Annotated in this window: 53 protein-coding genes, 1 tRNA gene and 1 pseudogene; 16 read left to right on the top strand and 39 right to left on the bottom strand. The window is 69.6% G+C overall.

Translation table 11 applies throughout. The features are described from left to right. The first annotated feature begins 204 nt into the window (after positions 1-204). Positions 205-729, top strand: coding sequence for a hypothetical protein (locus tag QMK34_RS13645; protein ID WP_326414259.1), 525 nt, complete (start codon positions 205-207; stop codon positions 727-729). A 139-nt stretch (positions 730-868) separates the two neighbouring features. Here the strand turns inward: QMK34_RS13645 and QMK34_RS13640 are convergent, their stop codons facing one another. The 6 genes from QMK34_RS13640 to kdpF form a co-directional block, all read right to left on the bottom strand. After that, positions 869-1,567, bottom strand: coding sequence for a response regulator (locus QMK34_RS13640; RefSeq protein WP_326414257.1), 699 nt, complete (start codon positions 1,565-1,567; stop codon positions 869-871). After that, positions 1,564-4,149, bottom strand: a complete 2,586-nt coding sequence (locus QMK34_RS13635; protein ID WP_326414256.1) for a sensor histidine kinase KdpD — start codon at positions 4,147-4,149, stop codon at positions 1,564-1,566. Before QMK34_RS13635 ends, QMK34_RS13640 begins: the two co-directional genes overlap by 4 nt. Positions 4,150-4,174: 25 nt before the next feature. Beyond that, entirely contained in the window at positions 4,175-4,780 is a 606-nt protein-coding gene (locus QMK34_RS13630; RefSeq protein WP_326414255.1) for a potassium-transporting ATPase subunit C, read from the bottom strand. A 5-nt stretch (positions 4,781-4,785) separates the two neighbouring features. Beyond that, on the bottom strand, positions 4,786-6,885 hold the full coding sequence (kdpB, locus tag QMK34_RS13625; RefSeq protein WP_326414254.1) for a potassium-transporting ATPase subunit KdpB: 2,100 nt from the start codon (positions 6,883-6,885) through the stop codon (positions 4,786-4,788). 169 nt (positions 6,886-7,054) lie between these two features. Continuing rightward, on the bottom strand, positions 7,055-8,716 hold the full coding sequence (kdpA, locus tag QMK34_RS13620) for a potassium-transporting ATPase subunit KdpA (protein WP_326414253.1): 1,662 nt from the start codon (positions 8,714-8,716) through the stop codon (positions 7,055-7,057). After that, positions 8,716-8,817, bottom strand: coding sequence for a K(+)-transporting ATPase subunit F (kdpF, locus tag QMK34_RS13615; protein WP_326414252.1), 102 nt, complete (start codon positions 8,815-8,817; stop codon positions 8,716-8,718). The genes kdpA and kdpF overlap by 1 nt, the downstream gene beginning before the upstream one ends. A gap of 343 nt (positions 8,818-9,160) precedes the next feature. On the opposite strand from kdpF, the gene asnB reads away from it, so the two are divergent. Then, positions 9,161-11,002 (top strand): asparagine synthase (glutamine-hydrolyzing), encoded by a 1,842-nt coding sequence (asnB, locus tag QMK34_RS13610; protein ID WP_326414251.1) that lies wholly within the window; start codon positions 9,161-9,163, stop codon positions 11,000-11,002. Positions 11,003-11,106: 104 nt separating this feature from the next. On the opposite strand, the gene QMK34_RS13605 is transcribed toward asnB, so the two are convergent. The 4 genes from QMK34_RS13605 to QMK34_RS13590 are packed head-to-tail and all read right to left on the bottom strand — an operon-like array spanning position 11,107 to position 14,085. After that, positions 11,107-12,030, bottom strand: a complete 924-nt coding sequence (locus QMK34_RS13605) for an ABC transporter permease (protein WP_326414250.1) — start codon at positions 12,028-12,030, stop codon at positions 11,107-11,109. An 11-nt stretch (positions 12,031-12,041) separates the two neighbouring features. After that, positions 12,042-12,818 (bottom strand): ABC transporter permease, encoded by a 777-nt coding sequence (locus tag QMK34_RS13600; protein ID WP_326414248.1) that lies wholly within the window; start codon positions 12,816-12,818, stop codon positions 12,042-12,044. Between the two features lie 8 nt (positions 12,819-12,826). Further along, positions 12,827-13,690 carry an ABC transporter ATP-binding protein gene (locus QMK34_RS13595; protein WP_326414246.1) on the bottom strand — a complete coding sequence of 288 codons (864 nt, stop codon included), beginning with the start codon at positions 13,688-13,690 and terminating at the stop codon, positions 12,827-12,829. Beyond that, complete coding sequence (locus tag QMK34_RS13590; protein ID WP_326414245.1) at positions 13,687-14,085, bottom strand: GntR family transcriptional regulator; 399 nt, start codon at positions 14,083-14,085, stop codon at positions 13,687-13,689. Before QMK34_RS13590 ends, QMK34_RS13595 begins: the two co-directional genes overlap by 4 nt. Before the next feature lie 143 nt (positions 14,086-14,228). Between QMK34_RS13590 and QMK34_RS13585 the strand changes: the two genes are divergently transcribed. After that, entirely contained in the window at positions 14,229-15,401 is a 1,173-nt protein-coding gene (locus tag QMK34_RS13585; protein WP_326414244.1) for a Fic family protein, read from the top strand. Between the two features lie 7 nt (positions 15,402-15,408). On the opposite strand, the gene QMK34_RS13580 is transcribed toward QMK34_RS13585, so the two are convergent. Then, positions 15,409-15,894, bottom strand: a complete 486-nt coding sequence (locus tag QMK34_RS13580) for a GNAT family N-acetyltransferase (RefSeq protein WP_326414243.1) — start codon at positions 15,892-15,894, stop codon at positions 15,409-15,411. A 32-nt stretch (positions 15,895-15,926) separates the two neighbouring features. Continuing rightward, on the bottom strand, positions 15,927-16,445 hold the full coding sequence (locus QMK34_RS13575; RefSeq protein WP_326414242.1) for an SRPBCC family protein: 519 nt from the start codon (positions 16,443-16,445) through the stop codon (positions 15,927-15,929). Positions 16,446-16,507: 62 nt separating this feature from the next. On the opposite strand from QMK34_RS13575, the gene QMK34_RS13570 reads away from it, so the two are divergent. Next, a complete protein-coding gene (locus QMK34_RS13570; protein WP_326414241.1) occupies positions 16,508-17,086 on the top strand; it encodes a TetR/AcrR family transcriptional regulator in 579 nt (192 codons plus the stop codon). A 110-nt stretch (positions 17,087-17,196) separates the two neighbouring features. Here the strand turns inward: QMK34_RS13570 and QMK34_RS13565 are convergent, their stop codons facing one another. The 3 genes from QMK34_RS13565 to QMK34_RS13555 are packed head-to-tail and all read right to left on the bottom strand — an operon-like array spanning position 17,197 to position 20,727. Further along, on the bottom strand, positions 17,197-18,198 hold the full coding sequence (locus QMK34_RS13565) for a Gfo/Idh/MocA family protein (protein ID WP_326414240.1): 1,002 nt from the start codon (positions 18,196-18,198) through the stop codon (positions 17,197-17,199). Positions 18,199-18,224: 26 nt separating this feature from the next. Beyond that, entirely contained in the window at positions 18,225-19,718 is a 1,494-nt protein-coding gene (locus QMK34_RS13560; RefSeq protein WP_326414238.1) for a CoA-acylating methylmalonate-semialdehyde dehydrogenase, read from the bottom strand. 10 nt (positions 19,719-19,728) lie between these two features. Then, positions 19,729-20,727, bottom strand: coding sequence for a LacI family DNA-binding transcriptional regulator (locus QMK34_RS13555; protein ID WP_326414237.1), 999 nt, complete (start codon positions 20,725-20,727; stop codon positions 19,729-19,731). 116 nt (positions 20,728-20,843) lie between these two features. Between QMK34_RS13555 and QMK34_RS13550 the strand changes: the two genes are divergently transcribed. Genes QMK34_RS13550 through iolD form a run of 8 tightly spaced genes read left to right on the top strand, consistent with a single transcriptional unit; the run spans position 20,844 to position 29,085 of the window. Beyond that, on the top strand, positions 20,844-21,749 hold the full coding sequence (locus QMK34_RS13550) for a sugar phosphate isomerase/epimerase family protein (protein WP_326414236.1): 906 nt from the start codon (positions 20,844-20,846) through the stop codon (positions 21,747-21,749). 25 nt (positions 21,750-21,774) lie between these two features. Further along, the gene (locus tag QMK34_RS13545; RefSeq protein ID WP_326414235.1) at positions 21,775-22,755 is read left to right on the top strand and encodes a sugar ABC transporter substrate-binding protein; all 981 of its coding nucleotides are present in this window, start codon (positions 21,775-21,777) and stop codon (positions 22,753-22,755) included. Further along, a complete protein-coding gene (locus QMK34_RS13540; protein WP_326414234.1) occupies positions 22,752-23,783 on the top strand; it encodes an ABC transporter permease in 1,032 nt (343 codons plus the stop codon). The genes QMK34_RS13545 and QMK34_RS13540 overlap by 4 nt, the downstream gene beginning before the upstream one ends. Further along, on the top strand, positions 23,780-24,559 hold the full coding sequence (locus QMK34_RS13535; protein WP_326414233.1) for an ATP-binding cassette domain-containing protein: 780 nt from the start codon (positions 23,780-23,782) through the stop codon (positions 24,557-24,559). Before QMK34_RS13540 ends, QMK34_RS13535 begins: the two co-directional genes overlap by 4 nt. After that, positions 24,556-25,485, top strand: coding sequence for a 5-dehydro-2-deoxygluconokinase (gene iolC, locus QMK34_RS13530; RefSeq protein ID WP_326414232.1), 930 nt, complete (start codon positions 24,556-24,558; stop codon positions 25,483-25,485). The genes QMK34_RS13535 and iolC overlap by 4 nt, the downstream gene beginning before the upstream one ends. Beyond that, positions 25,482-26,375, top strand: coding sequence for a Cgl0159 family (beta/alpha)8-fold protein (locus QMK34_RS13525; protein ID WP_326414231.1), 894 nt, complete (start codon positions 25,482-25,484; stop codon positions 26,373-26,375). Before iolC ends, QMK34_RS13525 begins: the two co-directional genes overlap by 4 nt. Next, positions 26,372-27,262 carry a 5-deoxy-glucuronate isomerase gene (gene iolB, locus QMK34_RS13520; protein WP_326414230.1) on the top strand — a complete coding sequence of 297 codons (891 nt, stop codon included), beginning with the start codon at positions 26,372-26,374 and terminating at the stop codon, positions 27,260-27,262. Before QMK34_RS13525 ends, iolB begins: the two co-directional genes overlap by 4 nt. Beyond that, on the top strand, positions 27,259-29,085 hold the full coding sequence (gene iolD, locus QMK34_RS13515) for a 3D-(3,5/4)-trihydroxycyclohexane-1,2-dione acylhydrolase (decyclizing) (protein ID WP_326414229.1): 1,827 nt from the start codon (positions 27,259-27,261) through the stop codon (positions 29,083-29,085). The genes iolB and iolD overlap by 4 nt, the downstream gene beginning before the upstream one ends. Positions 29,086-29,156: 71 nt before the next feature. On the opposite strand, the gene QMK34_RS13510 is transcribed toward iolD, so the two are convergent. The 10 genes from QMK34_RS13510 to QMK34_RS13465 all read right to left on the bottom strand — a co-directional run bounded on the left by QMK34_RS13510 (position 29,157) and on the right by QMK34_RS13465 (position 41,681). Beyond that, positions 29,157-30,179 (bottom strand): hypothetical protein, encoded by a 1,023-nt coding sequence (locus QMK34_RS13510; RefSeq protein ID WP_326414228.1) that lies wholly within the window; start codon positions 30,177-30,179, stop codon positions 29,157-29,159. Beyond that, positions 30,176-31,408, bottom strand: coding sequence for an MFS transporter (locus QMK34_RS13505; RefSeq protein ID WP_326414227.1), 1,233 nt, complete (start codon positions 31,406-31,408; stop codon positions 30,176-30,178). Before QMK34_RS13505 ends, QMK34_RS13510 begins: the two co-directional genes overlap by 4 nt. Before the next feature lie 75 nt (positions 31,409-31,483). After that, positions 31,484-33,082: a discoidin domain-containing protein gene (locus QMK34_RS13500; RefSeq protein ID WP_326414226.1), complete on the bottom strand. Its 1,599-nt coding sequence runs from the start codon at positions 33,080-33,082 to the stop codon at positions 31,484-31,486. A 195-nt stretch (positions 33,083-33,277) separates the two neighbouring features. Continuing rightward, positions 33,278-34,336 (bottom strand): NAD(P)-binding domain-containing protein, encoded by a 1,059-nt coding sequence (locus QMK34_RS13495; RefSeq protein ID WP_326414225.1) that lies wholly within the window; start codon positions 34,334-34,336, stop codon positions 33,278-33,280. 72 nt (positions 34,337-34,408) lie between these two features. Beyond that, positions 34,409-35,062, bottom strand: a complete 654-nt coding sequence (locus QMK34_RS13490; RefSeq protein WP_326414224.1) for an SRPBCC family protein — start codon at positions 35,060-35,062, stop codon at positions 34,409-34,411. A gap of 95 nt (positions 35,063-35,157) precedes the next feature. After that, positions 35,158-36,012: an FAD binding domain-containing protein gene (locus tag QMK34_RS13485; protein ID WP_326414223.1), complete on the bottom strand. Its 855-nt coding sequence runs from the start codon at positions 36,010-36,012 to the stop codon at positions 35,158-35,160. Further along, entirely contained in the window at positions 36,009-38,447 is a 2,439-nt protein-coding gene (locus QMK34_RS13480) for a xanthine dehydrogenase family protein molybdopterin-binding subunit (RefSeq protein ID WP_326414222.1), read from the bottom strand. The genes QMK34_RS13485 and QMK34_RS13480 overlap by 4 nt, the downstream gene beginning before the upstream one ends. Continuing rightward, positions 38,447-38,980 carry a (2Fe-2S)-binding protein gene (locus tag QMK34_RS13475; protein ID WP_326414221.1) on the bottom strand — a complete coding sequence of 178 codons (534 nt, stop codon included), beginning with the start codon at positions 38,978-38,980 and terminating at the stop codon, positions 38,447-38,449. Before QMK34_RS13475 ends, QMK34_RS13480 begins: the two co-directional genes overlap by 1 nt. Before the next feature lie 787 nt (positions 38,981-39,767). Then, positions 39,768-40,967, bottom strand: coding sequence for a cytochrome P450 (locus QMK34_RS13470; protein ID WP_326414220.1), 1,200 nt, complete (start codon positions 40,965-40,967; stop codon positions 39,768-39,770). A gap of 36 nt (positions 40,968-41,003) precedes the next feature. Further along, on the bottom strand, positions 41,004-41,681 hold the full coding sequence (locus QMK34_RS13465) for a TetR/AcrR family transcriptional regulator (RefSeq protein WP_326414219.1): 678 nt from the start codon (positions 41,679-41,681) through the stop codon (positions 41,004-41,006). A 130-nt stretch (positions 41,682-41,811) separates the two neighbouring features. Here QMK34_RS13465 and QMK34_RS13460 point away from each other — a divergent pair, with 130 nt between their 5' ends. Then, the gene (locus QMK34_RS13460) at positions 41,812-42,702 is read left to right on the top strand and encodes a WXG100-like domain-containing protein (RefSeq protein WP_326414217.1); all 891 of its coding nucleotides are present in this window, start codon (positions 41,812-41,814) and stop codon (positions 42,700-42,702) included. A gap of 6 nt (positions 42,703-42,708) precedes the next feature. Here QMK34_RS13460 and QMK34_RS13455 read toward each other — a convergent pair whose 3' ends face one another. The 4 genes from QMK34_RS13455 to QMK34_RS13440 form a co-directional block, all read right to left on the bottom strand. Further along, on the bottom strand, positions 42,709-43,821 hold the full coding sequence (locus QMK34_RS13455; RefSeq protein ID WP_326414216.1) for an XdhC/CoxI family protein: 1,113 nt from the start codon (positions 43,819-43,821) through the stop codon (positions 42,709-42,711). Next, entirely contained in the window at positions 43,814-44,923 is a 1,110-nt protein-coding gene (locus QMK34_RS13450; protein ID WP_326414215.1) for a vWA domain-containing protein, read from the bottom strand. Before QMK34_RS13450 ends, QMK34_RS13455 begins: the two co-directional genes overlap by 8 nt. Before the next feature lie 12 nt (positions 44,924-44,935). Next, positions 44,936-45,009, bottom strand: a tRNA-Arg gene (locus QMK34_RS13445). Positions 45,010-45,260: 251 nt separating this feature from the next. Further along, positions 45,261-46,808, bottom strand: coding sequence for an FAD-dependent monooxygenase (locus QMK34_RS13440; RefSeq protein WP_326414214.1), 1,548 nt, complete (start codon positions 46,806-46,808; stop codon positions 45,261-45,263). 62 nt (positions 46,809-46,870) lie between these two features. Here QMK34_RS13440 and QMK34_RS13435 point away from each other — a divergent pair, with 62 nt between their 5' ends. Further along, the gene (locus QMK34_RS13435) at positions 46,871-47,497 is read left to right on the top strand and encodes a TetR/AcrR family transcriptional regulator (RefSeq protein WP_326414213.1); all 627 of its coding nucleotides are present in this window, start codon (positions 46,871-46,873) and stop codon (positions 47,495-47,497) included. Here the strand turns inward: QMK34_RS13435 and QMK34_RS13430 are convergent, their stop codons facing one another. The 10 genes from QMK34_RS13430 to QMK34_RS13385 form a co-directional block, all read right to left on the bottom strand. After that, positions 47,498-48,388 carry an AAA family ATPase gene (locus QMK34_RS13430; RefSeq protein ID WP_326414212.1) on the bottom strand — a complete coding sequence of 297 codons (891 nt, stop codon included), beginning with the start codon at positions 48,386-48,388 and terminating at the stop codon, positions 47,498-47,500. 46 nt (positions 48,389-48,434) lie between these two features. Further along, positions 48,435-49,019, bottom strand: coding sequence for a nucleotidyltransferase family protein (locus QMK34_RS13425; RefSeq protein WP_326414211.1), 585 nt, complete (start codon positions 49,017-49,019; stop codon positions 48,435-48,437). Then, on the bottom strand, positions 49,012-49,815 hold the full coding sequence (locus tag QMK34_RS13420) for an IclR family transcriptional regulator domain-containing protein (protein ID WP_326414210.1): 804 nt from the start codon (positions 49,813-49,815) through the stop codon (positions 49,012-49,014). The genes QMK34_RS13425 and QMK34_RS13420 overlap by 8 nt, the downstream gene beginning before the upstream one ends. A 10-nt stretch (positions 49,816-49,825) precedes the next feature. Further along, positions 49,826-50,230 carry a 4-carboxymuconolactone decarboxylase gene (gene pcaC, locus QMK34_RS13415; RefSeq protein ID WP_326414209.1) on the bottom strand — a complete coding sequence of 135 codons (405 nt, stop codon included), beginning with the start codon at positions 50,228-50,230 and terminating at the stop codon, positions 49,826-49,828. Continuing rightward, the gene (gene pcaD / locus QMK34_RS13410; RefSeq protein ID WP_326414208.1) at positions 50,227-51,000 is read right to left on the bottom strand and encodes a 3-oxoadipate enol-lactonase; all 774 of its coding nucleotides are present in this window, start codon (positions 50,998-51,000) and stop codon (positions 50,227-50,229) included. The genes pcaC and pcaD overlap by 4 nt, the downstream gene beginning before the upstream one ends. A 414-nt stretch (positions 51,001-51,414) precedes the next feature. Next, on the bottom strand, positions 51,415-51,957 hold the full coding sequence (pcaG, locus tag QMK34_RS13405) for a protocatechuate 3,4-dioxygenase subunit alpha (RefSeq protein ID WP_326414207.1): 543 nt from the start codon (positions 51,955-51,957) through the stop codon (positions 51,415-51,417). Further along, on the bottom strand, positions 51,954-52,691 hold the full coding sequence (gene pcaH / locus QMK34_RS13400; RefSeq protein ID WP_326414206.1) for a protocatechuate 3,4-dioxygenase subunit beta: 738 nt from the start codon (positions 52,689-52,691) through the stop codon (positions 51,954-51,956). The genes pcaG and pcaH overlap by 4 nt, the downstream gene beginning before the upstream one ends. A 27-nt stretch (positions 52,692-52,718) precedes the next feature. After that, positions 52,719-53,900: a thiolase family protein gene (locus QMK34_RS13395; RefSeq protein ID WP_326414205.1), complete on the bottom strand. Its 1,182-nt coding sequence runs from the start codon at positions 53,898-53,900 to the stop codon at positions 52,719-52,721. Next, the gene (locus QMK34_RS13390) at positions 53,897-54,658 is read right to left on the bottom strand and encodes a CoA-transferase subunit beta (protein ID WP_326414204.1); all 762 of its coding nucleotides are present in this window, start codon (positions 54,656-54,658) and stop codon (positions 53,897-53,899) included. The genes QMK34_RS13395 and QMK34_RS13390 overlap by 4 nt, the downstream gene beginning before the upstream one ends. Continuing rightward, positions 54,655-55,455, bottom strand: a complete 801-nt coding sequence (locus QMK34_RS13385) for a CoA transferase subunit A (RefSeq protein ID WP_326414203.1) — start codon at positions 55,453-55,455, stop codon at positions 54,655-54,657. The genes QMK34_RS13390 and QMK34_RS13385 overlap by 4 nt, the downstream gene beginning before the upstream one ends. Positions 55,456-55,576: 121 nt before the next feature. On the opposite strand from QMK34_RS13385, the gene QMK34_RS13380 reads away from it, so the two are divergent. Together QMK34_RS13380 and QMK34_RS13375 are read left to right on the top strand one after the other, a co-directional pair. Next, a complete protein-coding gene (locus tag QMK34_RS13380; RefSeq protein ID WP_326414202.1) occupies positions 55,577-56,548 on the top strand; it encodes a 2-hydroxyacid dehydrogenase in 972 nt (323 codons plus the stop codon). After that, positions 56,545-56,665, top strand: a pseudogene (locus tag QMK34_RS13375) (glycerate kinase); the annotation flags it as partial. The gene QMK34_RS13380 and the pseudogene QMK34_RS13375, both read left to right, overlap by 4 nt.

Here is a 56,665-nt window from a genome sequence, read left to right as displayed (position 1 = left end):
GATCCACAACGGACAGTGAGCGGGCCCTGGCCTGTAGTTCGCAGAGCGTGAACCAGCGGTGATAGCCTCCGCCCCGGGGTCCACTCACTCGGGCTAACACTTCCGGGTGTACGTCGTACATGTCGTCGTAAATATCGTCGCCGCCCTTCCTAGGAGTCAGCCATGCCCCGCCCCGACGGGTCAGATTCGAGCACACGGATCTCCGTGGCTCCGCCCAAAGGCGCGACCGGCCGGATGAACCGTGCCGGTTACGTCGTGCTCGGCGTCAGCGGCCTCGTGGTCGCGACGGCGTTCGCCGCCATCGCGGAACTCGCCGGACCCGGCACCACCACCGCGAACGGCCCAGGCGCCCCCAGCGGCCAGGGCACCACCCCCGGCGTCCAGGTCGTGCCGGGCAACGCCGTGCCCGGCAGCCCGCTGACGGTCAGCGGCGCCCCCGTTCCCGGCCAGGTGCCCACCACCTCGGCCCCGCCGACCACGGTGACCTCCGTCGCCCCGGACGGCACGGTGACGACCTCGGTCATCATCCCGCCCCCGCTCCTTCCCCCCGGCCAGCCGCCGGTGAACACACCACCCCGCGACGACCCCGGCACCTCGCCGTCGCACACGTCACCACACACCACGCCGTCCACTACGCCGACTTCGACCACACCGAAGCCGACTACGAGCGAGCCGACGACTAGCCCGACTACGCCGGACAGCCCGCCGAGCAACCCAACGCCGCCTTGAAGCGGTAGTCCGACACCCACTGTCGGGCCCACAACCAGCGACACCGCACCCACGACGCCCTGAGCGTCACAAATGCTCGACTGTCCCTGAAGGCCACCTTCACGGCGTTTTACGCCGTGAAGGTGGCCTTCAGGGACAGCTAGATCTCGAAGCGGTAGCCCATGCCCGGCTCGGTGAGCAGGTGTCGGGGGCGGGAGGGCTCGGGTTCGAGCTTGCGGCGTAGCTGGGCCAGGTAGACGCGCAGGTAGTGGGACTCGGTCTCGTAGGTCGGGCCCCAGACGTCGTGCAGCAGCTGCTTCTGCGCGACGAGACGGCCGCGGTTGCGGACCAGCAGTTCCAGCACACCCCACTCGGTCTTGGTGAGGTGGACTTCTTTGCCCTCGCGACGGACTTTCTTCGCCGCAAGGTCGATGGTGAACGACCCGGTGTCCACAATGGCCTCCGCACCGTCCACAGGGGACACCGCCGAGCGCCGGACGGCCGCGCGCAGGCGGGCCAGCAGCTCGTCCATGCCGAACGGCTTCGTGACGTAGTCGTCGGCGCCCGCGTCGAGGGCCTCCACTTTGTCCGCGGAGTCGCCGCGGGCGGACAGCACGATGATCGGCACCGTCGTCCAGCCGCGCAGGCCGCCGATCACCTCGGTGCCGTCCATGTCGGGCAGCCCGAGGTCGAGCACGACCACGTCCGGTTTGGTCTCGGCGACGGCCTTGAGCGCCGCCGTCCCGTCGTGCGCGGTGATCACCTTGTAACCGCGGGCCGACAGGTTGATTCGCAGCGCGCGGACGATCTGCGGCTCGTCATCGACCACCAGCACGGTGGCCGCGTGGTCCAGGCTCATCGCACGCGCTCCTTGTTCTCGAACGTCTCGTCGAAGGCCAGCAGGTCCTTCTCCGGGTCCTGCCCACGGTAGGCCGGCAGGGAGATGACGACGGTCAGCCCGCCGCCCGGCGTGTCCTCCGCGCGGATGCTGCCGCCCATCGCCTCGGTGAACCCTTTCGCCACCGACAGCCCCAGCCCGACGCCGGGAGTCGTGTCACGATCGCCGCCGAGCCGCTGGAACGGCGCGAACGCCGAGTCCGCGGTGCCCTTCCGCAGGCCGCGGCCGTGGTCGACGATCCGGAGTTCCACGTACTCGGAATGCGTGCTGGCCCTGGCCGAAACGGGCTCCCCCGCCGTGTTCGCCCCGTGCCGCAGCGCGTTGTCGATGACGTTCGCCACCACCCGTTCGAGCAGCCCCGGGTCGGCCAGCACGGACGGCAGCCGCTCGTCCACGGCCACCACCACCGACTCCGAATCGTCCACATTGGACAAAGCGTGCGCGACGACCTCGTCGTAGCCGACGGGACGCAGGTGCGGCCGGACGGCGCCGGTGGCAAGGCGTGACGAGTCGAGCAGGTTGTCGATGAGCCCGGCGAGCCGGTCCGCTGAGAGTTCGATGGCCTCCAGCAGCTCCCCGGTGTCCTCGGCCGACAGGAACAGGTCCGGCGCGCGCAGGCTGCCGATGGACGCCTTGATCGAGGTCAGCGGCGTACGCAAGTCGTGGCCCACAGCCGAAAGCAACGCAGTCCGCAGCTCGGTCGTCTCGGCCTTGCGCTCGGCCTTCGCCGTGGCGGCGGCCATCCGCTGCTGCCGCAACGCCATCAGCGCCTGCCCGGCGACCGCTTCGAGCACCCGGCGGTCCGCGGCGGGCAGCGCGCGGCCGCGCAGAGCCAGGTGGACGTCGGCGGTGACCGCGATGTCGACGTCGGCCTCGTCGGGGTCGGCGCACGGGTCGTGCCCGGCGACCGCGACCCGCTGCCACTTGGCGTCCCGCTTTTCCAGCAGGGTCACCGAAGTCAGGCCGAAATTCTCCCGCACCTTCTCCAGCAGCCGTTCCAGTGGCGCGGAATGCGTGAGCACCGTGCGCGCGTACGACGCCAGGAGCGCGGCCTCGGTCCGCGCCCGCGCGGCCTGCGTCGCGCGCCGAGCCGCGGTGTCGACGACCAGCGCGACCAGCACCGCGACGACGACCATCGCGATCAGCGTGACCACGTTGCGCGGCGCGTGCACGGTCAGCGTGTACAGCGGCGGGGTGAAGAAGAAGTTGAGCAGCCCGGCGCCCAGGATCGCGGCGAGCAGGGCCGGGCCGAGGCCGCCGACGAGCGCCACGATCACCGTCGCGAGCACGTACCCGATGACATCCGTGGAGAAGTCGAGGTCATCGCGCAGAAACACGCCGATCAGCGTTGCCAGCGAAGGCAGCACCAGCGCGAGGATCCAGCCCAGCACCTGCCGCGACGGGGTGAGCGGGCTGCCCGCCAGCCGCGCCCGCAGCCGTCCGCCCGCCTGCTCGTGGGTGACGATGTGCACGTCGATCGCGCCGGACTCGCGCACGACGGCCGCGCCGATGCCCTCGTCGAACAACCGCGCCACCCGCGACCGGCGCGAGGTGCCGATCACGAGCTGAGTCGCGTTGACCCCACGCGCGAAGTCGAGCAGGGCGGTCGGGACGTCATCGCCGACGACGGTGTGGAAGGTGGCCCCGACCTCCTCGGTCAGCTTCCGGTACTTGCCGACGGCCATCGGGCCCAGGCCGGACAGCCCGTCGCCGCGCAGGATGTGCAGCACCAGCAGTTCCGCGCCCGCGCGGGCCGCGATCCGGCTGCCGCGCCGGATGAGCGTCTCGCTCTCCGGGCCGCCGGTGATCGAGACGACCACCCGCTCGCGCGCCTCCCAGGTCTCGGTGATTGACTGCTCGGCGCGATACCGCTGCAGCGCGACGTCGACCTGGTCGGCGACCCAGAGCAGCGCCAGCTCACGCAGCGCGGTGAGGTTTCCCGGCCGGAAGTAGTTGCCCAGCGCGGCGTCGATGCGCTCGGCCGGGTAGACGTTGCCGTGCGCCAGACGACGCCGAAGCGCCTCGGGGGTGATGTCGACGAGCTCGAGCTGCTCGGCCTTGCGCACCACCTCGTCGGGCACGGTCTCCTGCTGCGCGACGCCGGTGATCCGCTCGACGACGTCGTTGAGGCTCTGCAGGTGCTGCACATTGACCGTGGACAGCACGTCGATCCCCGCGTCCAGCAGGTCGTGGACGTCCTGCCAGCGTTTCTCGTGCTTGGACCCGGGCACGTTCGTGTGCGCGAGTTCGTCGATGACCGCGACCTCGGGCTTGCGCGCGAGGATCGCGTCGAGGTCCATCTCGTCGAACGCGTGCCCGCGGTGCTCGACGTGGCGCCGCGGCACGGTTTCGATGCCCGCGACGAGCTCCGCGGTCTTCTTCCGGCCGTGGGTCTCGACCAGGCCGAGCACCACGTCGGTGCCGCGATCGAGCCGTCGGCGGGCCTCGCCGAGCATGGCGAACGTCTTGCCGACGCCCGGGGCCGCGCCGAGGTAGATCCTCAGTTCCCCTCGGCGCGGCTTGGCCGGTTCTTCTGGTTCCACTAGCTCAGTCTGCTCTCTGGTTACGCTATTTGCCCGAAGCAGCCTGGATGGCGAGGTTGAGCTTCAGCACATTCACTCCGGGGATACCGAGCCCTGACCCACTCGTGTTGTCTTTCACCAGCTGCGCCACCGTGTCGACCGGCAGTCCGGTGACCCGGGCGACCCGCGCGGCCTGCAGGTCGGCGTAGGCGACGCTGATGGCCGGGTCGAGACCCGAGGCCGACGCCGTCACCGCGTCCGCGGGCACCTGCGCGGCGGGGACGCCTTCACGCTGGGCGATGAGCTCCTTGCGCTTGCCGATGGCGTCGACGAGGTCCTGGTTGTACGGGCTCTTGTTCGACGCCCCGGAGGTCGACGGGTCGGCCGGGCCGAGCACGTCCTTCGAGCCCGCCGAGGGCCGGTTGTGGAACCACGGGTCGCGCGCCGGGTCGGCCGCGACCGGGTCGACGCCGATGAGCGACGACCCGACGGCCTGCCCGTTCTGGGTGATGACCGAGCCCTCGGCGTTGCTCCGCAACCCGGGAATGCGGGAGATCCCCCAGACCGCGAGGGGGTAGATCACCCCGAGCAGCACGGTCAGCACGATCAGGACCCGCAGGCCCGCGGCTGTCTGCTTGAGCAGAATCTTCATGACGATTACCCGATTCCCGGAATGAGGCGGACGAGGAGGTCGATGACCCAGATGCCGAGGAACGGGCTGACGATGCCGCCGAGGCCGTAGATCAGGAGGTTGCGCCGCAGCAGTGCCGACGCCGAGGACGGCCGGTACCGCACACCGCGCAGGGCCAGCGGGATCAGCGCGACGATGATCAGCGCGTTGAAGATGACCGCCGACAGGATCGCCGAGCGCGGCGTCGCCAGGTGCATGATGTTGAGTGCGCCGAGCTGGGCGAAGATGCCGGTGAACATCGCGGGCAGGATCGCGAAGTACTTCGCGAGGTCGTTCGCCACGCTGAACGTCGTCAGCGCGCCGCGCGTGATCAGCAGCTGCTTGCCGATCGCGACGATCTCGATCAGCTTCGTCGGGTTCGAGTCGAGGTCGACCATGTTGCCGGCCTCCTTCGCGGCCGACGTGCCGGTGTTCATCGCGACGCCGACGTCCGACTGCGCCAGCGCGGGGGCGTCGTTGGTGCCGTCGCCGGTCATCGCGACCAGCCGCCCGCCCTCCTGCTCCTTGCGGATCAGCGCCATCTTGTCCTCGGGCGTGGCCTCGGCGAGGTAGTCGTCGACACCCGCGTCCTCGGCGATGGCCTTGGCGGTGAGCGGGTTGTCGCCGGTGATCATCACCGTCTTGATGCCCATCTCGCGCAGCTCGACGAAGCGTTCCTTCATGCCAGGCTTGACCACATCGGACAGCCGGATCACGCCGCGCACGAACGCCCGGCCGTTCTCAGATTCGGCCACCACCAACGGGGTTCCGCCCTGCTGGCTGATCTCGTCGACCACCCGCTCGGTCTCGTCGGGCATTTCGCCGCCGCGTTCGCGCACCCAGGTGCGCACCGACGCGGTGGCGCCCTTACGGACCTCGCGGTCACCGATGTCGATCCCGCTCATACGCGTCTGCGCGGTGAAGGGGACGAACTCGGCGAGCTTCTCGTCCTCGCTCGCCACCTCGGCCATGCCGTGGTCACGGGCGGCGAGTTCGAGGATGCTGCGGCCCTCGGGGGTGCCGTCGGCGAGGCTGGACAGCCGGGCCGCGGCGGCCAGTTCGTCCACTGTAGACGAACCGACCGGGACGAACTCGGTGGCCTTGCGGTTGCCGAAGGTGATCGTGCCGGTCTTGTCCAGCAGCAGCGTCGAGACGTCACCCGCGGCTTCGACCGCGCGGCCGCTCGTCGCCAGGACGTTGCGCTGCACCAGGCGGTCCATCCCGGCGATGCCGATCGCGCTGAGCAGTGCGCCGATCGTCGTCGGGATGAGGCAGACCAGCAGTGCGGTCAGCACGATCACCGACTGCTGGCTGCCGGAGTAGGCGGCCATCGGCTGCAGGGCGACCACCGCGAGCAGGAAGATGATCGTGAGCGTCGCGAGGAGGATGGTCAGCGCGATCTCGTTGGGCGTCTTCTGCCGGGAAGCACCTTCCACCAAGGCGATCATGCGGTCCACAAAGGATTCGCCTGGCTTGGTGGTGATCTTCACGACCACGCGGTCCGACAGCACCGTGGTGCCGCCGGTGACCGCGCACCGGTCGCCGCCGGACTCGCGGATGACCGGGGCCGACTCGCCGGTGATGGCCGACTCGTCGACCATCGCGATGCCCTCGACGACGTCGCCGTCACCAGGGATCACCTCACCGGCCTCGACCACCACGAGATCACCGATACGCAGGTCGACACCGGGAACGCTCTCCTCGGAGCCGTCCTCGGTGAGCCGCCGCGCGACGGTCTCCTTCTTCGACTTGCGCAGCGATTCGGCCTGCGCCTTGCCCCGGCCCTCGGCGACCGCCTCGGCCAGGTTCGCGAACAGGACGGTGAACCACAGCCAGATGGCGATGAGAATGCTGAACATGTTCGGGTCGGTGATGGCGAACACCGTCACCAGCAGCGAACCGAGCCACACCACGAACATCACGGGGTTGGACAGCTGGTGTTTCGGGTTGAGCTTGCGCAACGCGTCGGGCAGCGAGGTCCAGAGCTGGCGCGGACTGAAGATCCCCGCGCCTACCCGACCAGTGTTCTCCGCTTGGTGCTGCTGTACATCTTGAACGCTGCGGTGCGGGGTCTCGGTGACTGTCATGCTGTGTCCTTCGCGAGGCCGCGCGCGGTCGCGATCGTGTCGCCAGGCCGCGCCATTCGAATGAGGTACAAGTTCAGAGGCAGGGTGGCCTGCCGCCCCGATAGCGGGGCCTGTTGGCCGGGGCGCGCTCCATGGTCATCATGAGAGTGGCGACTCACCTTGCAGATCCTCATGCGAGTGCCTCTGCGATGGGCCCGAGCGCGAGCGCCGGGATGAAGGTGAGGGCCGCCACCAGGACCACGGTGCCGGTCAGCAGGGTGCCGAACAGCGGTCCGGTGGTCGGCAGGGTGCCCGCCGTCTCGGGGACCTTGCGTTGGGCGGCAAGGGATCCGGCGAGGCAGAGCACGGCCACGATCGGGATGAACCGGCCGAGCGCCATGGCCACCGCGAACGAGGACTGGAACCAGTCGCTGGTCGCGGTGAGGCCGCCGAACGCGCTGCCGTTGTTGTTGCCGGTCGACGCGTAGCCGTAGAGCACTTCGGACAGTCCGTGCGCGCCGGAGTTGGTCAGCGCGCCCAGCGTGTCGGGCATCATCAGCGCCGCGCCGGTGCCCAGCAGGACGACCGTGGGCATGGCCAGCATGGAGATCGCCGCGCAGGTGACCTCACGCTTGCCGAGTTTCTTGCCCAGGTACTCCGGGGTGCGCCCGACCATCAGCCCGGCCAGGAACATCGCGATGATGGCCATCACGAGGATGCCGTAGAGCCCGGTGCCGACGCCGCCCGGCGAGATCTCGCCGAACAGCATGTTCAGCAGCGGTCCCCCGCCGCCGAGCCCGCTGAGGCTGTCGTGCGCTCCGTTGACCGCGCCGGTCGACGTTCCCGTGGTTGTGTCGGCGAAGATCGAGGTCAGGCTGAGCCCGAAACGCTGTTCCTTGCCTTCCATGTTCGCGCCCGCGGCGAGTGCCGCCGGGCCGCCCGCGTTGGCCTCGGAGAACCAGGTGACCGCGAGCATCGCGCCCCACAGCGCGCCCATCACCGAGAGCAGGACGTAACCCTGACGGGTGTTGCCGACGAGCTTGCCGAACGTGCGCGTCAACGAGACCGGGATGACCAGGATCAGGAACAACTCGACCAGGTTGGACCAGTAGTTCGGGTTCTCGAACGGGTGCGCGGAGTTGGCGTTGAGGATGCCGCCGCCGTTGGTGCCGAGCTCCTTGATGGCTTCCTGGCTCGCGGCCGGGGCCAGCGCGATGGTGCTCTGGCTGCCGTCCGGGTTGGTGACCGCGACGCCCGCCTTGAGGCTCTGGATGACGCCGAGCGCGACCAGGACGATCGCGAAGAGGAACGCCATCGGCAGCAGCACGCGGACAGTGCCGCGGGTGAGGTCCACCCAGAAGTTGCCGAGCCGGTCGGTCTTCGACCGGACGAACCCCCTGATCAGCGCGATCGCGACGGCGAGGCCAACGCCCGCGGACAGGAAGTTCTGCACGGTGAGCCCGGCCATCTGGACGAAGTGGCCCATGGTCGTCTCGGGGACGTAGGACTGCCAGTTCGTGTTGGTGACGAAGCTGACCGCGGTGTTGAACGCGACCGCCGGGGAGACCGAGCCGCGGCCCAGGTCCCACGGCAGGATCGGCTGGAGCCGCTGCAACAGGTAGAGCAGCACGATCGAGACGAACGAGAAGCCGAGCACGCCCGCGGCGTAGGTCGACCACCGCTGCTCGGAATCCGGGTTGACCCGGAAGAGCTTGTAGAGCCCCTTTTCTGCCTTGGTGTGTTTTTCGGTCGAAAAGACGCGCGCCATGTAGTCGCCGAGTGGTCTGTAAACCACGGCGAGCGCGACCAGGAGTAAGCCGACTTGAAGCCAGCCGGCTGCGGTGTCTGACATCAGAATTTCTCCGGCCTGACCAGTGCGATGAACAAGTAGACGATCAGCCCCAGCGCCAGCACGGCGCCGATGATGTTGGCGACGGTGCCCGTGCCGTTCACAGCTTCTCCAAACCGCGCAGCGTGAGCGCGAGAACCACGAAGACGCCGATCAGCAGAAGGGCGTACAGCAAGTCGGCCACAAGGCACCTCTCAGAACAGGTCACCCCATCGGTGACCAGGACGTCGCAAGACTGCGCGTGTTGCTCTGGGTAATCGACCCTGGATGACGCCCTCTTGACGCCCCGAAGGTGTGCATTTACGGGATCTTGACGCCCCGTGACTCATACCACACCGAGTAACTGACTCGGGACGGAGCGTGCAATTCGGGCAGACAGCCGATCTTCGCTGTGTTACACCTGTGTTACCAATAGTTGTACTAGCTAAGTATTGCGGGAGGCAGCGTATGTGTGGGATCACCGGCTGGGTTTCCTACGAATCCGACCTCACCAAGCAGCAGGAAGTCGTCGACGCGATGACCGCCACCATGTCGTGCCGGGGGCCCGACGACGTCGGCACGTGGGTGCGGCGCAACGTCGCGCTCGGGCATCGGCGGCTCGCGATCATCGACCTGCCCGGCGGCAGGCAGCCGATGGAGGTTTCGACTCCGAACGGCAAGGTCGCCATGGTGTACAGCGGCGAGGCGTACAACTTCACCGAACTGCGCGAAGAGCTCACGAAGCTCGGGCACCGGTGGGAGACCGACAGTGACACCGAAGTCGTGCTGCACGGCTATTTGCAGTGGGGCGACGCGCTCGTCGACCACCTCAACGGCATGTACGCCTTCGCGATCTGGGACGAGCGCGAGGACAAGCTCGTGATGATCCGCGACCGCATGGGCATCAAGCCGTTCTACTACTACCCCACCTCGGACGGCGTGCTGTTCGGCTCAAAGCCGAAGGCGATCCTGGCGAATCCCCTTGCCAAGCGGGTGGTCGACGCCGACGGCCTGCGCGAGCTGATGGGGTTCACCAAAACCCCGGGCTGGTCGCTGTGGAAGGACATGTACGAGGTCCAGCCGGGCACGATCGTCACGGTCGAGAAGAGCGGCATCCGCACCCGGACGTACTGGAAGCTCGACGCGAAGCAGCACACGGACGACCAGGAGACCACAGTCGCCAAGGTCCGCGAGCTGATGACGGACATCGTGCACCGCCAGCTGATCGCCGACGTCCCCCGCTGTGTACTGCTCTCGGGCGGGCTGGATTCCAGCGCTGTCACCGGGATCGCGGCCGCCAGGCTCGCCGAGCAGGGTGAGCGGCTGCGGACGTTCTCCGTGGATTTCGTCGGCCAGGAGAAGAACTTCAAGCCAGACGAGATGCGCGACACCGCGGATTCCCCCTATATCCGCGACGTCGCCAAGCTGGTCGGCTCGGCGCACCAGGACATCGTGCTCAACCCGGCCGAGCTCGCCGACCCGGCGATCCGCCGCGCGGTGCTCACCGCCCGCGACATCCCGGCCGGCATGGGCGACATGGACACCTCGCTGTACCTGCTGTTCAAGGCCATCCGCGGCGAGTCGACGGTCGCGCTGTCCGGTGAGTCGGCGGACGAGGTCTTCGGCGGCTACCGCTGGTTCCACGACGAAGCCGCCGTCAACGCGAAGACGTTCCCCTGGCTGGCTTTCCGCAGCAACCTCACCGGCGACCGCACCACGCTGCTGACCGACGAGCTCACCAAGAAGCTCGACGTCGAAAGCTACGTCGCCGACCAGTACGCGACCGCCGTGGCCGGGGTCGAGCACCTCGACGGTGAGAGCGAGGTCGACGCGAAGATGCGCACGATCTGCAACCTCCACCTGACGCGGTTCGTGCGGATGCTGCTGGACCGCAAGGACCGCGCGTCCATGGCCGTCGGGCTCGAGGTGCGGGTGCCGTTCTGCGACCACCGCCTGGTCGAGTACGTCTACAACACGCCGTGGTCGCTCAAGACGTTCGACGGCAGGGAGAAGAGCCTGCTGCGCCACGCCACCAAGCACGTGCTGCCGGACTCGGTGCGGGACAGGGTGAAGAGCCCGTATCCGTCCACTCAGGACCCCGGTTACGCCGCGGCGCTGCAGCAGCAGGCCAAGGAGGTGCTGGCCGAGCACGACAGCCCGGTGTTCGACCTGGTCGACCGCAAATGGGTGGAGAACGCGGTCGGCCTCGACGCCGCCACGATGTCCGGGGTGGACCGCACCGGCATCGACCGCGTGCTCGACCTCTACCACTGGATCGACATATACCACCCCGAGCTGCGGCTCGGCTGAGGTCGCTCGTGGCCGGGGCGACTCGACGAAGCGTCACCCCGGCCGCGTGCCCCACCGCGGCGTACCCCCTGCGTCGCGGCGGGAAACCCGGTCCGCCGCCGCGTTCAGCGGCGGCGGACCGTCCCGGCCATCGTCACTCCCCCGAGCACCGCGGTGACCGCGAACAGGATCCCGGCCTCGGTCCACTGGAACCGCCAGAACCGGTCGGCAGGCTGGTATTCGACGAAGTTGCGATACCCGTGGGCAGCGAAGCAGGTGTCGGTTCCCTTGCCCTGACGGCATTCCTCCGGGTAATAGTTCAGGCTGTACCGGTGTCCGTCCGGCGCGACCCGGCCGCTGTCGAGGACCAGTGCGTTGATCAGCGCCGGGTTGCTGCCGTCGAGCTCCTGGTAGACCGGCTCGGCGTAGTGAGGCCTGAGCATGAAGAGGGCGGCGTACATCGTGAAGAACACCAAGGCCGTGACAGCGATCGCCGGGATGACCTTCTTCAGCATCACGCCCACCGCAGCGCCCAGCACGAAGGCGAACAGCCACCACGCCACCGACGCGACGCCGACCACGCTGAAGAACTGCGTCTCCTTGAAAGTGCCGGAGATCCCGGGGAAGACCCGGAGCCAGGCGTCGATCATCAGGCCGAACGCCAGCCCCGAGACCGCCGCCGCGAGCGCCAGCGGACCAAGCTTCCCCAGCAGCCAGCTTGACCGGGAGACCGACTGCGTCCAGGCGAGCCTGTACGTGCCACGCTCGAACTCTCGCGAAAGCAGCGGCGCGCCCCAGAAAACGCCCAGCAGCACCGAAAGTACCGGCAGCGACGCCAGATAGGGATACGACGCGTCGTACCAGGCCTGCAGTCCTTCGTCGACCTGCCTGCACCCGATGGCGCCGAGCCGGCAAAGTGTCGAAAACTGGCCGTTCGCCGCGTCGAGTGCGCCCAGCGCGTTCAGATACAGGCCGGTGGCGAGCGCGAGCAGGAGACCGGCGGTGAGCAGCAGTTGGACCCGGTGCTGCCGCCAAGTGAGCCAAAGCAACAGAATCCTCCCTAGAGCCGGCGCCGGACGGCGACGACAGTCCCCGCGGTGAGCAGCAGCGTGCCGGTCAGCAGAATCCCGGCCTCGGTCCACTGGAACCGCCAGTAGCGGTCGGACGGCTGCATTTCGTAGGCGGCCCGCGTGCCCCCGTCGAGGGTCGCCGGGCGGAGGATCATCCCGGCCGGGACCCCGGCCGCGGTGTCCGCCGGGACGACCACGGGCTCGGCGTACCCGCCGCGGTTGGTGAAGATCCCGATCAGCACCAGTACGAACACCGCGATGGTGACCGCGATGGCGGGCAACGTCTTCCGGATCACCGCCCCCGCCGCGGTACCGAGCATGAAGCCGAACAGCCACCACGCGCCGGGCGCGACGCCGGTCATCGCGAAGAACGACATGTCGCCGAAGCGGTCGGCGGTGCGTACCGCGGGAAACGCGTTCAGCCACGCCTGGATCATCAGGCCGAACCCGAGTCCGGCGAGCGTCACCAGCAAGCCGAGCGCGCCCAGTTTCGATGCCAGCCAGCGGCCACGTGAGATCGACTGCGTCCAGGCGAGCCTGCTGGTACCGCGTTCGTATTCGGCCGCCAGCAGCGGAGCACCCCAGAAGACGCCGACCGCGATCGGCAGCACCGGCATCGAGGAGAGATAGGGGTAGAGGGACATGAACTCTTCATCGGCGCCCGCGGTCGCCGACGCGCTGGCGAGCAGCACGGCGCCGAGGACCACCAAGAAAGCCACCGTCACCACGAACTGCACGCGGTGTTGCCGGTAAGTGAGCCAGTACATGGTTCCCCCTACGCCGTGGCCAGTGTCGGGCGCGGCAGGTTCGCGGCATCCGGGCGGCGGAGGTAGGCGAGCACCAGCTCCTCCAGGTTCACCGGCCGGTCTGTCCACTGAGGACCCAGTGGGACCGGTTCGGTGCGGGCCAGCAGCGCCGCCTGCCGCGAAGAACCCACCGTCTCGATCACGTCCACGCGGCGCGCGACGGCCTCCGCCTCGTCCACGGGGCCGGACAGCACCCGATGTCCCGCGATCAGCTCGTCGATGTCGCCGCTGACCTGGACCCGGCCGCCGTTGAGCACGATCAGCCAGTCGCAGGTGTTCTCGAGGTCGCTCATGACGTGCGAGGACAGCAGCACCGTCATCCCGGTGTCCGCGACCGCGCCCATCAGCCCGCGCATGACGTCGTGCCTGGCCAGCGGGTCGAGATTGGCCAGCGGTTCGTCCAGCACCAGCAGTTCGGGGCGTTTGGCGAGCGCCACGGTCAGCGCGACCTGCGCCCGCTGGCCGCCGGAGAGCTTGCCGACCTTGCTCGTGAGCGAAAGGCCCAGCTCGTCGATCCGCCGCCGGGCGAACTCGTCGTCCCAGCCGGGATTGAGCAGCCTGCCGAACTTCAGCATCTCGGCGACGGAAAACCCACTGTACAAAGGCTTTTCCTGAGCCAGGAACGCGGTCTCCCCCTGGACGCGGACCTCGCCCTCGGTCGCGGCGAGCAAGCCGACCGCGAGATGCAGCAACGTCGTCTTGCCCGCGCCGTTGGGCCCGACCAGCGCGACGACCCGGCCACGCGGGACGGAAAGCGAGCAGTCACGCAACGCCCACTTGCGGCGATAGCGCTTACCGAGGCCCGTGGCCTCCAGCACCGATGTGTCAGTCATGCGGTTCGCTCCCCTCCACGAAAGGCATCCAGGACCACCGAGGAGAACAAGGCCTCGACGTCTTCCTGTACCAGGCCCGCTTCCCGGGCGTCGACGATCCAGCCGTTGAGGCTCTTGCGCAGCCGCGCGTGCTCGGCGAACGACGCGCCGCCAAGCGTGCGCTGGACAAAGGTGCCCAGCCCCGGCTTCCCCGCGACGAGCCCCTCCCGTTCGAGCTCGCGATACGCCTTGAGCACGGTGTTCGGGTTGATCGCGAGCTCGGCGACGACCTCCTTGGCCGTCGGCAGGCGGTCACCGGGTTCGAGCAGGCCCAGCCGCAACGCGTGCTTGACCTGCTGCACGAGCTGGACGTAGGTCGCGACCCCGGAGCCGCGGTCGAGATGGAAGACGACCACCAGCAACACCCTTTCACTAATCAACTAGTGAAAGGGTGGATCAAGGAGATCGACTTGTCAAGACGCCCACCACCGAAGGTTGACGGATTGACGAATGATTCCTTCAAGTTGACGAATCATTCGTCAATCCGCACACTGGACAGATGTCACTGTTCGCGGAGCCCACACTGAGCCCGGACGATCTCAGGGTGATCGAGGAGATCGACGCTCTCCGGCGTCAGCTGCGCCATTCACTCGGGCAGCCGCGACGGTGGAAGGGGCAGCTTCGCCGCAACCTCAAGGCACGAGCGGTCCGCGGCTCGAACAGCATCGAAGGGTACGACGTCTCCCTGGACGACGCCGTCGCGCTCATGGACGACGACGAAGCACTCGACGCCGACCATCGGACGACCTTGGAGATCGTGGGCTATCGCAACGCGATGACCTACATACAGGAGCTCGCCGGCGACCCGCACTTCTCGTTCGACGAGTCCCTCCTGCGGAGCCTGCACTTCATGATGCTCGGTCACGACCTGTCCAAGAGCCCCGGCCGGTACCGGCAGAACGCCAGCTACGTGCACGACGAGGAACAAGACACGATCGTTTACGAGGGCCCTGACCCCGACCTGGTCCGGAAGCTGATGGCCGAACTGACCCGGTCCCTGAACAAAGAGACCGGCAGCCCGGTTTTCGTCCGCGCGGCCATGGCCCACCTGAACCTGGTGATGATCCATCCGTTCCGAGACGGGAACGGCCGGATGGCCCGCGCCCTGCAGACACTCGTACTGGCGAGGGAGAAAATCGTGGCCCCCGAGTTCAGCAGTATCGAAGAGTGGCTCGGCCGCAACACCACCGCCTACTACGACGTACTGGCCGACGTCGGCAACGGCACCTGGAGTCCCGGTCGTGACACGGACACCTGGGTCAAGTTCAACCTCGTCGCTCACCACATGCAGGCGCAGACCGTACTTCGGCGAGTCGACGAAGCAGGCACGATGTACCTCCACCTCGATGCCCTCGCCGCCGGGCTGAAGCTGCCGGAGAGAGTGACTTTCGCGCTCTACCCGGCACTCGTCGGACTTACGGTCCGACGCTCGGCCTACGAGCGGGACGCGGAACTCGAGTCCGGCACCGCGGCCCGCGACCTGCGCAATCTCGTGAGCGCAGGTCTGCTGAAAGCGATCGGGGCGACCAAGGGACGCCTGTACGTGGCGACCGAGGAGCTCCGAGCCATCCGGCATGAAATAGCGCTGGGACGCGTCCGGCCGCGGAATCCCTACCGCACCGGGGACGACGAACCGGCTTCGATGCGGCGCACCGTCACGACCATGGAATAACCGGTGCCTATCGCAGGTCAAGACCCGCTTCGACGCCGTCACCGCGGACGGTCAGGTCGGCGCCCACGCCGGTGAGCAGCTTCCGCGCGGCCAAGTTGTCCTCGGTCGTCGACGCGACGAACCGCTCCGCGCCGTCGGCCTTGGCGAGTTCGAGCAGCTCGGCGGCGGCCAGCTTGCCGACGCCGCGGCCGCGCTGGGAGCGGCCGATCCAGATCCCGGCCTCGACGCCGCCCGGCACCTTCTCTAGCCGGGCCGCGCCGACAGGCCAGGCGTCGACCTCGATCACGTACGTCTTCTCGATCGCCGTCTCCTGGCGCAGGGACCGGCGGCGATGGAACTCGAGGAAGGCCTCGCGGCGTTCCGTGGTCCAGCCGGGCGGCCCGGCCACCGGCGGCATCACCTCCAGCGGATCGGCGTCGGCGACGGCCGCCTCGAGCAGGCCGAGCAGCAGGGTTTCGTCGAGTTCGATCAGGACGACTACGGGTTCGGTCACGCGGTGAGCCTTCCCGGCCGGGCACGGCCGGGTCAACTCGGCCGACGGACCGCCGTGCCGAGTTGTGCGCGACCCGCCGCGAACAGGCGCAAGGCTCGTACGTACGGGGTCCACCGCGCGGGCGTCCGGACGGTGCCGGTGACCGACAGTTCGGCGCGGTCGAGGCTGTCTTCGAGGACGGCGTCGTGCGCCGGGCGGAAGAACAACGGGAACGTGAGCAGCGCGGGGCCGGTCAGCGAGCCGGACAGTACGTGCCGGAGGTCGCACTCGTCCTCACTCCGCGGGATCACCTCGTACTCGTGGAACCCGGCCACCCCCCGGGGCGCGGTGAACCGGCAGCGAAGGAACCGCCCTGGCACGTAGGACTCGACGTAATAGCGCACCGGCCCGTGGCCGCCGCTCGCGCCGACCCCCAGCGGCCGATCGAACCGCATCGGCGGCCAGCAGTCGACCGGCCACAGGCGGTCTTCACCGGTGCCGAGTGAGTCGATCAGCCCGGCCGCCGCCTCCGCGGCCACCGTGAGCCGCCGGACGTGCACGTTGTAGACCATTTCGCACCCCTCAGTTTCTAGAGAGTAACCTCTAAAACGTATTAGAGCATACTCTCCACAACATGGGCAGGCCACCAGCGCACACGACTGACGATTTCCTCGACGCGGCGATCGCCCTGTTCGCCGCGGGCGGGGCTCGGGCGGTCACGATGGCGGCGACGGCCAAGGCCTCCGGTGCGCCGAGCGGCTCGATCTACCACCGGTTCCCGGACCGGCCCGCGCTGCTCGCGGCGGTCTGGCTGCGGACGCTGCGGGATTTCCAGGACGAGTTCATCACCGAACTGGACGAGGGCGCGTCGCTCGACGACGCGATCGCCGCGGCGACGAGCGTGGTTTCGTGGTGCCGCCGGAACCCGACGGCGGCGACGCTGCTGGACGCGGGAAAACACGCGTTCGGCCCGGCCGACTGGTCCGCCGAGGCCACCGCGGACCTGGCCCGGCTGGAGGGTGAGCTGCGGATCGCGCTCAAGAAGGCGACGACCCGGCTACCGGAGGTGACCGGCTGCACGGGCGAGGACGTCGTGCTCGCGCTGGTCGAGATCCCGCGGGCGGTGGTGCACCGCTACCTCTCGGCCGGACGAACTCCCCCGCCCCGTGCCGCGGACCTGGTGGCCCGCACAGTACGGAAACTCCTCAGCTGATCGCCCCTGAAGGCCACTGTCTCCTCCAGTGCCCGTTGCCTCGTCGGCGACGGGCCTCACAGCGTCTAACGCCGTGATAGTGGCCTTCAGGGGCAGTTGAAATACCGTGGTCAGCCGCGGACTTCGTCGACGCGGACGGGACGGCGCCCGCGGCGGGAGATCTCGCAGGCCTCGGCGATGTAGAACGCCTCCAGCGCGTCGGTGGCGCCGCAGGGACTGGCGCCGCCGTTCGCGACGAGCGAGACGAACGCCCGCAGCTCGCTGAGGTAAGCGGGCCGGAAGCGTTCCATGAACCCGGGGTAGGCGGGTCCCGGCAACGGCGGGACGCCCGGCTCGGCCGAACGCAGCGGCGCCCGGTCGTCCAGGCCGACCACGATGTTGGCCGCCGAGCCCAGCACCTCGAGCCGGACGTCGTAGCCCGCGCCGTTGTAGCGGGTCAGCGACACCGCGGCGAGCGTGCCGTCGTCCAGCGTCAGCGTCACCGCCGCCGTGTCGACGTCCCCGGCGTCCACGAAGAACCGCTCGCCGCGGTTGCCGCCCACGGCGTACACCTCGACGACCTCGCGCCCGCTCACGAACCGCACGACGTCGAAGTCGTGCACCCCGCAGTCGCGGAAAAGCCCGCCGGAGTGCGCGACATACTCCGCGGGTGGCGGCGCCGGGTCCAGCGTGGTGGCCCGCAACGTGTGCAGCCAGCCGAGCTCGCCGGAGACCACCGCGGCGCGGGCGGCGGCGTACCCCGCGTCGAACCGGCGCTGGAAACCGATCTGCACCGGGACCGCCGAACCGGTGATCCGGTCGAGCACGGCGAGTGTGCCGGGGATGTCCGCGGCGACCGGCTTCTCGCAGAACACCGGGATGCCCGCGTCGACAGCGGCGATGATCAGCTTCGGATGCGCATCGGTGGCCGCGGTGACCACCAGACCGTCCAAACCGGACTTGAAGAGCGCGTCGATGTCTTCGGCGACCTCGACCCCCAGTTTGGCGCCGGTCGCCCGCGCCCGCGCGGTGTCCACGTCGGCGACGATCACGGAGTCGACCTCGTCGAAGCTCTTGAGCGTCTCGGCGTGCGAAGTGCCGATCCGGCCGGTGCCTGCTAGTCCCAACCTCATTGTCTTACCCTCCCGTAGAAATCAGCTCAGCCATGCGTGGGGAACCCCAGGTCCACGCCCGCGGCCTGGTTCGGCCAGCGGGACGTGATCGCCTTGCCCCTGGTGTAGAAGCGCACGCCCTCCGCGCCGTGGACGTGGGTGTCGCCGAACAGCGAGTCCTTCCAGCCACCGAAGGAGTAGTAGGCCATCGGGACCGGGATCGGGACGTTGATCCCGACCATGCCCACGGTGACGCGACGCTGGTACTCGCGGGCGGCGAGGCCGTCGGCGGTGAAGATGGCGGTGCCGTTGCCGTACTGGTTGCCGTTGACGATCTCCAGCGCGGCCTCGCAGGAATCGGCGCGCACGACCACGAGGACCGGCCCGAAGATCTCGTCGGTGTAGACGGGCATCTCGCGCGTCACGTGGTCAAACAAGGTGGGCCCGACCCAGAATCCCCCCTGGTGATCCTCCGGGGAGAAGCCGCGCCCGTCAACCACCAGTTCGGCGCCCGACTCGACGCCGGAGTCTACATAGGACACAATCCGGTCGCGCGCGGCGGCGGTGACCACCGGGCCCATCTGCGACGACTCGTCCGTGCCAGGCCCGGTCTTGAGTTTCCGGGTCCGCTCGGCGATCGCCGCGACGAGCTCGTCGGCGCTGTCCCCGACGGCGACCACGACCGAGATCGCCATGCACCGCTCACCCGCGCTGCCGTAACCCGCCGACACCGCCGCGTCCACCGCGCCCGCGATGTCCGCGTCCGGCAGCACGACCATGTGGTTCTTCGCGCCGCCCAGCGCCTGGACCCGCTTGCCCGCCGCCGTGCCGGTGGCGTAGACGTGCTTGGCGATCGGGGTGGAGCCGACGAACGACGCCCCGGCGATGTCCGGGTGGTTCAGCAGCGCGTTGACCGCGTCGGCGTCGCCCTGCAGGACGTTGAGCACGCCCGGCGGCAGACCGGCCTCGGAGAACAGCTCGGCCAGGCGAACCGATGCCGACGGATCACGGTCCGAAGGCTTCAGCACGAACGTGTTCCCGCAGGCGATGGCGATCGGGAACATCCACATCGGGACCATCACGGGGAAGTTGAACGGGGTGATGCCCGCGACGACACCGAGCGGCTGGCGGATCGAGTAGGCGTCGATCCCGCGCGAGACCTGCTCGGAGTGCTCTCCCTTGAGCAGCTGCGGGATGCCGCAGGCGAACTCGACGACCTCCAGCCCGCGCTGCACCTCACCGGCGGCGTCGGAGAGCACCTTGCCGTGCTCCGCCGTGATCAGCGCGGCGAGCTCGCCGCGGTGCTCGTCGAGCAGCTCGCGGAACTTGAACAGGACGCGGGTGCGGCTGGACAGCGAGCTGTCGGCCCAGTCCTGCGAAGCCTTCACCGCGGACGCGACCGCCAGGTCCACATCGGACTGATCGGCGAGCGCGACCTGACGCGCGACCTCACCGGTGGCGGGCTGGAAGACGTCACCACGACGCCCGGAGACGCCCGGGGTGCGGGCGCCGTCGATCCAGTGCTGGACTAGTTCGGTCAAGGTACTTCTCCTAGGGAGCGGCGGTGGTCGAACGGACCACCAGCGAGGGGTGCAGCAGATGACGGACGGGCTCGGTGCGCTCTTCGCGCACCCGTTCCAGCAGTGCCTCGACGGCGAGCCTGCCCATCTCGGTCCTTGGCTGGTCCACTGTGGTCAGTGAGAGATGTCGCAGCGCGGCGAGGGAGGTGTTGTCGTAGCCGACCACGGACACGTCCTCCGGCACCCGCAGCCCGGCCTCTTCGAGCCCGGAGATCGCGCCAACGGCGTTGAAGTCGTTACCCGCCAGCAAAGCTGTCGGCAGGATCGGCGGCGAATACTGCATGAGCAGCTCCCGCACGGCCTTCTCGCCCGCGCTGTCGGTGTGTTCGCTGCCGATCACGATCGGCTCCAGCCCGTGCCCGATCATGGCCTGCCGGTAGCCGCGACGGCGGGACGCGGCAGTAGCGGCGCCACCGCCGTCGAGATGCGCTATCCGGCGGTGGCCGAGGCGTACCAGGTGGTCGACCGCGAGCGCCGAACCGGCCTCGCCGTCATCGTTGACCGTGTCGACGTCCGCCGAGCGCGAGGTGCGCGACACCAGCACGACCGGGCACTGCCCGGCCGCGTCGTCGATGGCCGCGGCGGGCACCACCGGGGACAGCAGGATCAGTCCGGCGGGCCGGAACGAGAGCAGGCTGCGCAGGGCCGCCCGCTCGCGGACCGGGCTGCGGCCACCGGTGTTGAGGATGAGGTTGAAACCGGCGGCCTGCGCGGCCGCGTCGAGACCCTCGACGACGTCCGCGAAGAAGGCGTTGCGCAGGTCGGAAACCATGACCCCGAGGACGGTGGAAGTGCGGCTGGCCAACGACCTTGCCATCACGTGCGGTTCATAACCGAGTTCTTCGGCGGCCAGGAGCACCGCGGCCCGGCGCTGGTCGGAGACCTTCGGTGAATTCCTCATCACCAGCGAGACGAGCGCGCGGGAAACCCCAGCACGGGCGGCCACGTCCTCCATGGTCGGTCGTACCATCCGTGCCTCCCCTGAACTCAACCCTTGACTTTGCTGTGATGGACGCTACAAGATTAGAGCGCTCTAATCAATAGAGCGCTCTAACACACCCGCCGCCGGACCCGGAGCAGCATCTGATGACACCGACGTCGCCGCCGTCCAAGATCCGCATCGCCGCCGCGCCCATCTCCTGGGGAGTGTGCGAAGTACCCGGCTGGGGGCGCGTCCTCGACGCCCCTGCGGTGCTGGGCGAAATGGCGGAGCTGGGCATCGGCGCCACCGAGCTGGGCCCGCCCGGATACCTCCCGCGCGACCCCGCCGAGCTGCGGACGCTACTGAGCGGCCACGGGCTGAGCCTGATCGGCGGCTTCCTCGCCGTCGTCCTGCATGAGAACCCGGACGCCGCGCTGGCCGAGGCCGAGGAGTCCGCCGCGTTGTTCGCCGCCTGCGGCGCCGAGGTACTGGTCCTCGCGGCGGCCACCGGGCTGGACGGTTACGACGAACGGCCCCCGCTGACCGACGCCGAATGGGCGACGCTCATCGACACCTCGGCGAAGGTTCGCGACATCGCGGCGAAGCACGGACTGCGCGCGGTGCTGCACCCGCACGTGGGCACGCACGCCGAGACCCAGGCCGAGGTGGAGCGCTTCCTCGCCGACTCCGACCTCCCCCTGTGCCTCGACACCGGGCACCTGCTGATCGGCGGCACCGATCCGGTCGAGCTGGCCAAGCGCTACCCGGACCGGATCGGCCATCTGCACCTGAAGGACGTGCGTGGCGCGCTCGCCGAAGACGTCCGTACTGGCAAGCTCCCGTACCAGGAAGCCGTCGGCAAGGGGTTGTACGTCCCGCTCGGTGACGGGGACGTCGACCTCGAAGCACTGGTCAGGTTCGTCCACGAGGCGGGCTACGACGGCTGGTACGTCCTCGAACAGGACACCGCGCTGAGCGAGGAAAGCCCCCCGGATCTCCCCAAGCGGGACGTGGCCAGGAGCCTGGCCCATCTCAACGGAATCGTCAGCCGGCTCCAGGCTGCTGAGTAACAGGAAGAAGCGAGGAGAGACGACGATGTCCCATCGCTGGAAACTAGGGCTTCTGGCCGCTGCGGGGGCTTTGCTCCTGTCGGCGTGCACCGGGCCCGCCGCCGAGGAAAAGGCGGCGCCGGTCGCTCCGGCACCGGTCGACGACGGGCCGCTGCGCGTCGCGGTCATCTCGCACGGTTCGCCGGGTGACGCGTTCTGGAACGTGGTCAAGAACGGTGCCGAACAGGCGGGCAAGGACCTGAACGTCCAGGTCGAGTACAACTCCGACGGCGACCCCGGTAACCAGGCCAAGCTGATCGACAACGCCGTCGCCCAGCACGTCGGCGGACTCGTCGTCTCCATGGCCAACCCGGACGCGCTCCGGCCGTCGATCGCGAAGGCGATCCAGGCGGGGATCCCGGTGATCACGATCAACTCGGGCGAGGACAAGAGCGCGGAGTTCGGCGCACTGACCCACGTCGGCCAGAACGAAGGCATCGCGGGCGAGCAGGCCGGTGCGAAATTCAAGGCGCTCGGCAAGAAGAAGATGCTCTGCGTGATCCACGAGGCCGGGAACGTCGGCCAGGCGCAGCGCTGTGACGGCGCCAAGCGCGGGTTCGGCGGCGACGTGCAGACCCTGCAGGTCGACATCTCCAACCCGACCGACGCGGAGTCGCGGATCAGGGGCGCGGTGCAGACCGACTCCTCGATCGACGCCGTCCTGACGCTGAACTCGCAGGTCGCCGCGCGTGCGGCGAGCGCGATCAAGTCGGTCGGCTCGGCCGCCCAGGTCGGCACGTTCGACCTCAACCCCGACGTCGTGGCGGCCATCAAGTCCGGCGAGGTGCTGTTCGCGGTCGACCAGCAGCAGTACGAGCAGGGCTACCTGCCGGTGATGTTCCTCAAGCTGTACCGGGACAACGCGAACGTCGTCGGCGGCGGGAAGCCGGTCCTCACCGGACCCGACCTTGTCGACAAATCCACTGTGGACAAGGTCGGCCAGTACGTGCAAAGGGGCACCCGATGACGACGACCCTCGACGAACGCGTCTCCAAACCCCGCATGGTGGACAGGCTGATCATCCGCCCGGAGATCGGCGCGCTGCTCGGCGCGGTGGTGGTGTTCCTGTTCTTCACCCTCGTCACCGACAAGTTCTTCAGCGGCAGCGGCGTCGCGACCTGGCTCGACGACGCGTCGACGCTGGGCATCATGGCCGTCGCCGTCTCGATGCTCATGGTCGGCGGTGAATTCGACCTCTCGGCGGGCGTCATGACGGCGTCGACCGCGCTGGTGACGTCCATCCTCGCGACCGAGGCGGGCATGAACGTCTGGCTCGCGCTGCTGATCTCGCTGGTCTTCGCGCTGGCCGTCGGCGCGTTCAACGGCTGGCTGGTGATGAAGACCGGCTTGCCCAGCTTCATCGTCACGCTCGGCACTTTCCTTGCGCTACAAGGGCTCAACCTCGGTGTCACGCGGCTGATCACCGGCACCGTGCAGGTTTCCGGCATGCGCTCGACCGACGGCTACGCCTCCGCCGGGTTCGTCTTCGCGTCCACTGTGGACATCGGCGGCACGCAGTTCCAGATCTCGATCCTGTGGTGGATCGGCTTCGCGGCCGTCGCGGCCTGGCTGCTGGTCCGGACCCGGTTCGGCAACTGGATCTTCGCGGTCGGCGGCTCGGCGCAGAGTTCGCGCGCGGTCGGCGTGCCGGTGGTGCGCACGAAGATCGCGCTGTTCATGACCACCGCGCTCGCCGCGTGGCTGGTCGGCTCGATCAACATCCTGCGGTTCGCCAGCGTGCAGGCCAACCAGGGCATCGGGCTGGAGTTCCAGTACATCATCGCGGCGGTCATCGGCGGCTGTCTGCTCACCGGCGGGTTCGGTTCGGCCATCGGCGCGGCGATCGGCGCGCTGATCTTCGGCATGGCCCGTCAGGGCATCATCTTCGCCCGCTGGGACAGCGATTGGTTCATGCTGTTCCTCGGCATCATGCTGCTGGCGGCGGTCCTGGTCAACAACGCCTTCCGGCGGCGCGCGGAAAGGGTACGACGATGAGCGCACTCCTCGAAGTCAAGGACATCGGCAAGACGTACGGCAGTGTCATCGCGCTGCGCGATGTGACCACTGTGGTCAACGCCGGTGAGGTCACCTGTGTGCTCGGCGACAACGGCGCCGGGAAGTCCACGCTGATCAAGATCCTCGCCGGGGTGCACCAGCACGACCGCGGCGAGTTCCTGGTCGAAGGCACACCGGTGACCTTCGCGTCCCCGCGTGAGGCCCTGGACCGGGGAATCGCGACGGTCTACCAAGACCTCGCGGTGGTCCCGCTGATGAGCGTCTGGCGGAACTTCTTCCTCGGCTCCGAGCCGACCGTCGGCTTTGGGCCGTTCCGCGCGCTGGACCGCAAGAAGGGCCGCGAGCTGACCAAGAAGGCGTTGTCCGACATGGGCATCGACCTGCGGGACGTCGAGCAGCCGGTCGGCACACTCTCCGGCGGCGAGCGCCAGTGTGTGGCCATCGCACGGGCAGTCCACTTCGGAGCGAAGGTGCTGATCCTCGACGAACCGACCGCCGCCCTCGGCGTGAAGCAGGCCGGGGTGGTGCTCAAGTACGTGGCGCAGGCTCGCGATCGTGGGCTCGGCGTCGTGCTGATCACGCACAACCCGCATCACGCCTACCCCGTGGCGGACCGGTTCCTGCTGCTCAAGCGGGGTGCGCCACTGGGTTCGTACGAGAAGTCCGAGATCGACATCAACGAGCTCACCCGGCAGATGGCCGGTGGCGCCGAACTGGAAGCCCTGGAGCACGAATTGCGGGCCGTGGAGTCATGAGTCTGGAAGCACTGACGATCGGCCGGGTCGGCGTCGACCTCTATCCCGAACAGAGCGGGGTACCGCTGGCCGACGTCCGCACGTTCGCCAAGTCGCTCGGCGGGACCGCGACCAACGTCGCGGTCGCCGCCGCGCGGCTCGGCCGGTCGACGGCGGTGCTGACCAAGGTCGGCCCGGACGGCTTCGGCGACTACGTACGCCAAGCGCTGACGGGCTTCGGGGTGTCGCCCGAGCACGTCGGGACCTCCCAGGATCTCCAGACGCCAGTGGTGTTCTGCGAGCTGAACCCGCCCGCGGACCCGCCACTGCTGTTCTACCGCTCCCCCATCGCGCCGGACCTCACGATCTCCGAGGCCGACGTGCCCTGGGACGTCATCGAGTCGGTGCCGCTGCTGTGGGTCACCGGCACGGGCGTGTCCACCGAGCCCGCGCGTGGCACCCAGCGCAAGATCCTGGAGCGGCGCGGGCGGCGTGAGCACACCGTGCTGGACCTGGACTATCGGCCGATGTTCTGGCCGGACGTCGAGACCGCGCGGGCCGAGATCGGCTGGATGCTGGACCACGTCGGCGTCGCGGTCGGCAACCGGGCGGAGGCCGAAGTCGCGGTCGGGACCGCCGACCCCGACGAGGCCGCCACGCGGATGCTGGAGCGCGGGGTCCGGCTCGCGGTCATCAAGAAGGGCGCGGACGGCGTGCTCGTCGCGACCCCGGAAGGCCGCTGGACCGTGCGACCGCAACGGGTCGAGGTCGTCTGCGGGCTCGGTGCCGGTGACGGTTTCGGCGGCGCCCTGATCCACGGGCTGCTGTCCGGCTGGGACCCCGTCCGGATCGCCACCTACGCCAACGCCGCCGGCGCGCTCGTCGCGTCGCGGCTGGCCTGCGCGGACGCCATGCCGACGGCCGCGGAAATCGAGGAGCTGCTGTGACCCTGACCGACGAACGCTGGCACGCGCTGCTGGAGACCAGGGCGGCCGACCCCGGCGCGGTGGCGCGCGCCTACGCCGAGCGGCGCAAACGGCCAAGTCTGTTGTCTGGTAAGGGAACCCTGTTCCTGGTCGCCGCCGATCACCCGGCACGAGGGGCGCTGAGCGTCGGTGGCGACCCGATGGCGATGGCCGACCGGCGCTCACTCATCGAGCGGTTGCTGATCGCGCTGGAAAACCCGGCGGTGGACGGCCTGCTCGGCACGCCCGACGTCGTCGAGGAACTCCTGCTGCTCGGCGCGCTGCACGACAAGATCGTCATCGGCTCGATGAACCGGGGCGGGCTGGCCGGAGCCGACTGGGAAATCGACGACCGGTTCACCGGCTACGACGCGAAGTCGGTGGCGGAGTCCGGTTTGGACGGTGGCAAGATGCTGCTGCGGCTGGTCGACTCGGATCCCGGCACGGTGCCGACGCTGCAGGCGTGCGCGCAGGCGGTGTCGGAGCTGGCCGCCCGTGGCCTGATGGCGATGGTCGAGCCGCTGCCCTACGTCCGTGACGCTTCAGGGAAACTGTTGCTACAGAAGGACGCCGTGTCGCTGACTCGCGCGGTGACGGTGGCCTCCGGGATCGGGGTGACCTCGGCGTACACCTGGCTGAAGCTGCCCGCGGCGGACGACCCGGCGGTGCTCAACGCGACAACGCTGCCGGTGGTCGTGCTCGGCGGCGTCCCGTCGGCCGACCCGGTCGCCGACCTGGCGTCCTGGGGCCGCACGCTGCGCCACGAGACGGTCCGAGGGCTCGTCGTGGGCCGGACCCTGCTGTACCCGCCGGACGGTGACGTCGGTGCCGCCGTCGAGGCGGCCGCGAAGGTATTGGAGGCCGCCAAGTGAGCAAGCTGCACCGTCCACTCGGGACTCTGACCGAGGGCGAAGACCCCGTCCAGCTGACGCCGGAGGCAGCGGGCTGGGCCTACACCGGCCTGCGGGTGCTCCGGCTCGCCGCCAGGACCTCCCGGGTGGTGCACACCGGCGAGTTCGAGGCGTTCGTACTGCCACTGGCGGGTTCCTGCACCGTCCGCGTCGACGGGCTGGTGTTCGAACTCGCGGGGCGCGAGTCGGTGTTCAGCCGGGTCACGGACTTCGCCTACGTCCCCCGCGACGCCGAAGTCGAGCTGTCCACTGTGGAGGGTATCGAGGTCGCGCTGCCGATGGCACGCTGCACCCGGCGTCTCGACGCACGGTACGGCCCGGCGGAGAACGTGCCGGTCGAGGTGCGCGGGGCGGGCCAGGCGACCCGTCAGGTGACCAACTTCGGGACACCCGGGGTGTGGGACCACGCGGACAAGCTCAACGCGTGCGAGCTGATCACGCCCGGCGGCAACTGGTCCTCCTATCCGCCGCACAAGCATGACATGGCGTCGGAGTGCGAGGTCGTCAACGAGGAGATCTACTACTTCCGCATCGCCGGACGCGACGAGGTCACGCCCTCACGCGAAGGCTTTGGTCTACATCGGACGTACACGGCGGACGGTGGGCTGGACGAGGACGTCGCGGTGCGCGACGGTGATGTTTTCCTGGTCCCAAGGGGATATCACGGGCCGTGCGTGGCGGCGCCCGGGTATCCGATGTACTACCTCAACGTACTGGCCGGGCCCGCCGAGGACCGGTCGATGGCGTTCTGCGACGACCCGGCGCACAGCTGGATCCGCGAGACCTGGAACGACCAGCCGACCGACCCGCGCTGCCCGGTGACGAGCCACAAAGGACGAATCTCATGAAGCTGACCACCGCACAGGCCCTCGTGCGCTGGCTGCTGGCGCAGCGCTCGGAGACCCTCGACGGCCGTGAGGTCCCGCTGTTCCCCGGGGTGTTCGCGATCTTCGGGCACGGCAACGTCCTCGGCCTCGGCACCGCGCTGGAGGAGCACCGCGACGAGATCCCCGTCTGGCGCGGGCACACCGAGCAGGGCATGGCGCTCGCCGCCGTCGGCTACGCGAAGGCGACGCACCGGCGGCAGGTCGGCGTCGTGACGTCGTCGATCGGGCCGGGCGCGCTGAACATGGTCACCGCGGCCGGGGTCGCGCACGCGAACCGGCTGCCGGTGCTGCTCCTGCCGGGCGACACGTTCGTCAGCCGCGCGCCGGACCCGGTGCTCCAGCAGGTCGAGCACTTCCACGACCCGACGGCGACGGTCAACGACGCGTTCCGTGCAGTAAGCCGTTATTTCGACCGGATCACCCGTCCGGAGCAGCTGATCGCCACCCTGCCACAGGTCGCGCGCGTGCTCACCGACCCCGCCGACGCCGGGCCGGTGACGCTGGCACTGCCCCAGGATGTCCAGGCGGAGACGTACGACTTCCCCGAGTCGCTGTTCGCGCCGGTCACCCACCGGCTGCTGCGATCCCGCCCCGACCGGCGGGCGCTGACCGAAGCCGCCGGGACGCTGCGCACGGCTCGCAGGCCGCTGCTCGTGCTCGGCGGCGGCGTCCGGTACTCGGGCGCGGGACAGCGGGCGCTGGACTTCGCCGAGCGGCACGGGATTCCGGTCACCGAGACCACCGCGGGCCGCACGCTGGTGCCGCACGATCACCCGCTGCACGCCGGGCCGCTCGGCGTGACCGGGTCACTCTCGGCGAACGTCCTGGCGGGCGAGGCGGACGTCGTGCTCGCCGTCGGGACGCGGCTGCAGGACTTCACCACGGCGTCGTGGACAGTGTTCTCTCCCGACGTCCGCTTGGTGACGCTGAACGCGGCGCGGTTCGACGCGGTCAAGCACGGCGCGCTGGCCGTCGTCGGCGACGCGGACGCGGGCCTCGCGGAGCTGGCGGCACAGCTGGAAAGCTGGACCGTCGACCCTTCCTGGACGTCCCGAGCCTCTGCCGAACGCGCGCGGTGGGACACCCACATCGACACCTTGCGCGCGCCCACCGACGGCGTGCCGACGTACGCGCAGGTCGTAGGCGTGGTGAACGACCTGTCCGAACCGCGCGACTACGTGCTGACGGCGTCCGGCGGGTTGCCTGGCGAGCTCATCGGCGGCTGGCGCGGGTCCGGCGCGGTGAGCATGGACGTCGAGTACGGCTTCTCGTGCATGGGTTACGAGGTCGCGGGCGCCTGGGGCGCGGCGATGGCGCACACCGACGGCCTGGTGACGACGATGCTCGGCGACGGCTCGTACCTGATGCTGAACTCCGAGCTGTTCTCAGCAGCCTTCGCAGGCCACCCGCTCGTGGCCGTCGTGTGCGACAACGACGGCTACGCGGTCATCGCCCGCCTCCAAACGGGACAGGGCGGCCAGGCGTTCAACAACCTCTACGCCGACTGCCGCAGCAACCACGCTTCACCTCCGCGCGTCGACTTCGCCCGTCACGCGGAGTCCCTCGGCTGCGCAGTCTTCACCGCTACGTCGCTCTCCGACGTCCAGATCGCGTACGCGAAAGCGCGCGAAGCCGCGGTGGCCGAGCGCCGCCCAGCCGTCGTAGTGGTCCGCACCCAGCCGGACTCCTGGACGGAGGCAGGCGCCTGGTGGCAGGTCGGCGTCCCCGCCCACCTCTCCGGCGCGGCCGAGCCCCACCCCACCCAGCTCCGCCACCTCACCTAACCGCAGAACTCAGGCCCCCGAACGTGGGACTCGCCGACACGCGGCGAGTCCCACACCGGCGGGCCCGAGTTCTACATCGGCGGGCCCGAGTTCGACAGTGCGGGGGAGGCGGCGTGCGGGATGAGCAGGGCTGGGGTGCCTGCGCCGTCGGCGGGGACGGACCAGACGTCGGAGCCGGAGTCCGCGCGCGGCAGTGAGTACAGGATCGTCGAGTCGTCGCGCCAGAGGGCCTGGTCGTCGACTGAGTGTGTCTCGGCCAGCGGGGTTTCCTTCAGGGAAGCCAACTCCAGGACGAACAGTCGCCAGGGTGCGGCCGGATCGTCCGAGACGCGCTTCTTGAACGCCACCCGCTTGCCGTCGGGTGACAGCGACGGGCACTCGACGTTCTCGCGCAGCACCCGGCCGCGGTAGTTCGCGTAGTCGCCCTCGACCAGGAACGTCTTGCCCTTGCTGCCGAGCGTCGCGTAGAACCGGTTCCCGTCGGGGGCGAACGTGACGCCCCAGTAGTTGACGTCCGAAGCGAAGTACCGCTGCCCGTCGCGGAACACCGGCAGCTCTTCGATCGTCTTGACCAGCTTCCCGGTCTCGACCTCCAGAATCCCGGCCCGCGTCGAAAAGCCTGTCTCCGCATAGGAATCACCCGTGACGAACAGGGACCAGTAGGCCAGCTTGCCGTCGGGCGACACCCGCGCCCGGCTGGGCGTCCCCGGGATTTCCAGCCGCCTGCGGACAGTCAGGTCCCGGCCGAGGACGAGCACGTCGGTCACCGGAGGCAGCACGTCCGGACGCGCGGTGAGGCACAGACCGGTCCCGGCCGACACCGCGAACCGGTCGCAGGTCAGGCCGGTCGCCTCCCGGATGGCGTCCGGCCGGGCGGACGGGACCGACGACAGCCTCCCGAAGTCCGGGCCCGCCGCGGTGTTGCGGAACAGCAGCCGCTCCGGTCCCCGCAGGGAAAGCTGCCGCCCGGACACCACCGGCACCGTGTTGGCCTCGACACCGCCCGGCCCGCGATCACGCGCGTGGACGACGTAGGCGACGGAAGCCCCGGCCAGCACGACGACGGCGGCCAGCACCAGCATGGCGCGCTTCACGCGCGGCCTCCCAGCGGCCGGACGATGGCGGCGGCCACGACGACCAGCACCAGCGCACCGGCCGTGACGGCCACGGCCGAGCGCACGTCCCACCAGGTCCAGGCGGCGCCGAACACCACCGAGGAGAGCATCCGGGTCAGCGCCTGGCCGGTCTGCACGAGCGCCATCCCGGTGGCCCGCAGCTCAGGCGGCAGCAACGGCCCGGCCGCGGCCATCAGCACCCCGTCCGTGGCGGCGTAGAACAGCCCGTGCAACGCCAGTGCGCACAGAGCGAGCGCGAAACCGTCGAAAGGTCCACAAAGGATGGTCAGGGCGAGCACCAGCGCGAGGTGGCCGCCGAGGAACACCTTCCACCGGCCGACCCGGTCGGCCAGCCTGCCCAGCGGCACCGCCAGCAGCAGGTACACCCCGGCTGTGCCGAGCGGCAGCAGCGGGAAGTACACCGCCGCGATGTCCCAGCGTCGCTGCAACACCAGGTAGACGAACGAATCGCTGATGGTGACCAGCCCGAGCAGCGCGGCCCACGCACACACCCGGCGGAACGGCGCGAGCCGCAGCAGCCCGAGCGCCGCCTTCGCCTTGCTTTCCAGGACGGTGCGTTCCAGCACAGGCTGGTCACGCACCAGCAAACCCAGCAGCAGCACGCCGACCGCGGCGATGCAGAAGCTGGTGAAGAACACGGAGTCGTAGCTGCCGAGGCTGAGCCAGAGCACCGCCATCGCGGCCAGCGGGCCGAGGAACGCGCCCACGGTGTCCATCGCGCGATGCACGCCGAACGCGCGGCCGAGCATGTCCGGCTCGGAGCTCAGCGAGATCAGCGCGTCCCGCGGCGCGGTGCGCAGGCCCTTCCCGGTGCGGTCGGCCGCGAGCACCGCCCCGATCGCGGCGACGGACGAACCCGCCAGCAGCAGCCCGATTTTGCATACTGCGGACAATCCGTAGCCGAACCCGGCGACCGCCTTGAGTCGCTGCCACCGATCGGCCAGCTGCCCGCCGAGCAGCCGGACCACGGCGGTGACCCCCGCGTAGAGCCCGTCGAGCAGACCGAACTGCAGCGGGCTCAGGCCGAGGCCGAGCACCAGGTAGAGCGGGAGCACCGCGGTGACCATCTCCGAGGAGACGTCGGTGACCAGGCTGACCGCGCCGAGCGCCAGCACGTTGCCGGACACCCGGCGCGCCAGCCCTGCGCGGTCGCCCACCGGGGTGGCACGGGCGGTTGCGATGTACATACGTGACGCCTCCCGGGGGCCACGGGCCGGCCCGCCCCGCCTTCGGTCAGAGCCGGCCCGTGGGTCTGTGGATACTCAGTGGCAGGAGTAGTTCGGGCTGCTGTCGAGGACCTTTCCGTCCAGCCCGACGAGCTGGGAGGTGAAGCTCGTGTCGGTCATGCTCAGCTTGAGCACGCCGAACGTCCCCCCGATCAGCTTCGCCGTCGCGGGATGCGCGGCGTGGATGTCGTACAGGGACATCCCGCCCATGCCGCCGAGGATCTGCACCGGACCGGCCGGATCGGGCTTGCCGTCGGCGTTCTGCGGCAGGAACCGCTCGTAGTGGTGGTCGTGCCCGTTCAGCACGAGGTCCACCTTCGCGTCGACGAGCGTCTTCCACAGCACCGCGGCGTCCGGGTTGTCACCGTGATCGCCGGAGCTGAACCGCGGATGGTGGTAATACGCCGCGACACAGCCTTTGGTGTTCTTCGCGAGATCCGCCTTGAGCCAGGTCAGCTGCGGCGGCTCGGCGGCCGACTCGCTCTCCTTCACGAAGTCGTTGGAGTCGAGCGCGATGAAGTGCCAGTTGCCCATGTTCCAGCTGTAGTAGGTCTGCCCCTGCGGAGTCGCGATGGCGCCGAAGTACTTCTTGTAGCCGTCGTACTTCACGTCGTCGTAGGTCTCGTGGTTGCCGGGGATGGGGTGCATGATCGGCTTGAACTTGCCCCAAGAGGTGTCGAAGTAGCTCTTGAAATCGGACAGGTGCGCGTCGTCATACTGGTTGTCGCCCATGGTGATCACGGCCGCGGGATTGATCCCCTCGACCAGTTTCGCGGTCTTGGGGTGCACGCATTTCGGGTCCGCCGCGGTACACCGGTCGGCGATGTCCCCGGCCGCGGCCAGCACGAACCCGCCGCCCGGCCCCGCCGCGGTCTTCACCGTGACACCGGTGCTCGCCGACGAGATATTGCCCGCGAGGTCGCGCGCCCGGACGGCGTAGGTGTAGGCCGTGTCGGGCGTCAGGCCGCTGTCGGTGAAGGCGGTGGACTCGGACGTCGCGACCACCGCCCCGTTGCGCAGGATGTCATATCCGGCGACGCCGACGTTGTCCGTGGCCGGAGCCCAGCTCAGCGCGGCGCTCGTCGCCGTCACCGCCCCGGCGGTCAGTCCGGAAGGGACAGTGGGCGCCTGGTTGTCCCCTGTGGAGTCCGCCGTGCCGAACGCCTCGAGCTCCCAGAGCGAGTAACCGTACTTGGTGGCACGCTCGGTGCCGACCAGCCGCAGGTAACGTCCGTGTGCCACGAGCCCTGTCCGGTCGTCGATCTTGCCGTCACCGGCGGATTCGGTGTACACAGTGGACCACTGGGTCCCGTTGTCGGACACCTCGAGCCGGTACTTCTTGGCGTAGGCCGCTTCCCAGTTCAGTTTCACCCTGTGCACAGTGGACGGTTGACCGAGGTCGACCCGGAGCCACTGCGGATCGGCGCTGACCAGACTCGCCCACCGCGTGGCCGTGTTGCCGTCCACCGCCTTGTCGCCGTTGAGCGACGAGCTCTCGACGGTCGAGGCGACGACCGGCTTGCCCTGCGAGAGGAGAACGTCGACAGCCTGGGCGGTCGCGCTTCCGCTCAGCAGCGGGGGTAACAGCAGAATGGCGGCCACGACCGTGGCAAGCTTGGCTCTGCGTGAATACACGGGCTCTCCTCGGGCGGCGGGGCGGAGACGAGCGTGAACAGTGACTTAAATAAGGAAGGTTTCCTAACTAAAGCGACTGTAACGAGTTTCACTTTCCCCCGGCAAGGGCATCCCCCGGATGTCGTAGCGGCGGACGCAAAGGGATCGATCAAGACCGGCGGATCCCGGGCTGCGTGCCCCGCTCAGCGGGACGGGCTACGGCTCCAGCAGTCGTCTGACCTCTGCCACGGCCGCCCGGCCCGCGCGGTTGGCGCCGACGGTGCTCGCCGAAGGTCCGTAGCCGACCAGGTGCAAGCGCGGTTCGGCGACCACTCGGGTGCCGTCCATCCGGATGCCGCCGCCGGGCTCGCGCACGTGCAGCGGCGCGAGGTGGTCGATCGCCGCGCGGAAGCCGGTGGCCCACAGGATCACGTCCGCGCGCTCCTGGACGCCGTCGGCCCAGACGACGCCCGCCGGGGTGATCCGGTCGAACATGGGGCGCCGGTCCAGCACACCGTCGTCCATCGCGCGGCGAACCTCGGGCGTGATGGCCAGGTCGGTCACGCTCACCACGCTGGCAGGTGGCTTGCCCTCGCGCACGGCCTGCTCGACCTTCGCGACGGCCTCGCGGCCCCAGTCCTCGCTGAACGGCTGCTCGCGCCACACCGGCGGACGCCGCGTCACCCAGGTGGTGGCGCGGGCCACCGTCGCGATCTCCATCAGCAGCTGGACCGCCGAGGTGCCACCACCGACGACCACGACCCGACGGCCGCGGAAGTCCTCGACGCCGGTGTAATCGGCCGTGTGCAGCTGGCGTCCGGCGAAGGTCTCCTGGCCGGGGTAGTGCGGCCAGAACGGGCGGTCCCAGGTGCCGGTCGCGCTGATCACGGCACGCGCGGACCACGACTCCGCCGGGCTCGCCACGACCAGCCTGTCACCCGCGCGGCTGACGCTCTGGACGTCGACCGGGCGGTGGACCGGCAGGCCGTACGTGCGCTCGAAACGGTCGAAGTACTCGGCGACGACCTCAGACGCCGGGCGGGTGCGGTCGGGGGCGCCCAGCGCCATGCCCGGCAGGTCGTAGAGCCCGTGCACCTTGCCGAGCACCAGCGACGGCCACCGGTACTGCCAGGCGCCGCCCGCGCGCTTGCCGTGGTCGAGCAACACGAAACCGGTCTCGTTGGCGAGGCCGGCGCGGCGCAGGTGATACGCCGCCGACAGGCCTGCCTGCCCGGCGCCGATCACGACGACGTCGGTTTCGTGGTCCGCACTCATACCGGGTTCAACCGACGGGGGTGCGGGCTAATTTCTCACTTCCGGGGCCGCCATGCGCCGTTGGTCACAGGCTCAGCGGCGGATCGCGCGGATGAGGGCGACCACGGCGAACAGTCCCGCGAGGGCCAGCAGCACCGGGGCGAGCCGCTTGAGGACCGAGTCACCCGCGTACTCGAACAGATCGATCGCCTCTGCTTCCGGCTTGATGCTCTTGAGCTGCGGTTTCTCCGGCGCGGGTTTCGTTTCGGGCACCGGTTCGGCTTCGGCCTCCGGCTCGGGCGCCGCGGTGCCCAGCATGTCTGCGAGGTTGCCCGCGAACTTGTCGAGGATCTTGCCGCCGACCTCGGCGATCAGCCCCCGCCCGAACTGCGCGGGTTTCCCGGTGACCGCCATGTCCGTCGCGACCGCGCCGTGAGTGCCGCCGTCGCGCTCGGTCAACGTCAACGTCACCGTCGCCGCGGCCGTTCCGCCGCCGCGCGCGTCCTTGCCGGACGCCTTGATGACGACCTTGTGCGCGGCCTCGTCCTTCTCGAGGAACTCACCGGAACCCTTGTACAGCAAGGAGATCGGCCCAAGTTTGACCTTCACCGTGCCGCTGAAGCTGTCACCTTCGACCTTGGTGATCGTCGCGCCGGGCATGCACGGCGCCACCCGCTCGGGATCGATGACGGCCTGCCAGACGTCCTCGACCGGGGCCGGGACGGTGAACTCGTGGTCGAGCCGCACAGCCCAACCTCCCTTCTGCAGCACTCTGGTGTGTCATGAAAGGGTCTTTCAGGACAAAAATTGCCCTGAAAGACCCTTTCATGACACTTGAGGGGTCAGGAACCGACGGCGGCGGTGAGTGCCCGGCCGGTCAGGACCCTGGCGAGCTCTTGGCGATACTCGACGTCGGCGTTGCCGTCCGCGGTCGGGCTGGTGCCCTCGGCGGCGTGGGCGGCCGCGGCCCGGATGGCCTCGGCCGTCGACGGCCCGCCGACCAGCGCGGACTCGACGCCGGTGGCACGCACCGGGATCGAGCCCATGTTGGTCAGCGTGACCCTTGCCTCGGCGATCGTGTCGCCCTCGGTGCGGACGGCGACCGCGACGGCGACCATCGACCACGCCTGCGCGACCCGGTTGAACTTCTCGTAGTGCGAGCGCCAGCCGGTGTGCTTGGGCACCCGGACCTCGGCCAGGATCTCGTCCGGCTCGAGCGACGTCGTGAAGAAGTCCTGGAAGAACTCCGCCGCGCTCACCGTCCGCCGCCCGCCCGGCCCGGCGATCACCAGCTCACAGTCCAGCGCGAGCACCGGGGCGAGCAGGTCACCGGCCGGATCGGCGTGCGCGATCGCGCCGCCGAACGTGCCGCGGTGGCGCACCTGCGGGTCCGCCACCGTGTCCGTCGCGTCCTTGAGCAGCGACGCGTGCTCGGCGATCAGCGCGTCACGCTGGACGTCGTAGTGCGTGGTCATCGCACCGACGACCAGCGCGTCGCCGTCCTCCCGCACCCCACGGAGCTCGGCGACCTTGCTCAGGTCGATCAGCTTCGTCGGCGTCGCGAGCCGCATGCGCAGCACGGGGAGCAGGCTCTGGCCACCGGCGAGGACCTTGGCGTCCTCACCGGCCTCGGCCAGCGCGCGGATTGCTTCGTCCAATGTGGACGGTGCTTCGTAGTCGAAGGCGGACGGAATCACTGGGCACCTCCGGAGGCGTCGATCGAACCAAGGCCGCCACCGGATTCCGAGCCGATGTCACCGGCGTCGGTCCTCCCATGATGCACGGCGTGCCAGACCCGCATCGGGCTCAGCGGCATTTCGATGTCGTTCACGCCGAGGTGGCGCACCGCGTCGACGACCGAGTTGACCACGGCCGGGGTCGAGGCGATCGTGCCCGCCTCGCCGACTCCCTTGGCGCCCAGGGGATTCGTCGTGGACGGCGTCTCGGTCCGGTCGGTGGTGAACGTGGGCAGGTCCATCGCCGACGGCAGCAGGTAGTCGGCGAACGTGCCGGTGGTGAGGGTGCCGCTCTCGTCGAACACGGCCTCCTCGTAGAGCGCCTGCGCGATGCCCTGCGCGAGCCCGCCGTGCACCTGGCCCTCCACGATCAGCGGGTTGACCACCACGCCGATGTCGTCGACGCAGACGTACGAGCGGATCTTCACCCGCCCCGTCTCGGTGTCCACCTCGGTCGCGCACAGGTGGGTCCCGTGCGGGAACGAGAAGTTCTCCGGGTCGAAGGTGGCATCGGAGTCGAGTGAGGGCTCGATCCCGTCGGGCAGGTTGTGCGCGGAGAACACCGCGAACGCGAGCTCCTGGATCGACGTCGCCGCGTCGGTGCCCTTGACGGTGAACTTGCCGCCCTCGAACTCCAGGTCGTCCTCCGAGCACTCCAGCAGGTGCGCGGCGATCGGCCTGGCCTTGGCGACGACCTTCTCGGCGGCCTTGACCACCGCGATCCCGCCGACCACCAGCGAACGGGAGCCGTAGGTGTCCATGCCCTTGTGGGACGACTGCGTGTCCCCGTGCAGCACTTCGACGTCCTCGAACGGGACGCCGAGCTGGTCGGCGACGATCTGGCTCCAGGCCGTCTCGTGGCCCTGGCCGTGCGCCGACGCGCCGGTCAGCACCTCGACCTTGCCGGTGGGCAGCACCCTGATCGCGGCGTGCTCCCAGCCGCCGGCGGCGTAGTCCAGCGAACCGAGCACCCGCGAAGGCGCCAGCCCGCACATCTCGGTGAACGTCGAGATGCCGATGCCGAGCTGGACCGGGTCGTTGCTCGCCCGGCGTTCGGCCTGCTCCCGGCGCAGCCCGTCGTAGTCGAACAGCTGCAGGGCCTTGTCGGTCGCGGCCTCGTAGTTGCCCGTGTCGTAGGTCAGCCCGCACACCGTGGTGAACGGGAACTCCTCGTGCTTGATCCAGTTCTTCCGCCGCAGCTCCATCGGTTCCATGCCCAGCTCGTCGGCGAGCTCGTCCATGATCCGCTCGATGCCGAAGGTGGCCTCCGGCCGCCCGGCGCCGCGGTAGGCGTCGGTGAGAGTGGTGTTGGTGAACACGTTCGTGCAAGCGAAGTGGTACGCCGGGAACTTGTAGATCGAGTTGAACATGAACGCGCCCAGGATGGGCACGCCGGGGCCGACGAGGCCGAGGTAGGCGCCCATGTCGGCGAGCAGTTCGACCTTGAGGCCGGTGACGGTGCCGTCGGCGTTCGCGGTGATGGTCAGGTCCTGGATCTGGTCGCGGCCGTGGTGCGCGGCGAGCATGGTCTCCGAGCGGGACTCGGTCCATTTCACCGGCTTGCCGAGCTTCTGCGCCACGATCAGGCACATCAGTTCCTCGGGCAGCACGGCGATCTTGCCGCCGAACCCGCCGCCGACGTCCGGCGCGATCACCCGCAGCTTGTGCTCGGGGATCCCCAGCGTCAGCGCGGCCATCGTCTTGAGGATGTGCGGCACCTGGGTGGCGGCCCACAGGGTGATCTGGGCGCTGGTCGGGTCGACCACGCAGGCACGGGGCTCCATGAACGCCGGGATGAGGCGCTGCTGGCGGAACCGGCGCTTGAGCACGACCTCGGAGTTCGCGATCGCCTCCTCGACACTCTTGCCGGTGCCCGCCTCGGCGGAGTCGAAGACCCACAGGGCGTTGCGGTTGGTGCCGAGCTCCTCGTGGACCAGCGGCGCGCCCTCGGCGAGCGCGTTTTCCAGCCCGAGCACGATCGGCAGGTCCTCGTACTCGACGTCGATCGACTCGAGTGCGTCGTGCGCCGCGACCGAGGTCCGCGCGACGACGACGGCGACGCCTTCACCCGCGAAGTTGACCTGGTCGCTCGCGAGGACGGGCCGGCGCGGCGACTTCATGTCCGGGGTGATCGGCCACGCGCAGGGCATGCCGATCGCGCTCTCCGGGTCGAGGTCCCGCCCGGTGTAGACCGCGATGACGCCCGGCACCTGCTCCGCCGCCGACTTGTCGATGGAGACGATCTTGGCGTGGGCCATCGGGCTGCGGAGCACCGCGAGGTGCAGCATCCCGGGCAGGGTCAGGTTATCCGTCCAGCGGGTCCGGCCGGTGATCAGCCGCTGATCTTCCTTGCGGCGACGGGACTTTCCGACCTCGGGTTCGATGGTCGCGGTCATCACTCACCACCCCCGCCCACATGCGAAGCGGCTTCTTCGCGGGAAAGCCGTTCGGCGTCCGGCCCGGCTCCTGGCCGCATGTGGTGGGCCGCGTCCCGGACGGCCTTGACGATGTTCTGGTAGCCGGTGCACCGGCAGAGGTTGCCTTCGAGCCCCTCCCGCACGGCCTGTTCGTCCGGATCGGGGTTGTCGGCCAGCAGGTCGATCGACTGCATGATCATGCCGGGTGTGCAGAACCCGCATTGGAGGGCGTGATTCTCGTGGAAGGCCTGCTGCACGGGATGCAACCGCCCGTCCCGCTCCAGCCCTTCCACGGTGGTGACTTCGGAACCGTCGGCCTGAACCGCGAGCACCGAGCAGGACTTCACGCTGCGTCCGTCGAGGTGGACGGTGCAGGCGCCGCAGTTGCTGGTGTCGCAGCCGACCACGGTGCCCACCTTGCCGACACTTTCGCGCAGGTAGTGCACGAGCAGGGTGCGCGGCTCGACTTCGTCGGTGTAGTTCGTTCCGTCAACGGTGACGGTGATGCGCATCAGGCCTCCAAGAGCAGGCGAAATCCCGCATGGACCTGAAGTCCCACGGGTCGGTTCGGGAACGGCCAAGCCCGACCCCGGATCGACCGTGATCGGACTCACAACCGAGCCTGCTACTTAACCGCCGCGCGGACAAGTCCTGCCGTCACGACTATTTCCGCACCATTCCGCAGGTGCGTGACCATTCGAGTATTCGACGCGTATTTGCGAATTGGTCGGCTTATTTTCGCGGCGTCACCCAGATCGTCGATCCTTCACGACTCTCACCCACCCGGACGCCTGCGGCAGTGCCACCGTTGGTCCCTGAAGGCCACTGTCTTTTCTCAGGCCCGTCGCCTCGTCGGCGACGGGCCTGAGGGACTTAGACGCGTCTAAGAACTGTCGCAGCAGCCGCCGCTCGAAGCCTCGGGCGCCTGTCCTTCGAAGCCGCCCACCCTCCACGAAGGACGGAAAGTCCACCCATTCGCCCGTTTTATACCGCCACGACCGTTTCGCGCGTGCCCTGAAGGCCACCATCACAGCGTTAAACGCCGTGAAGGCTCCCATCAGGGCACACGGCAAACCTGCGGGTAGCGACTGAAGGGGACCTTCCCTCGACTCAACCTTGCAAAAGTCCCCTTCACCAGAACAGACCGCGTGAAAGTCCCCGTCAGTCACGCGGCCCTAGGCGCCAAAAGTGGACGACATGACATCAGTTTCCGGACGCCTTCTCAGGCCCGTCGCCTCGTCGGCGACGGGCCTGAGAAGGCGTTTAACGCCGTCATGGTGGCCTTCAGGGACACTCGGGTCAGGTGGTGAGGAGCGGGAGCTTGCGGACGCCGGTCATGTTGGGGCTGGGGATGAACTCCGGCGGCCGGGCGGGATCGGTGCGCAGGGACGGGTAGCGGTCGAGCAGGATGTCCAGCGCGACGCGGCCTTCCAGCCGGGCGAGCGGGGCGCCGATGCAGAAGTGGATCCCGCGGCCGAAAGCGAGGTGCGCGTTCGGCTTGCGGCTGGGGTCGAACACGTCCGGGTGCGCGAAGTGGCGGGCGTCGCGATTGGCCGCGGCCACCCACACCATGAGCATCTGGTCGGCCGGGATCGTCGCGCCGCCCAGCTCGACCTCGGCCGTGGTCGCCCTGGCGAGCACCGCGAACGGGGTCAGGAACCGCAGCGACTCCTCGATCACCGCCGGCAGCGTCGAGCGGTCGGCCCTGACCTTGGCGAACTCGTCCGGGTGAGTGTCGAGGCACAGCACGGTGTTGCCGAGCAGCATCGTGGTGGTGATGTGCCCGGCGAGCAGCAGGATGTTCGCGAAGTTCGTCACCTCGTTCAGCGAGAGCTTCGCCCCGTCCACCTCGGCCTCGACGAGCTTGCTGAGCAGGTCCTCGCGCGGGTGACCGCGGCGTTCAGCGGCATGCTCGCGCAGGTACTCGGTCAGTGCCTTCTGCGGCTCGAGGGCCGCTTCCATGACCTTCTTCTGTTCTTCGTTCTGCTCGACGAGGGAGAACTCGGTACTGCTCTCCAGCATCTTGTCGACCCATTCCTTGAACAGGTGACGGTCGCTACTGGGCACCCCCAGCAGCTCGGCGATGACGATCACCGGCAGCGGGTAGGCGAGGTCGGCGACCAGTTCCGGCTCGGGCCCGGCCTGATCGAGCAGCTCGTGGGTCAGCTCGGCGATCCGGGGTTCGAGGTCCGCGACCACCTTCGGGGTGAACGCGTGGCTGACGAGCTGGCGGAGCTTCGTGTGGTCCGGCGGGTCCATCTGGAGGATGTTGCCCTCGCTGCGCTCCTCCATGCCCGGCACCATGCCTTCGGGGAGCACGCGGGAGAGGTCGGAGCCGTAGGTCTTCGGGTCGCTGAGCATGGTCAGCACTTCCGGATAGCCGTAGACGTTCCACATCCCGGTCTTCTCATCGAACCGGACGGGCTGGTCCGGCACCTGCCCCCGCAGCCAGAACTGCTGCTGGTGGATGCCCCAGGTGTCGGCGAGTGTGGTGGTCATGTGGTGGTGCCCCCTGTTTCTCTCCTCGGCGCCCGGTCAGCCGGGCCCCTCGTCATCCGGGTAAATCACCTTGCGATAGCTCGAAACCAGGTCCTCGAACACGGCGATCAGCACGGGCGCGACCGCCGCCACCGCCGCCGCCGGGGTCTCCCCCGCCGGTTCGAACGCGGCCTTCACCGTCCGCGCGAACGCGTCGCCCTTGAGCTCGAGCGCGAGGTCCGCGTCCTCGGCGGACACGGTTTCAAGCAGGTAGAAGCCGAGCGACGTGGCCTGCATGGCGTACCGGATGTCCGGCACGTCGTCGCGCAGCAGCCCGTGCTCGATCATCAGGCCGAAGAACAGCTCGCTCGCCAGCAGATCCTTGCCCCGCACCGAATATTCGCGCAGCTTGCCGAGCTGCTCGGCGTCGCCGGTGAACATCGAGAGCAGGACCGGCCGCCGGCTGGTGGCCATGAACGCCAGCCGGAGGAACCGGTGGGGCCGGATCTCCGCGGGATCCTCACGCAGCGCGGCCACGATCTCTTCGCAGAGGATCACGGACTCGCGCAGCATCATCGCTTCGAAAAGCGCGTCCTTGGTGCGCCAGTGCAGATAGATCGTGCCCTTGCCGATGCCCGCCTGCCGGGCGATGTCCTCGATGGTCACCTTGCGGTAACCGAAGCGCGTCAGCAGCACGCCCGCGGCGTCGAGGATCCGATCGGCACGCTCTGACACTGCTTGGGTCCCTTCCTTGTGACTGGATGACCAGATTACCAAATCTGGTCATCCAGTCACAAGGCCCAAAGCTGCCAAGGACCTCCCGGGTCCCGGCGTGGACGAGGACAGTGACCGCGGGAGGCCCACCATGACGATTCCCGAACCGGCGAGCGCGCTGTGGACAGCGATCAAGCAGGTTTCGAACTCCTGGCCACCGGACAGTGAAGAGGTCGCGGGCAGGCTCACCGACGCGTGGGGCCGGATGTCCACCACGGTTTCCCACGCCGCGACCGGAGTCAGCCAGGCCGGAGCGGCGGCGGGAGCGGCCTGGCAGGACCAGGCGGGCGGCGCTCTGGACACCTCGGTGGGCACGCACGCCCGGCAACTGGGGCAGCTCGCACAGGGCGGGCAGCGAGTGGCGGCCGCAGCCGCCGGTTACGCCAAGCAGCTCGTCGCCGTCAAGAACAAGATCACGGACACGGTGAGGGCGAACGAGACGCTGTACAACCTGCTCAGCTTCCCGCCGTTGACGGGGTTCAGGGACCAGCTCGTCAGCACGTTGGCGGGCAGGCTGCGGCAGATGGTCGAAGGCGCCGCCGCCCACCCGGGGGAGATCCTCGCGCCTGGGCCACTGCCCATCCACGAGGACACTTTGGGCATCTGTGTCGGTTTCGGCGTCTCCTCACCGCTGGCCAGCGTCAACGACACGTTCTGCCTCATCCACGCGCCGAACGACGGGTGGGCCTTGACGAACTCCTACGCGGGCGGTGTCGGCCCGGCAGGCAAGGGCTTGGACGCCTTCGCCGGGATCGGCGTGCAGGCCAGCGACGGCCAGAACGTCGGTGACCAGGGCGGGCCGTTCACCCACCTCGAAGGTTCCGCAGGCGACGGCATCGCCGTCGGCGGGTCGTTCGACTACGGCAAGACCGACGACGGCCGTGACGTGCACACCGGCACGGTGCTGGTCGGCGGCGGCGCGGGTGTCGGCGGGGCGGCGGGCGGGAGCAACACCACGGTCATCCCGCTGGGCGGCGGGTAACAGCCGCTAGGCGTGGATGCGGCCGCTGAGGGCGGCGAGACGCTGCCCGCCACCACCCCACCGGAGTGCGATGATCTCCGCGGCGATCGACACCGCCGTCTCCTCGGGGGTCCTCGCGCCGAGGTCGAGGCCGATCGGTGAGGACAGCCGCTCGAGCTCGGCGTCGGCGATGCCCGCCTCGCGCAGCCGGGAGAACCGGTCGTCGTGGGTCTTGCGGGAACCCATCGCGCCGACGTAGCCGACGTCGAGCCGCAGCGCGACCTCCAGCAGGGGCACGTCGAACTTCGGGTCGTGGGTGAGCACCGCGATCACCGTCCGCGGGTCCACGCGCCCGGCGTCCGCCTCCGCCTTGAGGTACCGGTGCGGCCAGTCGACGACCACCTCGTGTGCCTCCGGGAACCGGGTGCTGGTCGCGAACACGGGACGCGCGTCGCACACCGTCACCTGATAGCCGAGGTACGCGCCCATCCTGGCCATCGCGGCGGCGAAGTCGATCGCGCCGAAGACCAGCATCCGCGGTGCGGGCTCGAACGAGTTGACGAACACCGTCATGCCCTCGCCGCGCCGCTGCCCGTCGGGCCCGTAGTGCAGGACGCCGGTGCGCCCGGTCGCGAGCATGCCGCGCGCGTCGTCGACCACCGCGTCGTCCATCCGCGACGATCCCAGCGAGCCCGCCACGCGCTCCGGCCAGACGATCAGCCGTTCGCCGACGAGCCCCGCGCGCTCGTGCTCGACCACGGTGACCACGGCCACCGGCAGGCCACCGCGCACGGACTCGACGACCTCGCCGAGCTCCGGCATCGACTCGCGGTCGACGTGCTCGACGTAGACGTCGATGATCCCGCCGCAGGTCAGGCCCACGGCGAACGCGTCGTCGTCGGTCACGCCGTAGCGCTGCAGCTGCGGCGCGCGGTCGGCGACGACTTCACGCGCCAGCTCGTACACAGCGCCCTCGACGCAGCCGCCGGACACACTGCCGGTGACCGTGCCGTCCTCACCGACCAGCATCGCCGCGCCCGGGGCGCGGGGAGCCGATGAGAACGTGGCCACCACAGTGCCGACCCCGACCGTCTCACCCGCTGCCCAGCGGCGGTGCAACTCGTCCAGTACGTCACGCATGGCGGATCTCCAGGAGAACTCGTTCCAGGGTGGCCAGGCTGTGCCCGGCCAGCAGCTGATCCAGGTACGGCAGCGCGGCCGCGATGCCGGACTGCACGGGAGCGTAACCATCGCGCCCCGCGTGCGGATTAACCCAGAGTACGGCGTAAGCCAAACGGCGCAGCCTGGCGAGCTGTTCCGCGAGCAGCGCGGGATCGCCGCGCTCCCACCCGTCGGAGAAGATCGTGACCACCGCGCGCCGGGCCACGCCGCGCTGTCCCCACCGGTCCAGGAACACCCGGAGCGTCTCGCCGAGCCTCGTTCCCCCCGCGAAATCGGCGACCGCGGCGCCCGCCGCGAGCATCGCCCGCTCCGGATCCCGCTGGCGAAGCTGCCGGGAAACCCGCGTCAGCCTGGTGCCCAGGGTGAACACCTCGACGTTGGCCGGAGAACGCCGCGCGACGACGTGGGCGAAGCGCAGCAGCGAATCGGCGTACGGGCCCATCGAGCCGGAGACGTCGATCAGGAACACCACCCGCCGTGGCCGCGACGCGCGACGACGATGGGCGAGACGCACCGGTTCGCCGCCGCTCGCGAGCATCGTGCGCAGGATGCGGGACTGGTCCAGCTTGCCCCGCCGGGCCGGGCGCTGCCGGGGCGAAGACCGCAGGGGCAGCTCCGGGCGCAGGGTGGCGAGGAGCTCGCGCAGGTGCGCGCGCTCGGCGACGGTCAGCCCGGCGAGGTCACGCTGGCGGAGGATCTCGTTCTCACTGGCGGCGGCCTTGAGCTGCTCGGGCTCGGCCGACGACCGGCCGTCTTCGCCGCTCCCGCCCGCCAGTGCGGCGATCCTCGCGCGCTTCTGCCGGGGCGCGCCCGTGCGACCGGCGCGTGGCGGCTCGACGTCGAACCACTGCGCGAAGGCCTCTTCGTAGCGCTGCAGGTCGTCGGGGTCGGAACACAGTGTGAGCCGTCCCGCCCAGTACAGCTGCACCGGCTGGCCGACGTCGATTTCTTCGACCGCCGCCAGGTACGCCTGGACGCGGTGGGCATCGCACGGCAAGCCCGCTTCGCGCAGCGCCATGGCGAAACCGACGAAACCAGCCACCGGATCTAGAGGGTCCATCCTTCTATTGTGCGTCCCGGCGAGGAGTCGAACCTCGGACCTCGGCGTTCGTAGCGCCGCGCTCTGTCCTGCTGAGCTACCGGGACAAGGCGGTCCGGCATCCGCGTGGGAACAACGGACGCCGGACCGCGCTCTTCGCAGCGACCGGACCGGTAGCTGTGGTCGGGCGCGAAGAGATCGGGAAAGACGAGGGGATGCAGGGCGGATCAGCGCGTGCCTCGGGAGACCGCGCTGCCTTCGCGACGTCGTCGGTGACTGTTCACGGCCCCCTCCTTTCGGTGCGGGATCGGGTGCCGGACATCAGAATGACCGATGCCCGGCACCCCGGTCAACGCAATTACCGCGCCGCCGCCACCGCCTTGCCGAACCACGTCCCGATCGCTTCGGCGAGGCCGTCGACCGCACCCGACGTCCGTGAAGCCCAAGCCACGTAACCATCCGGCCGCACCAGCAGTGCGGTGATGTCCCTGTTTTGCTTGGGGGGCAGGGAAAGCAGCGTGATCCGGCCCGCGTGCCCGGACACCGCGGCGGCCACCTCCGGCGAACCGGCGAAGTCGAACAGGACCGCTTGGCCGTCGGCGAAATGGTCACCGATCCAGCTGCCGTCGGCGAGTTCGATGTCCGGAGTCCGCCCGCCCACCAACGGATCCCCGTCGCCGAGGTCGTACCGCTGGCCGAGGCCGCTCATCAGTTTGGCGAAGTAGGCGTTGCCTTCTTCGGTGTCCATCAGGTCGGACACGACGTCCCGCAGCGCGCTGGTCATCGGGTCGGGGCGCATCAACGCCACCTGTGCGCGGGTCGCTTCGAGCACCTTGGCCGCGATCGGGTGCCGCTCGCGGGTATAGGTGTCGAGCAGGCCGTCGGGCGCCCAGCCGCGCAGCGTGGCGGCGAGCTTCCAGCCGAGGTTCACCGCGTCGCCGATGCCGAGGGTGAGCCCCTGGCCGCCGAACGGCGAGTGCACGTGAGCGGCGTCGCCCGCCAGCAGCACGCGACCCTGGCGGTAGGTGCTCGCCTGCCGCGCGTTGTCGGTGAACCGGGTGGCCGTGCGGACCTTGAGCACGGTGACGTCGGTGCCGCTGACATGGCGGAGGCTCGCCTGGATCTCCTCCGCGGTCACCGGCGCGTCGCGGTCCGCTGGCGGGCCGTCGAACTCCACGGTGAGGACCCGTTCGGGTGATGGACCGGCCACCAGCATGCCGACGTCGGTGCGGTTCCAGCCCCGGGGGAGCTTGCCGGGGTCGTCGAGCTCGACCATCGCCTGATGGCCGGTGATCGTCGGTTCGGTGCCGGGGAAGCCGAACCCCGCGAGCTTGCGGACCGTGCTCCGGCCGCCATCGCAGCCCGCCAGGAACGCGGCCCGCAACGACCTCCCGTCCGAGAGCCGGACCGACACGCCGTCGTCGTCCTGGGTGAAACCGGTGAGCTCCACCGCGCGCAGCACCTCCACGCCGAGCTTCGCCGCGCCCTCACCGAGAACACGTTCGAGCTCCTGCTGCGAAACCACCGACGTCACCGCGTCGGCGTGGACCTGGAACTGCTCGTCGTCCCCGTCGAGCCTGGTGGCGTCGATCTTGAACAACCCGCCGAAATGCGTGGGGAGCTTCGGCAGCGTGCCGCCCGCGTTCTCACGGCGGACGGGAGCCTTGAAGCCCGGCATGAAGCGCGCGAGCGCCTTGTACTGCACCTCGGCGAGCTGGTCCCCGTAGCCGCGCCGGTACAGCGCTTCGGAGGCGTGCAGCGTGATGGCGCCCGCCTTGATCGTCAGGTCGGGCTCGGCGAGCCGCTCCACGACGAGCACGGAGACGTCCCACAGCACCAGTTCACAGGCGAGCATCAGGCCCGTCGGACCGCCACCGGAGACGATCACCTCGTAGTCCTTGTCCATCAAGACCCCCGAATCAAAAGTTACCCTCGTGGTAAATTTACGGTTGTAGTAAGATTAATACCATGACCACCGAGGGATTGCGAGCGCGTAAGAAGCGCGAGACCCGCCGCCGGATTTCGGACATCGCGACGATGCTCTTCGCGCAGCGGGGGTTCGACAACGTGACGATCGCCGAGGTGGCCGAAGCAGCGGACGTCGCGAAGAAAACCGTGACGAACTACTTCAGCCGCAAGGAGGATCTCCTCCTCGATCGGCACGAGGACAGGCTGATCGAGCTCGATGCCCTGATCCGCGGGCGCCCGGCACACGAGTCGATCGCCGCCGTGCTGCGTCGCCACCAGCACGAGCTGCTCGCGGCGAAACACCCGCTGTCGGGGGTGGTCGACCGGATACAGCCGTTCCTCAAGATCATGACCGACAGTCCCGCGCTGATGAACCGCGCGCGGGAGATGAACCGCGAGATCGAGCAGGTCCTCACCGGCGCGCTCGTCTCGGAAGGTGCCGAGCCGCTCGAAGCCCGGCTGGTCGGCGTGCAGCTGGCGTCCGCGATGTCGGCGATCTGGGACATCGGGGTCACCAGGAGCCAGGACTGGGCCGACACCGACCTCGTCCGCCGGGAGCAGGTCGGCGTCATCGACGCGGCGTTCGACCTGGTGGAGCGGGGAATCGGCGACTACGGGACGCGCTGATCAGGCCAGCAGGGTGTCCAGCTTCGCGCGGACCCTGTCGAGGTCCTCGCTGTACTTGAGCACGGCACCGAGCGTCCGGGCCGCGGCGGCCACGTCGAGCTCTTCCCTGTTCAGGGCCAGCAGCGCCCTTGCCCAGTCAAGGGACTCCGCGACGCCTGGTGGCTTGAGCAGCTCCATCTCCCGCAGCCGATGGGCCGCGGCGGCCACCTGCGCGGCGAGCCGCTCGCCCAGCAGCGGGATCCGGCGCCGGAGGATCGCCACCTCGCGCGCGAGGTCGGGATGCTCCAGCCAGTGGTAGAGACAGCGGCGTTTCAGTGCGTCGTGGACCTCGCGGGTGCGGTTCGAGGTGAGCACCACCAGCGGCGGATGCTCGGCCTTGATCTCGCCGAACTCCGGGATGGTCACCGCGTTCTCGTCGAGCAGCTGCAGCAGGAAGGCCTCGAACTCGTCGTCGGCGCGGTCGATCTCGTCGACGAGCAGCACGCACGGGGCGCTTTGCAGCGCCTGCAACAGGGGCCTGGCCAGCAGGAAGCGCTCGGTGTAGAGCGACTGCTCGGCGGCGTCGACGTCCAGCTTCCCGTCGCCCGCGGCCTCCAGCGCGCGAAGGTGCAGCAGCTGGCGGGGGAAGTCCCACTCGTAGAGCGCCTGGGCGGCGTCGATGCCCTCGTGGCACTGCAACCTGATCAGCGGCAGGCCGAACGCGGCGGCAAGGCCCAGTGCGAGCGCGGTCTTGCCGGTTCCCGGCTCGCCCTCGCAGAACAGCGGCTTTCCCATGCGCAGGGCGAGGAACCCGGCGGTGGCCACACCGTCGTCGGCGAGATAGCCGACGGTGTCGAGGGCCGCGGCCAGCTCTTCGGGCGAGCTGATGGACTCCGTGGTTGCACCCGTCACGTGCGGAGCTTAAACGCCGGACCGGCCGGGTGCCGATCGCCGGGGATCACGGCTCGGCGGTGAGATCGGCGGGACGGTCGACGTCGCGCCCGCTGCCGAGATCGCCGCATTCGACCAGCCGGAGGTCTTCGCGCGTGGCCAGCCAGTCGCGGGCGCCGCGATCGCCACTGGCGCCGTCGGCGATTTCCGGCCACCAGTGACGGCCGAGCAGCACCGGATGCCCCGGCACGCCGTCGTAGGCCGCTCGGGCGACGGCCCGCTTCCCCGCCCCGGCGGCAACCCGGGCGAGCACTTCGGGCCCGGCCCAGGGCAGGTCGACCAGGTGCACCAGCGCGGCGTCGGCCTCAACGTCGGCCAGCGACCGGAGACCCGCCCGCAGTGAAGCGCCCATGCCGGACTGCCAGTCCTGCGCGATGACGGCGAGACCGGGGTCGGGCAGCAGGGCCAGCGCCTGCTCGGCGCGGGCGCCCAGTACCACCCGGATCGGGGTGCAACCAGCGGCTTCCAAGGTGCGCAGGGCACGCAGCAGGAACGGCTCGCCGTCGAACTCGGCCAGCGCCTTGGGCCCGCCGAACCGCCGGCCCGCACCGGCCGCGAGCAGCAACCCCGCGACGACGACGTGCTCAGCCATGGGCCGCCCGCGACGCCGGGGCGAGGGCGAGGTCTGCCTCGATGGCTTTCGCCGTGGCGAGCAGGGGCGGCAGCAGGTCGTCGTGCACGGACTCGGTCGTGGTCCGGCTGGCGTGGGTGGAGAGATTCACCGCGGCGACGACCTTGCCGCGCCGGTTCCGGACCGGGGCGGCGACCGAGCGGAGGCCCTCTTCGAGCTCCTGGTCCACCATCGCCCAGCCCTGCTCGTGCACGGTCTTCAGCTCGGCGCGCAGCGCTTCGGGCGCTATCACGGTGTGGGACGTCAGTTTTTCGAGCGGTGCGAGGAGCAGGTACGCCGAGAGCTCCACCGGGCTCAGGTCGGCGAGGAGCACGTGGCCCATCGACGTGGCGTGGGCCGGGAACCGGGTGCCCACGTTGATGCTGACCGTCATGATGCGCGACACCGCCACCCGCGCGACGTAGATGATGTCGGTGCCGTCGAGCACCGAGACGGAGCTCGATTCCCGCACCTCGGCGGAAAGCAGCTCCAGATGCGGCTGTGCCAGCTCGGGCAGCGAAACACTGGACAGGAACGAGTAGCCGAGCTCGAGCACCCGCGGGGTGAGCGAGAAGTACTTCCCGTCCGAGCGGACGTAACCGAGGTCGGCGAGGGTGAGCAGGAACCGGCGCGCCGCGGCGCGGGTGAGCCCTGTCGACCTCGCGACGTCGCTGAGCGTCAGCTCCGGCGCTCCGGCGTGGAACGCCTTGATCACCGCGAGCCCACGCTCCAGGGACTGCACGTGATGCGCGCCCCGCCCGGACCCGACCTCTTCCATACCAGGAAGACTAGCCGTCGGCCGGTGGCACGGCCGAAGGCTCGCCCAGCTCGGCCAGGGTGCGCTGCGCCACCGCGTAGGCGGCGTTCGCCGCGGGCGCGCCCGCGTACACCGAGGTGTGCAACAGGACTTCCCCGATCTCGGTGGGGGTGAGCCCGTTGCGGACAGCCGCGCGGACGTGCATGGCCAGCTCGTCGTGACAGTGCAACGCCGTCAGCGTGGCGAGCGTGATGCAGCTGCGGGTGCGCCTGTCGAGCCCTTCGCGGGACCAGACCGTCCCCCACGCACCGGCGGTGATGTAGTCCTGGAACGGACGGCTGAACGCGGTGGTACCGGCGTTGGCCCGGTCCACGTGCTCGTCACCGAGCACCTCACGCCGGATCCTCATGCCCGTCTCAAACGCCTCTTCGCTCATGACGCGCCCTTCAGGTGCTCGAGGATGAGGTCGGTGAACACGTCGGGGCGCTGGAAGCTGCCCAGGTGCGCGACGCCTTCGACGATCTCCAGCCGGGCACCGGGAACGGCACCGGCGATCAGCCCGCCGTGGCCGGGCGGGGTGGACGCGTCCTCGGACCCGGCGATGACCAGCGTCGGCGCGGCGATCTCCGGCAGCCGCGGGAGCAGGTCCATCCGCTCGATGGCCCCGCAGCACGCCGCGTACCCATCGTCGGGGGTGGCCGTGATCATGTCCCGCAGGAAGGCCATCCGGCCGGGGTTCGCCGAGGCGAAGGCCGGGGTCAGCCAGCGGGAAACCAGCATTTCCGCGATCGAGCCCGTCCCCGACTCCCGGACCGCCTTGGCCCGGTCGATCCACAGCTGTGCCGGGCCGAGCTTGGCCGAAGTGCAGCAGAGAACCAGGCTCGCGACACGCTCCGGGGCGTGGATCCCGGCCCACATGGCCGCCATCCCGCCGAGCGACAGCCCGACGACGTGCGCGCGCTCGATCGCCAGCGAGTCCAGCAGGGCGATCAGGTCTCCGCCGAGGTCGGCCAGCTCGTACGGACCGGCGGGCACCGGGGAGCCGCCGTGCCCGCGGTGGTCGTAGCGGATCACCCGGAATCCCTGGCGCACCAGCGGTTCCACCTGGGGTCCCCACATCCGGAGGTCACTGCCGAGCGAACCCCCGAACACCACGGCGGGCCCGTCCGCCTGCCCCTCGGTCACGGCGTGCAAGTCAACGCTCAAGTCATGCCTCCCGTTCACTCAGAACGCGTCTGAGAACTGTCGCAGCAGCCGCCGCTCGAAGCCTCGGGCGCCTGTCCTTCGAAGCCGCCTACCCTCCACAAAGGACGGAAAATCTGCCCATTCGTCCGTTTCATACCGCCACGACCGTTTCGTGCGTGCCCCTGAAGGCCACCATGACAGCGTTAAACGCCGTGAAGGCTCCCATCAGGGCATACCGGCAAGCCTGGGGTCGCGACTGAAGGGGGCTTTCCCTCGACTCAACCTTACAAAAGTCCCCTTCACCAGAACAGACCATGTGAAAGTCCCCGTCAGTCACGCGGCCCTCGGCACCAAACTGGACGCCATGACATCAGTTTCCGGACGCCCTCTCAGACATCTGAAGTGCTCAGGCGAAGGACTCAGACATCGAAGGACTCAGACATCGAAGAACACTGTCTCGCCCTCGCCCTGCAAGCGCACATCGAAACGGTAGCCGTCTTCGGTCTTCGTGGCGATCAACGTGCTCCTGCGCTCCTCGGGCACCATCGCGAGCACCGGGTCCCGCGAGTTGTCCCGGTCGGGGAAGTAGATCCTGGTCACGACGCGGTGCAGCAGGCCGCGGGCCAGCACGGAGACGTCGAGGTGCGGGGCCTCGACGGCACCGCCGGAGCCGGGCAGCTCGCCGGGCACGACCGTGCGGATCCGGTACTCGCCGCTGGGGGCGGTCGGGCAGCGGCCGAACCCCCGGAATCCGTTGCCGGTCGCGCCGCGCGGGTCGTCGGGGTGGTCGAAGCGGCCTTCGGGATCGGCCTGCCAGGTCTCGACCAGGGCGTCCGGCACCAGCTCGCCCGCGCCGTCGGTCACCGTTCCGGTGATCCACACCGCGCCGGGGGTCCCCTCAGGGACGACTTCCGGGCCGTCCGCCCAGGGAAGCCCGATGGAGAGGTACGGCCCGACGGTCTGCGAAGGCGTGCTCATCCCTCCTCCTCCTCCTCGTCCTCGAAGACCGACGCTTCCCTGCCGCGCAGGACGATGTCGAACTGGTAGGCCAGCGCCCATTCCGGCTCGGTTCGCTCGAGGTCGAACCGCGAGACCATCCGCTGCCGGGCGCGCTCGTCGGGGATGGAGTTGAAGATCGGGTCCTGGGAGAACAGCGGGTCCTCCGGGAAGTACATCTGCGTGACCAGCCGCTGGGTGAAGGCCATGCCGAACACCGAGAAATGGATGTGCGCGGGACGCCAGGCGTTGTCGTGGTTCTTCCAGGGGTACGCGCCGGGCTTGATGGTGGTGAACTCGTAGCGGCCGTCGTCGTCGGTCAGAGTGCGGCCCACGCCGTCGAAGTTCGGGTCCAGCGGGGAGGGCCAGCGGTCACCGGTGTGCCGATAGCGCCCGCCCGCGTTGGCCTGCCAGATCTCGACCAGGGAGCTCCGCACCGGGCGGCCGTCACCGTCGAGCAGCCTGCCGGTGACGATGATCCGCTGGCCCTGTGGCTCCTCGGCGTGCTGACGGGTCAGGTCGTTGTCGAGCTCGCCGAGCCTGCCTGGGCCGAGAAGCGGGCCGGTGACCTCGGTGAGCAGCTGCGGCATCAGCACCAGCGGCTGCTTCGGGTGCCGGAGCGCCGTCGAGCCGTAGCCGGGGAAGCCGAGCGGCGGGTGCGTGCCCTCGGCGTCGCGGCGGTACTTGGGCAGGCGGAGGTCTGTGGGGGTGCCCATCTGTGCTCCTTACGCTTCCAGGACTCCTCAGGCTTCCAGGACCACGGCCAGGCCCTGGCCGACGCCGATGCAGATGGCCGCGAGCCCCCAGCCGCCACCGCGACGGCGAAGCTCGTACGCCAGCGCGCCGAGGATGCGGCCGCCGGACGCGCCGAGCGGGTGGCCGAGCGCGATCGCGCCGCCGTTGACGTTGACGATCGCCGGGTCGAGCTTCGGCCACTCCGCGAGACAGGCCAGCGACTGGGCGGCGAAGGCCTCGTTGAGCTCGACGGCCTTGAGGTCCTCCCAGCCGATGCCCGCGCGCCCCAGCGCGATCTCGGCCGCGCGGACCGGCCCGATGCCGAACACGTCCGGGTCCACTCCAGCCGCGCCACGGCCCGCGATCCTAGCCAGCGGCTGCTTGCCCAGCCTTCCGGCCGCGGCGGAGTCGCCGAGCAGCAGCGCCGAGGCGCCGTCGTTCAGCGGTGAGGCGTTCCCGGCCGTGACCGTCCCTTGTGGACGGAAAGCGGGTTTGAGCTTGCCGAGCTTCTCCAGCGTGGACTCGGGCCGGATGCCTTCGTCCCTGGCCAGTTCGACCCCGGCGACGGCGACCACATGCGAGTCGTAGAAGCCCTCGTCCCAGGCGCGGGCGGCATTGAGGTGGCTGCGCAGGGCGAACGCGTCCTGCTCCTCACGCCCGATGCCGTAGCGCTCGGCCAGCAGCTCGGTGGACTCGCCGAGCGACACCGTCCACTGCCCCGGCATCGCCGGGTTGACCATGCGCCAGCCGAGCGTTGTCGAGTGGAGGGTCTGCGGCGCGGCCGGGAAGCCCTTTTCCGGCTTGAGCAGCACCCACGGCGCGCGGCTCATCGACTCCACGCCACCCGCCACGGCGAGCGAGGCGTCCCCGACCTGGATCGACCGGCTCACCTGCATCGTGGCATCGAGCCCGGAGCCGCACAGCCGGTTCACCGTGCTGCCGGGGATCGACGTCGGCCAGCCCGCCAGCAGAGTGGCCATCCTGGCGACGTTGCGGTTGTCCTCGCCCGCGCCGTTCGCGTCGCCGAGGACGACCTCGTCCACCTGGGCCGGGTCGAGGTCGTTGCGCTCGGCCAGCGAACGCAGGACCCCGGCGGCCAGACCGTCGGGCCGGACGCCCGAGAGCGCCCCGCCGTAGCGGCCGAACGGGGTGCGGACGGCGTCCAGCAGGAATACGTCTGTGGTGCTCATTCACTCGCCTTCTTCAACTCGCGCAACAGCCGCAGTTCCTCGGCCGTGGGTTCCGGGGTGCTTTCGAGGTCCGGGGCGACCTTGAGCTTCCAGCCCGTCGCGGCGACGACCTGATCGAGCTCGATGCCGGGGTGCAGCTCCGTCAGGGTCAGCTCGCTGGTCTCCGGATCCGGGCGCAGGAGCCCGAGGTCGGTGACCACCAGTGTCGGGCCCGCGCCCGGCAGGCCGAGCCGCTCACGGTCGCCCTTGCCGGAGCCGTGCCCGAACGAGGTCACGAAGTCGACCTTCTCGACGAAGGCGCGGACGCTCTGGCGCAGCACCACGAACACCTCCCGGCAGGACGCGGCGATCTCGGGCGCGCCACCCGCGCCCGGCAGGCGGACTTTCGGATCGTGGTAGTCCGCGCCGATCACCGTGGTGTTGATGTTGCCGAACTTGTCCAGCTGCGCGGCGCTGAGGAAGCCGACGTCGATCCGGCCGGGCTGCAGCCAGTAGTTGAACACCTCGGGCACGCTCACCACCGCGTCGGCGGTGTCCGCGAGCTCGCCGTCCCCGATGGACAGCGGGAGGCGCGACGGCTTGGCGCCGAGACAGCCCGATTCGTAGACCAGGGTCAGGTTCGGGGCGTGCGTGCGGCGGGCCAGGTTCGCCGCCGTGCTGGGCAGGCCGATGCCCACGAAACACGACATCCCGTCACCCAGGGCGCGTGACGCGGCAATGCTCATCATCTCGTCGGCGGTGTAGTCGGCGATGGTCATGCGGAAATCCCCTCCAGCCACTTGCCGAACTCCGCACGATCCCGGCTGATGGCGTCCCAGGCCTGGTAAGCGTCATTGTCCCGCTCGTAGTACCCGGCCGCATAGGACGGCCGCGCGCCGAACGGCACCTCGGCCACCGCGGTGACCGCCCACGCGGGCAGCACCACCGCCCCCGCCTTCGGTTCGAGCTCGTCGACGATCTCCTCGACGGTGACCAGGGAACGTTTCGCCGCGAGCACCGCCTCCTTCTGCACTCCCGCGATGCCCCAGAGCTGGACGTTGCCCGCGCGATCGGCCCGCTGGGCGTGGATGACCGTGACGTCGGGGTTCAGCGCGGGCACCGCCGTCAGCTGCTCGCCGGTGAACGGGCAGGTGATCGGCTTGATCGTGTCCGTCTGCTTCGGCAGATCGGTGCCGGTGTAGCCGCGCAGCACCGCGAACGGCAGCCCGGACGCCCCGGCCACGTACCTGTTCGCCATGCCGGCGTGGCTGTGCTCCTCGATCTCGAGCGGGACCGGCCAGGAGTGCTGGACGGCGTCCCGGAAACGGTGCAGCGAGCCGACCCCGGGGTTGCCGCCCCAGGAGAAGATCAGCTTGCTCGCGCAGCCGGCACCGATGAGCTGGTCGTAGACGATGTCGGGCGTCATCCGCACGAGCGTGAGCCCGCGACGGCCCTGCCGGATGATCTCCTGCCCGGCCGCGACCGGGATGAGATGGGTGAAGCCCTCCAGCGCGACGATGTCCCCGTCACGGACCAGCTCGGCCACGGCGTCTTCCAGAGACAGCACCTTTGCCATCGACCGCCCTTTCCCTCCGGTTGCGTTCGCATCGCGCACACAAGTTCTATCAGCGAACATACCGCCGAATCCCTGTTCCCGGCAACCCCACGTCCGGATGATTCGGCCCTAAGCTGTCGCGGTGCCCTCACGACCCACGATCGCGGTGACGCGATGGATCCCCGACGAAGCGCTGAAGGTCCTTCGGGAGGCCGGTGAGGTCACCGTTTCCCGCGAGGACCGGCCGCTGACCCGCGACGAGCTGCACGAGTTCGTCGCCGGGGCGTCCGCCGTCGTCGGCATGCTGCACGACCGGCTGGACGGCGGACTCGCGGCCGCGGCGGGCCCGGGGCTGCGCGTGGTCTCCACTGTGGCAGTGGGGTACGACAACATCGACGTGCCCGCGCTCACCGGACGCGGCGTCGTCGTCACCAACACCCCCGGCGTGCTGACCGACGCCACCGCGGACCTCGCGTTCGGGCTGCTGCTGGCGGTCACCCGGCGGCTCGGCGAAGGCGAACGGCTCCTGCGCGGCCGCACCCCGTGGTCCTTCCACCTGGGCTTCCTGCTCGGCTCCGGGCTGCAGGGCAAGACGCTCGGCGTGGTCGGTCTCGGGCAGATCGGCCAGGCCGTCGCCCGCCGGGCGCGCGGCTTCGGCATGGAAATCGCCTACAGCGGACGTCGCCGCGCGGACGCCGGGGTCGAGCGTGCGCTCGGCGCCCGCCACCTGCCGGTCGACGAGCTCCTGGCGACCGCCGACGTCGTCTCCCTGCACTGCCCGCTCACCCCGGACACCCATCACCTCATCGACGCCGCCGCACTGCGGTCGATGAAGCGCGCCGCGTTCCTGGTCAACACGACCAGGGGACCGGTGGTCGACGAATCAGCGTTGGCCGACGCGCTCGAAGCCGGTGAAATCGCCGGCGCCGCACTGGACGTCTTCGAGAAGGAGCCTGAAATCGAAGCGCGCTTGCTGGACAGGAACGACGTGGTGCTGACCCCGCATCTGGGGTCGGCGACGGTGGAGACCCGCACGGCGATGGCCGTGCTCGCGGCCAGGAACGTGGCCTCGGTGCTCGCCGGGAACGGACCGCTGACGGAGGTGCCCGCATGACCAGGGTGGTGATCGCGCCGGACAAGTTCATAGGACGCCGGACGGCGGTCGAAGCCGCCGACGCCATCGCGCTCGGCGTGCGCGACGCGCTGCGCGAGGCCGACGTCGCGACCTGCC

Source organism: Amycolatopsis sp. H20-H5, from assembly GCF_035828755.1.
GTDB lineage: Bacteria > Actinomycetota > Actinomycetes > Mycobacteriales > Pseudonocardiaceae > Amycolatopsis.
This window is presented reverse-complemented; position numbering and strand designations above follow the sequence as displayed.

Coding starts and splice junctions, on each gene's coding strand:
- QMK34_RS13640 (WP_326414257.1), bottom strand. CDS start 1,567: ATGAGCCTGGACCACGCGGCCACCGTGCTGGTGGTCGATGACGAGCCG.
- QMK34_RS13630 (WP_326414255.1), bottom strand. CDS start 4,780: ATGAAGATTCTGCTCAAGCAGACAGCCGCGGGCCTGCGGGTCCTGATC.
- kdpB (WP_326414254.1), bottom strand. CDS start 6,885: ATGACAGTCACCGAGACCCCGCACCGCAGCGTTCAAGATGTACAGCAG.
- kdpA (WP_326414253.1), bottom strand. CDS start 8,716: ATGTCAGACACCGCAGCCGGCTGGCTTCAAGTCGGCTTACTCCTGGTC.
- asnB (WP_326414251.1), top strand. CDS start 9,161: ATGTGTGGGATCACCGGCTGGGTTTCCTACGAATCCGACCTCACCAAG.
- QMK34_RS13600 (WP_326414248.1), bottom strand. CDS start 12,818: ATGTACTGGCTCACTTACCGGCAACACCGCGTGCAGTTCGTGGTGACG.
- QMK34_RS13595 (WP_326414246.1), bottom strand. CDS start 13,690: ATGACTGACACATCGGTGCTGGAGGCCACGGGCCTCGGTAAGCGCTAT.
- QMK34_RS13585 (WP_326414244.1), top strand. CDS start 14,229: ATGTCACTGTTCGCGGAGCCCACACTGAGCCCGGACGATCTCAGGGTG.
- QMK34_RS13575 (WP_326414242.1), bottom strand. CDS start 16,445: ATGGTCTACAACGTGCACGTCCGGCGGCTCACGGTGGCCGCGGAGGCG.
- QMK34_RS13570 (WP_326414241.1), top strand. CDS start 16,508: ATGGGCAGGCCACCAGCGCACACGACTGACGATTTCCTCGACGCGGCG.
- QMK34_RS13565 (WP_326414240.1), bottom strand. CDS start 18,198: ATGAGGTTGGGACTAGCAGGCACCGGCCGGATCGGCACTTCGCACGCC.
- QMK34_RS13555 (WP_326414237.1), bottom strand. CDS start 20,727: ATGGTACGACCGACCATGGAGGACGTGGCCGCCCGTGCTGGGGTTTCC.
- QMK34_RS13550 (WP_326414236.1), top strand. CDS start 20,844: ATGACACCGACGTCGCCGCCGTCCAAGATCCGCATCGCCGCCGCGCCC.
- QMK34_RS13545 (WP_326414235.1), top strand. CDS start 21,775: ATGTCCCATCGCTGGAAACTAGGGCTTCTGGCCGCTGCGGGGGCTTTG.
- QMK34_RS13540 (WP_326414234.1), top strand. CDS start 22,752: ATGACGACGACCCTCGACGAACGCGTCTCCAAACCCCGCATGGTGGAC.
- QMK34_RS13535 (WP_326414233.1), top strand. CDS start 23,780: ATGAGCGCACTCCTCGAAGTCAAGGACATCGGCAAGACGTACGGCAGT.
- iolC (WP_326414232.1), top strand. CDS start 24,556: ATGAGTCTGGAAGCACTGACGATCGGCCGGGTCGGCGTCGACCTCTAT.
- iolD (WP_326414229.1), top strand. CDS start 27,259: ATGAAGCTGACCACCGCACAGGCCCTCGTGCGCTGGCTGCTGGCGCAG.
- QMK34_RS13505 (WP_326414227.1), bottom strand. CDS start 31,408: ATGTACATCGCAACCGCCCGTGCCACCCCGGTGGGCGACCGCGCAGGG.
- QMK34_RS13495 (WP_326414225.1), bottom strand. CDS start 34,336: ATGAGTGCGGACCACGAAACCGACGTCGTCGTGATCGGCGCCGGGCAG.
- QMK34_RS13480 (WP_326414222.1), bottom strand. CDS start 38,447: ATGACCGCGACCATCGAACCCGAGGTCGGAAAGTCCCGTCGCCGCAAG.
- QMK34_RS13475 (WP_326414221.1), bottom strand. CDS start 38,980: ATGCGCATCACCGTCACCGTTGACGGAACGAACTACACCGACGAAGTC.
- QMK34_RS13470 (WP_326414220.1), bottom strand. CDS start 40,967: ATGACCACCACACTCGCCGACACCTGGGGCATCCACCAGCAGCAGTTC.
- QMK34_RS13460 (WP_326414217.1), top strand. CDS start 41,812: ATGACGATTCCCGAACCGGCGAGCGCGCTGTGGACAGCGATCAAGCAG.
- QMK34_RS13455 (WP_326414216.1), bottom strand. CDS start 43,821: ATGCGTGACGTACTGGACGAGTTGCACCGCCGCTGGGCAGCGGGTGAG.
- QMK34_RS13450 (WP_326414215.1), bottom strand. CDS start 44,923: ATGGACCCTCTAGATCCGGTGGCTGGTTTCGTCGGTTTCGCCATGGCG.
- QMK34_RS13440 (WP_326414214.1), bottom strand. CDS start 46,808: ATGGACAAGGACTACGAGGTGATCGTCTCCGGTGGCGGTCCGACGGGC.
- QMK34_RS13435 (WP_326414213.1), top strand. CDS start 46,871: ATGACCACCGAGGGATTGCGAGCGCGTAAGAAGCGCGAGACCCGCCGC.
- QMK34_RS13425 (WP_326414211.1), bottom strand. CDS start 49,019: ATGGCTGAGCACGTCGTCGTCGCGGGGTTGCTGCTCGCGGCCGGTGCG.
- QMK34_RS13420 (WP_326414210.1), bottom strand. CDS start 49,815: ATGGAAGAGGTCGGGTCCGGGCGGGGCGCGCATCACGTGCAGTCCCTG.
- pcaC (WP_326414209.1), bottom strand. CDS start 50,230: ATGAGCGAAGAGGCGTTTGAGACGGGCATGAGGATCCGGCGTGAGGTG.
- pcaG (WP_326414207.1), bottom strand. CDS start 51,957: ATGAGCACGCCTTCGCAGACCGTCGGGCCGTACCTCTCCATCGGGCTT.
- pcaH (WP_326414206.1), bottom strand. CDS start 52,691: ATGGGCACCCCCACAGACCTCCGCCTGCCCAAGTACCGCCGCGACGCC.
- QMK34_RS13395 (WP_326414205.1), bottom strand. CDS start 53,900: ATGAGCACCACAGACGTATTCCTGCTGGACGCCGTCCGCACCCCGTTC.
- QMK34_RS13390 (WP_326414204.1), bottom strand. CDS start 54,658: ATGACCATCGCCGACTACACCGCCGACGAGATGATGAGCATTGCCGCG.
- QMK34_RS13385 (WP_326414203.1), bottom strand. CDS start 55,455: ATGGCAAAGGTGCTGTCTCTGGAAGACGCCGTGGCCGAGCTGGTCCGT.